The 57,671-nt window shown below is 67.5% G+C and carries 44 protein-coding genes (2 of these 44 cut by a window edge); 26 read left to right on the top strand and 18 right to left on the bottom strand.

The window, feature by feature from the left end; all coding sequences use genetic code 11:
• The 7 genes from ACT86A_RS10645 to ACT86A_RS10615 all read left to right on the top strand — a co-directional run.
• On the top strand, positions 1-23,315 hold the 3' portion of the coding sequence (locus tag ACT86A_RS10645) for a non-ribosomal peptide synthase/polyketide synthase (protein ID WP_445091866.1). It extends 21,139 nt beyond the left edge of the window; 23,315 of the gene's 44,454 nt are visible here — the last part of the coding sequence; its start codon lies off the left edge, out of view; the stop codon is at positions 23,313-23,315.
• Between the two features lie 132 nt (positions 23,316-23,447).
• A complete protein-coding gene (locus ACT86A_RS10640; protein WP_445091865.1) occupies positions 23,448-24,023 on the top strand; it encodes a Uma2 family endonuclease in 576 nt (191 codons plus the stop codon).
• Positions 24,024-24,223: 200 nt separating this feature from the next.
• Positions 24,224-24,823: a Uma2 family endonuclease gene (locus ACT86A_RS10635; protein ID WP_445091864.1), complete on the top strand. Its 600-nt coding sequence runs from the start codon at positions 24,224-24,226 to the stop codon at positions 24,821-24,823.
• A 654-nt stretch (positions 24,824-25,477) separates the two neighbouring features.
• Positions 25,478-25,858 carry a helix-turn-helix domain-containing protein gene (locus ACT86A_RS10630; RefSeq protein ID WP_445091863.1) on the top strand — a complete coding sequence of 127 codons (381 nt, stop codon included), beginning with the start codon at positions 25,478-25,480 and terminating at the stop codon, positions 25,856-25,858.
• Between the two features lie 1,310 nt (positions 25,859-27,168).
• Positions 27,169-27,267: a DUF6374 family protein gene (locus ACT86A_RS10625; protein WP_445091862.1), complete on the top strand. Its 99-nt coding sequence runs from the start codon at positions 27,169-27,171 to the stop codon at positions 27,265-27,267.
• A 577-nt stretch (positions 27,268-27,844) separates the two neighbouring features.
• Positions 27,845-28,183, top strand: a complete 339-nt coding sequence (locus tag ACT86A_RS10620) for a hypothetical protein (protein ID WP_445091861.1) — start codon at positions 27,845-27,847, stop codon at positions 28,181-28,183.
• Between the two features lie 97 nt (positions 28,184-28,280).
• Entirely contained in the window at positions 28,281-28,520 is a 240-nt protein-coding gene (locus ACT86A_RS10615; RefSeq protein ID WP_445091860.1) for a hypothetical protein, read from the top strand.
• 82 nt (positions 28,521-28,602) lie between these two features.
• On the opposite strand, the gene ACT86A_RS10610 is transcribed toward ACT86A_RS10615, so the two are convergent.
• Positions 28,603-28,806, bottom strand: a complete 204-nt coding sequence (locus ACT86A_RS10610) for a DUF397 domain-containing protein (RefSeq protein WP_445091859.1) — start codon at positions 28,804-28,806, stop codon at positions 28,603-28,605.
• Positions 28,796-29,677: a helix-turn-helix domain-containing protein gene (locus tag ACT86A_RS10605; protein WP_445091858.1), complete on the bottom strand. Its 882-nt coding sequence runs from the start codon at positions 29,675-29,677 to the stop codon at positions 28,796-28,798. Before ACT86A_RS10605 ends, ACT86A_RS10610 begins: the two co-directional genes overlap by 11 nt.
• A 275-nt stretch (positions 29,678-29,952) precedes the next feature.
• Here ACT86A_RS10605 and ACT86A_RS10600 point away from each other — a divergent pair, with 275 nt between their 5' ends.
• The 5 genes from ACT86A_RS10600 (at position 29,953) to ACT86A_RS10580 (ending at position 32,111) form a co-directional block, all read left to right on the top strand.
• The gene (locus tag ACT86A_RS10600; protein WP_445091857.1) at positions 29,953-30,432 is read left to right on the top strand and encodes a DNA-directed RNA polymerase subunit beta; all 480 of its coding nucleotides are present in this window, start codon (positions 29,953-29,955) and stop codon (positions 30,430-30,432) included.
• On the top strand, positions 30,425-30,703 hold the full coding sequence (locus ACT86A_RS10595) for a hypothetical protein (RefSeq protein ID WP_445091856.1): 279 nt from the start codon (positions 30,425-30,427) through the stop codon (positions 30,701-30,703). Before ACT86A_RS10600 ends, ACT86A_RS10595 begins: the two co-directional genes overlap by 8 nt.
• Entirely contained in the window at positions 30,700-30,921 is a 222-nt protein-coding gene (locus ACT86A_RS10590) for a hypothetical protein (RefSeq protein WP_445091855.1), read from the top strand. Before ACT86A_RS10595 ends, ACT86A_RS10590 begins: the two co-directional genes overlap by 4 nt.
• A gap of 188 nt (positions 30,922-31,109) precedes the next feature.
• Positions 31,110-31,652: a DUF3558 domain-containing protein gene (locus ACT86A_RS10585; protein WP_445091854.1), complete on the top strand. Its 543-nt coding sequence runs from the start codon at positions 31,110-31,112 to the stop codon at positions 31,650-31,652.
• A 54-nt stretch (positions 31,653-31,706) separates the two neighbouring features.
• A complete protein-coding gene (locus tag ACT86A_RS10580; protein ID WP_445091853.1) occupies positions 31,707-32,111 on the top strand; it encodes a hypothetical protein in 405 nt (134 codons plus the stop codon).
• 618 nt (positions 32,112-32,729) lie between these two features.
• Here ACT86A_RS10580 and ACT86A_RS10575 read toward each other — a convergent pair.
• From ACT86A_RS10575 to ACT86A_RS10565, 3 genes are read right to left on the bottom strand one after another with little or no spacing between them, the layout of a single operon-like run.
• On the bottom strand, positions 32,730-33,035 hold the full coding sequence (locus ACT86A_RS10575; RefSeq protein WP_445091852.1) for a hypothetical protein: 306 nt from the start codon (positions 33,033-33,035) through the stop codon (positions 32,730-32,732).
• On the bottom strand, positions 33,035-34,477 hold the full coding sequence (locus tag ACT86A_RS10570; protein WP_445091851.1) for a hypothetical protein: 1,443 nt from the start codon (positions 34,475-34,477) through the stop codon (positions 33,035-33,037). Before ACT86A_RS10570 ends, ACT86A_RS10575 begins: the two co-directional genes overlap by 1 nt.
• Before the next feature lie 5 nt (positions 34,478-34,482).
• Complete coding sequence (locus tag ACT86A_RS10565; protein WP_445091850.1) at positions 34,483-34,803, bottom strand: hypothetical protein; 321 nt, start codon at positions 34,801-34,803, stop codon at positions 34,483-34,485.
• Between the two features lie 170 nt (positions 34,804-34,973).
• Between ACT86A_RS10565 and ACT86A_RS10560 the strand changes: the two genes are divergently transcribed.
• Positions 34,974-35,285: a MazG nucleotide pyrophosphohydrolase domain-containing protein gene (locus ACT86A_RS10560; RefSeq protein ID WP_445091849.1), complete on the top strand. Its 312-nt coding sequence runs from the start codon at positions 34,974-34,976 to the stop codon at positions 35,283-35,285.
• 683 nt (positions 35,286-35,968) lie between these two features.
• Positions 35,969-37,453: a WS/DGAT/MGAT family O-acyltransferase gene (locus ACT86A_RS10555; protein WP_445091848.1), complete on the top strand. Its 1,485-nt coding sequence runs from the start codon at positions 35,969-35,971 to the stop codon at positions 37,451-37,453.
• Positions 37,454-37,490: 37 nt separating this feature from the next.
• On the opposite strand, the gene ACT86A_RS10550 is transcribed toward ACT86A_RS10555, so the two are convergent.
• The 6 genes from ACT86A_RS10550 to ACT86A_RS10525 all read right to left on the bottom strand — a co-directional run bounded on the left by ACT86A_RS10550 (position 37,491) and on the right by ACT86A_RS10525 (position 41,995).
• Entirely contained in the window at positions 37,491-38,021 is a 531-nt protein-coding gene (locus tag ACT86A_RS10550) for a hypothetical protein (protein WP_445091847.1), read from the bottom strand.
• Positions 38,022-38,123: 102 nt separating this feature from the next.
• Complete coding sequence (locus ACT86A_RS10545) at positions 38,124-38,924, bottom strand: family 1 encapsulin nanocompartment shell protein (RefSeq protein WP_445091846.1); 801 nt, start codon at positions 38,922-38,924, stop codon at positions 38,124-38,126.
• On the bottom strand, positions 38,921-39,967 hold the full coding sequence (locus ACT86A_RS10540) for a Dyp-type peroxidase (RefSeq protein WP_445091845.1): 1,047 nt from the start codon (positions 39,965-39,967) through the stop codon (positions 38,921-38,923). The genes ACT86A_RS10545 and ACT86A_RS10540 overlap by 4 nt, the downstream gene beginning before the upstream one ends.
• A gap of 59 nt (positions 39,968-40,026) precedes the next feature.
• Positions 40,027-40,353 carry a cupin domain-containing protein gene (locus ACT86A_RS10535; protein WP_195133090.1) on the bottom strand — a complete coding sequence of 109 codons (327 nt, stop codon included), beginning with the start codon at positions 40,351-40,353 and terminating at the stop codon, positions 40,027-40,029.
• A 240-nt stretch (positions 40,354-40,593) separates the two neighbouring features.
• Positions 40,594-41,094 (bottom strand): dihydrofolate reductase, encoded by a 501-nt coding sequence (locus tag ACT86A_RS10530; RefSeq protein ID WP_445091844.1) that lies wholly within the window; start codon positions 41,092-41,094, stop codon positions 40,594-40,596.
• 73 nt (positions 41,095-41,167) lie between these two features.
• Positions 41,168-41,995 carry a thymidylate synthase gene (locus tag ACT86A_RS10525; RefSeq protein WP_445091843.1) on the bottom strand — a complete coding sequence of 276 codons (828 nt, stop codon included), beginning with the start codon at positions 41,993-41,995 and terminating at the stop codon, positions 41,168-41,170.
• A 38-nt stretch (positions 41,996-42,033) separates the two neighbouring features.
• On the opposite strand from ACT86A_RS10525, the gene cobF reads away from it, so the two are divergent.
• The 3 genes from cobF (at position 42,034) to cutA (ending at position 44,200) form a co-directional block, all read left to right on the top strand.
• Positions 42,034-42,777, top strand: a complete 744-nt coding sequence (gene cobF / locus ACT86A_RS10520) for a precorrin-6A synthase (deacetylating) (RefSeq protein WP_445091842.1) — start codon at positions 42,034-42,036, stop codon at positions 42,775-42,777.
• Positions 42,778-42,819: 42 nt separating this feature from the next.
• On the top strand, positions 42,820-43,689 hold the full coding sequence (locus ACT86A_RS10515; protein WP_445091841.1) for an Fpg/Nei family DNA glycosylase: 870 nt from the start codon (positions 42,820-42,822) through the stop codon (positions 43,687-43,689).
• 178 nt (positions 43,690-43,867) lie between these two features.
• Positions 43,868-44,200, top strand: coding sequence for a divalent-cation tolerance protein CutA (cutA, locus tag ACT86A_RS10510; RefSeq protein ID WP_445091840.1), 333 nt, complete (start codon positions 43,868-43,870; stop codon positions 44,198-44,200).
• Here cutA and ACT86A_RS10505 read toward each other — a convergent pair.
• A complete protein-coding gene (locus ACT86A_RS10505) occupies positions 44,181-45,602 on the bottom strand; it encodes a helix-turn-helix domain-containing protein (RefSeq protein ID WP_508104363.1) in 1,422 nt (473 codons plus the stop codon). The two genes, cutA and ACT86A_RS10505, sit on opposite strands and share 20 nt — an antisense overlap.
• A gap of 15 nt (positions 45,603-45,617) precedes the next feature.
• On the opposite strand from ACT86A_RS10505, the gene ACT86A_RS10500 reads away from it, so the two are divergent.
• The 6 genes from ACT86A_RS10500 (at position 45,618) to ACT86A_RS10475 (ending at position 49,058) form a co-directional block, all read left to right on the top strand.
• The gene (locus ACT86A_RS10500; RefSeq protein WP_445091838.1) at positions 45,618-45,884 is read left to right on the top strand and encodes a hypothetical protein; all 267 of its coding nucleotides are present in this window, start codon (positions 45,618-45,620) and stop codon (positions 45,882-45,884) included.
• Positions 45,881-46,066, top strand: a complete 186-nt coding sequence (locus ACT86A_RS10495) for a hypothetical protein (protein ID WP_445091837.1) — start codon at positions 45,881-45,883, stop codon at positions 46,064-46,066. Before ACT86A_RS10500 ends, ACT86A_RS10495 begins: the two co-directional genes overlap by 4 nt.
• Before the next feature lie 421 nt (positions 46,067-46,487).
• Positions 46,488-47,450, top strand: coding sequence for an NAD-dependent epimerase/dehydratase family protein (locus ACT86A_RS10490; protein WP_445091836.1), 963 nt, complete (start codon positions 46,488-46,490; stop codon positions 47,448-47,450).
• Complete coding sequence (locus ACT86A_RS10485; protein WP_445091835.1) at positions 47,447-47,731, top strand: ubiquitin family protein; 285 nt, start codon at positions 47,447-47,449, stop codon at positions 47,729-47,731. The genes ACT86A_RS10490 and ACT86A_RS10485 overlap by 4 nt, the downstream gene beginning before the upstream one ends.
• Positions 47,732-47,734: 3 nt before the next feature.
• Positions 47,735-48,646 carry a formylglycine-generating enzyme family protein gene (locus ACT86A_RS10480; RefSeq protein WP_445091892.1) on the top strand — a complete coding sequence of 304 codons (912 nt, stop codon included), beginning with the start codon at positions 47,735-47,737 and terminating at the stop codon, positions 48,644-48,646.
• Positions 48,639-49,058 carry an NUDIX hydrolase gene (locus ACT86A_RS10475; protein WP_445091834.1) on the top strand — a complete coding sequence of 140 codons (420 nt, stop codon included), beginning with the start codon at positions 48,639-48,641 and terminating at the stop codon, positions 49,056-49,058. The genes ACT86A_RS10480 and ACT86A_RS10475 overlap by 8 nt, the downstream gene beginning before the upstream one ends.
• 33 nt (positions 49,059-49,091) lie before the next feature.
• Here ACT86A_RS10475 and ACT86A_RS10470 read toward each other — a convergent pair whose 3' ends face one another.
• The 4 genes from ACT86A_RS10470 to pdxR are packed head-to-tail and all read right to left on the bottom strand — an operon-like array spanning position 49,092 to position 53,690.
• Positions 49,092-50,603 carry a carboxylesterase/lipase family protein gene (locus tag ACT86A_RS10470; protein WP_445091833.1) on the bottom strand — a complete coding sequence of 504 codons (1,512 nt, stop codon included), beginning with the start codon at positions 50,601-50,603 and terminating at the stop codon, positions 49,092-49,094.
• A gap of 13 nt (positions 50,604-50,616) precedes the next feature.
• On the bottom strand, positions 50,617-52,053 hold the full coding sequence (locus ACT86A_RS10465; protein WP_445091832.1) for a dihydrolipoyl dehydrogenase family protein: 1,437 nt from the start codon (positions 52,051-52,053) through the stop codon (positions 50,617-50,619).
• A 9-nt stretch (positions 52,054-52,062) separates the two neighbouring features.
• On the bottom strand, positions 52,063-52,308 hold the full coding sequence (locus tag ACT86A_RS10460; protein WP_445091831.1) for a DUF2630 family protein: 246 nt from the start codon (positions 52,306-52,308) through the stop codon (positions 52,063-52,065).
• Positions 52,305-53,690, bottom strand: a complete 1,386-nt coding sequence (pdxR, locus tag ACT86A_RS10455) for a MocR-like pyridoxine biosynthesis transcription factor PdxR (protein WP_445091830.1) — start codon at positions 53,688-53,690, stop codon at positions 52,305-52,307. The genes ACT86A_RS10460 and pdxR overlap by 4 nt, the downstream gene beginning before the upstream one ends.
• Positions 53,691-53,770: 80 nt before the next feature.
• Here pdxR and ACT86A_RS10450 point away from each other — a divergent pair, with 80 nt between their 5' ends.
• Positions 53,771-54,457: a pyridoxamine 5'-phosphate oxidase family protein gene (locus tag ACT86A_RS10450; RefSeq protein WP_445091829.1), complete on the top strand. Its 687-nt coding sequence runs from the start codon at positions 53,771-53,773 to the stop codon at positions 54,455-54,457.
• A gap of 116 nt (positions 54,458-54,573) precedes the next feature.
• On the opposite strand, the gene ACT86A_RS10445 is transcribed toward ACT86A_RS10450, so the two are convergent.
• Together ACT86A_RS10445 and ACT86A_RS10440 are read right to left on the bottom strand one after the other, a co-directional pair.
• Positions 54,574-55,260, bottom strand: coding sequence for an MspA family porin (locus tag ACT86A_RS10445; protein ID WP_445091828.1), 687 nt, complete (start codon positions 55,258-55,260; stop codon positions 54,574-54,576).
• Between the two features lie 318 nt (positions 55,261-55,578).
• Entirely contained in the window at positions 55,579-56,352 is a 774-nt protein-coding gene (locus ACT86A_RS10440) for a crotonase/enoyl-CoA hydratase family protein (protein ID WP_445091827.1), read from the bottom strand.
• Positions 56,353-56,405: 53 nt separating this feature from the next.
• Between ACT86A_RS10440 and ACT86A_RS10435 the strand changes: the two genes are divergently transcribed.
• Positions 56,406-57,056: a TetR/AcrR family transcriptional regulator gene (locus ACT86A_RS10435; protein WP_445091826.1), complete on the top strand. Its 651-nt coding sequence runs from the start codon at positions 56,406-56,408 to the stop codon at positions 57,054-57,056.
• Positions 57,043-57,671, top strand: partial view of an acyl-CoA dehydrogenase family protein gene (locus ACT86A_RS10430; protein WP_445091825.1) — the start only. 991 nt of this gene lie beyond the right edge of the window; the window shows 629 of its 1,620 coding nt (coding positions 1-629); it begins with the start codon at positions 57,043-57,045; its stop codon lies off the right edge, out of view. The genes ACT86A_RS10435 and ACT86A_RS10430 overlap by 14 nt, the downstream gene beginning before the upstream one ends.

Here is a 57,671-nt window from a genome sequence, read left to right as displayed (position 1 = left end):
CCGGCTCGGTAGACGTCTACACCGCGCAGGCGGTGCTGACCCTCACCGGACGGGTGGACGCCGCTCGGTTGCGTTCGGCCGCACAGGCGTTGGTGGACCGCTACGAGAACCTGCGCACCGCGTTCGTCACCGACCGCGACGGCAACCCGATGCAGATCGTGCTGGACAGCGTCCGGGTGGCCTGGGCCGAACTCGACCGGACCGAAACCGGTTCGGCCGCCGCGGACATCGAGGCCGACCGGATGCGGCGGTTCGACCTGACCGCGCCGCCGCTGATCCGCTTCACGCTGATCCAGGTCGCCGACTCGGCCGCGGAAGGCGGCGCGCGCTGGCAGTTCGTGGTGTCCAACCACCACATCCTGCTCGACGGCTGGTCCATGCCGCTGCTCATGCGCGACCTGCTGGTGCTCTACGCCGCGCACGCGGATAGTTCCGCGCTGCCGCTCGCCCGGTCCTACCGGCATTTCCTGGACTGGACCCGGCAGCAGGATCAGGCGGCCTCGCTGGCCGCGTGGACGGACGCACTGCGCGGTGTCGGCGAGCCGACCCTGCTGGCCCGCCCGGACGCGGGTCGCGAGATCACCGCGCTGTCCGGCGAGTACTTCTTCGACCTGGACGAGCCGACCACCGCGCGGCTGACCGCGCTGGCCGGTTCGCTCGGCGTCACGCCAAACACCGTGCTGCAGACCGCATGGGGCATCCTGATCGGCCGGATGACCAGCCGCGACGACGTGCTGTTCGGCACCACCGTCTCCGGGCGTCCCGCGCAGCTGACCGGCGTGGAATCGATGGTCGGGCTGTTCATCAACACCGTTCCGGTGCGGGTGCGGTTCGATCCGTCGGAGTCTGTGCGCGAGTTGCTCACGCGGACGCAAGGTGAGCAGGCCGACCTGCTCGACCACCACTACATCGGGCTGGCCGATATCCAGTCCGCCGCCGGTGTCGGCGGACTGTTCGACACGCTTGTGGTGTTCGAGTCCTACCCGGTCGACGCGGCGGGTCTGCAGGCACAGGCCGCGGACATCGACGGGATGGCGGTGGTCGGCCTGGACGCGGCCGACGCCACGCACTATCCGCTGACCTTGATCGCGCAGCTGGACTCACGGCTGCGGGTGCGTGCGGGCTATCTGCGCGACCTGTTCGACGAGCAGACGGTGCGCCGCATCGCCGACCGCCTGATCCGGGTGCTCACCGCGATCACCACCGACCCCGGTGTGTCCGTCGGCGACATCGAATTGCTCGACGCCGCTGAGCGCGAACTCGTGGTGTCCGGCTGGAACGACACCGCATTCGATCTGAGCGCGGCGCTGTCGGATAGCTCCGCGGTCGCCGCGACGCTGGTCTCGATGTTCTACGACCAGGTCGAACGCACCCCGGACGCGACCGCGATCACGTTCGAGGGGACAAGTCTGTCCTACGCCGAGTTCTCCTGGCGGGTCAACCAGCTGGCGCGCTGGCTGATCGCCCGCGGGGTCGGCGCGGAATCGTTTGTGGCGCTGGGTATGCGACGCTCGATCGACCTGGTGGTCGGCATGTACGCCGTCGCCGTGGCCGGTGGCGCTTACGTGCCGCTGGACCCGGATCACCCGGCCGAGCGGACCGAATACATTCTCGCCACGGCCGATCCGGTGTGCGTGCTGACCTCCGGTAGCGATCTGGATATCGACACCGCGCAGGTGCGCATCGACATGCTCGACCTGAAGGGCCTGTCGGAGGCGCCGGTCACCGACGCCGACCGCCGTGCGCCGCTGCGTCCGGCGAATACCGCGTACGTGATCTTCACCTCCGGTTCGACCGGTCGCCCGAAGGGCGTGGCGGTCTCGCACGAGTCGATCGTCAACCGCCTGGTCTGGATGCAGACCGCCTACCAGCTCCGGGTGGACGACGTGGTGTTGCAGAAGACACCCGCGACGTTCGACGTGTCGGTGTGGGAGTTCTTCTGGCCGTTGCAGATCGGCGCGCGCCTGGTGGTCGCGAAGCCGGACGGGCATCGGGATCCGGCTTACCTCGCCGAAGTGATCAACGCCGAGCAGGTGAGTGTCACCCACTTCGTGCCGTCGATGCTCGCGGTGTTCGTGAGTGCGCAGGCTGCCTCCACCGCGCCTGCCGGGGCCGATGGTGTTGCCGCGCAGTGCGCTTCGCTTCGGTTGGTGTTCGCTTCCGGTGAGGCTTTGCCGCCGAAGCCCGCGCACCGGTTGCGGGCGCTGACCGGCGCCGCGCTGCACAACCTGTACGGCCCGACCGAAGCCGCCGTCGACGTCACCTTCCACGAAGTGGTCGACACCGACACCGAGACGGTGCCGATCGGGGCGCCGGTGTTCAACACCGAGGTCTACGTGCTGGACGCGCGGCTGCGTCCCGTTCCGGTGGGTGTCGCGGGTGAGCTGTATCTAGCGGGCGCCCAGCTCGCGCGCGGTTACGTCGCGCGGCCGGACCTGACCGGTGACCGTTTCGTCGCCAACCCGTACGGGGCGCCCGGTGCGCGGATGTACCGCACCGGAGACCTGGTGGCCTGGACCGAGCACGGCGAGCTGGAATACCTGGGCCGCACCGACTTCCAGGTGAAGCTGCGCGGCCTGCGCATCGAGCTCGGCGAGATCGAGTCGGCGCTGACCGGACTGGACGAGGTCGCGCAGGCGGTCGTGGTGGTGCGCTCCGACGCGCACGCGGGCGATCAGCTCGTCGCCTATGTCGTCCCCGCGCGGGATACCGCGTCGCACGCGCAATTGGACACCGCGTCGCACGCGCAGTTGGACACCGCGTCGCACGCGCAGCTGGATACCGATCTGATCCGCGAGGACCTGGCCGGGCAGCTGCCCGCGTACATGGTGCCGTCGCTGGTGGTCGTGCTCGCCGAGTTCCCGCTCAATGCCTCCGGCAAGCTGGACCGTAAGGCGCTGCCCGCGCCGGTCTTCGAGGCCGCGGTGTTCCGGGCGCCGACCACACCGGTCGAGGAGATCGTCGCCGCCACCTTCGCCGAGGTACTCGGCTTGGAGCGGGTCGGCCTGGACGATGACTTCTTCGCCCTCGGCGGCAACTCGCTCAGCGCCACCCAGGTCGCGGCGCGGTTGTCCGCGGCGCTGGAGACCGATCTCGGTGTCCGCGAACTGTTCGAGGCGTCCACCGTGGTCGCGCTCGCGGCGCGCGCGGAGACCAAGGCGGGCGCGGGCACCCGCGCGCCGCTCGCACCGCAGCCGCGGCCCGAGCTGGTCCCGCTGTCGCTGGCACAGCAGCGGATGTGGTTCCTGAACCGCTTCGACCCCGATTCGGCGGTGGACAATATCCCGGCCGCGGTGCGGCTGTCCGGTCTGCTCGACCGGCAGGCGTTGCAGATCGCGGTCGCCGACGTGCTGGCCAGGCACGAGTCGCTGCGCACCTACTACCCCGAGGAGCACGGCACCGCGTATCAGCAGACCGTGCCCACCGCCAAGGTCATCCCGGACCTGACGCCGGTCGAGGTCACCGAAGCCGAACTGCCCGAGGCGCTTTCGCAGCTGATCGGCACCGCGTTCGATGTGACCGCCGGGGTGCCGTTCCGCGCGCGGCTGTTCGAGATCAGCCCGACCGAGCATGTGCTCGCCCTCGTGGTGCACCACATCTCGGCCGACGGTTTCTCCATGGGGCCGCTGACCCGCGACGTGATGACCGCCTACGGCGCTCGCGTCGACGGCGGCGAGCCCGCCTGGCGTCCGCTGGAGGTGCAGTATGCGGACTTCGCGCTGTGGCAGCGTCAGGTACTCGGCGCCGAGGACGATCCGAATTCGGTGATCGCCGAGCAGATCTCGTTCTGGTCGGACTCGCTGCGCGGACTGCCCGAGCAGCTGGATCTGCCCGCTGATCGGCCGCGGCCCGCGGTCGCCTCCGGGCGCGGCGCGACCTACGCCTTCGAGATCGACGCCGAAACCCATCGCAGGCTGACCGAACTGGCCCGCTCCAAGGGCGCGACGCTGTTCATGGTCGCGCACGCCGCGTTGGCCGTGCTGTTGTCCAGGTTGTCCCGCGAGGACGACATCGCCATCGGCACCCCGGTCGCCGGGCGCGGTGAGCGCGCGCTCGACGACCTGATCGGCATGTTCGTCAACACCCTGGTGCTGCGGACCCCGATCACGAGCGACGCGACGTTCACTGAACTGCTGCGCTCGGTGCGCGCCACCGACATCGCGGCCTTCGGACACGCGGACCTGCCGTTCGAGCGGCTGGTGGAGATCCTGAACCCGGCGCGGTCGCAGGCCCGGCATCCGCTGTTCCAGGTGATGCTGTCGTTCCAGAACACCGGCCAGAACACTTTGGAGCTGCCCGGTCTGACGGTCAGCGGGGTCGATCTGCCGATCGATGTCGCCAAGTTCGACCTGCAACTGGTGCTCTCCGAGTCCGCCGCGACGGTCGACGGCGTGAACCGGGGCCCCGCCGGCATCACCGCCGAGCTGATCTACGCCACCGACCTGTTCGACCCCGCCACCATGGCGGAGTTCGGGCGACGCTTCGGCCGCGTGCTGAAGGCCGTTACCGCCGAGCCGGATCTGCCGATCGGCGATATCCCGTTGCTGGACGAGTACGAGGCCCAGCAGGCGCTGCGCGGCTGGAACGACACCGCTCGCGACCTCGGGCCGGTGCGCACGCTGGTCGAGGAGTTCGCCGCGCAGGCCGCGGCCACGCCGGATGCGCTCGCGGTTGTCGACCCGACGGCGGGGACGTCGTTGACGTACGCCGAGTTCGCCGCCCGGGTGCGGCGGCTGGCGCGGCGGCTGATCGCGTCGGGTGTCGGGCCGGAGACGCTGGTCGCGCTGGGCATGCGCCGGTCGGTCGATCTGGTCGTCGCCGCCTACGCGGTGCACGCCGCCGGTGGCGGCTACGTGCCGCTGGATCTGGACCAGCCGGCCGAGCGCGTGCACTATGTGCTGGATTCGGCCGACCCGATCTGCGTGCTGACCACCGCGCGGGACGCGTTCGACGGTGCGGGCCGCAGCACGCTGCGCGTCGATGAACTGGACCTGTCCGAGTACTCGGACGCACCGATCACCGACGCCGAGCGCAGCGCACCGCTGCGCCCGCAGCACCCGGCGTACGTGATCTTCACCTCCGGCTCCACCGGCCGCCCGAAGGGCGTCGCGGTGCCGCATGCCGCGGTCGTCAACCAGATCCGGTGGATCACCGGCGAATACGGCATCGGCGCGGATGATGTCGTGCTGTTCAAGACCCCGGCGACGTTCGATGTGTCGGTGTGGGAGCTGTTCGGCCCGCTGAGCACCGGCGGGCGCATCGTGGTGGCGAGCCCGGACGGGCACCGCGACCCGCAGTACCTGGCCGAGGTGATCGCGGCCGAGCGGGTCACCATGACCTCGTTCGTGCCGTCCATGCTGACGGTCTTCGCGGGCGCAATCGACCCGGCCGACGCGCAAGCGCTCGCCTCGCTGCGGATTCTGTTCGTCGCGGGTGAGGCGTTCACCGCCGACGCGGTTCTCGCCATCCGCCGGGTGAGCGACACCGCGCTGTACAACCTGTACGGCCCCACCGAATTCACCGTGCACGCCACACACGGGCAGGTTCCGGTCGACGTAGCCAGCGCTGTGCCGATCGGTTTGCCGGTATGGAACGCGCAGGCGTACGTGCTGGACGCGCGCCTGCACCCGGTGCCGCCGAATGTCGCGGGCGAGCTGTACCTCGCCGGCGACCAGCTGGCCCGCGGCTACTTCGGTCGCGTGGACCTGACCGCGGATCGCTTCGTAGCCAACCCGTTCGGCGCGCCGGGCACCCGGATGTACCGGACCGGTGACCTGGTCACCCGCAACGCCTCCGGCGCCATCGAGTACCTGGGCCGCACCGACTTCCAGGTGAAGCTGCGCGGTCTGCGCATCGAGCTCGGCGAGATCGAAACCGCGCTCACCGCACATGAATCGGTCGCGCAGGCGGTCGCGGTGGTGCGTTCGGATGCTCGCACCGGCGATCTGCTGGTCGGGTATGTGGTGCCCGCGAACGGCGCGACGGTGGACGTCGAGCAGCTGCGTGCGCACCTGTCCGCACAGTTGCCGTCCTACATGGTGCCCGCCGCGATCGTGGTGCTCGACGCCATGCCGTTGAACTCCAACGGCAAGCTGGACCGGCGCGCGCTGCCCGAACCGTCCTTCGAGGGACGGAAATTCCGCGCACCGTCCACACCGGTCGAGCAGATCGTGGCGGACACCTTCGCCGAGGTACTCGGCTCGGCGGAGGCCGACCGCGCCATCGGCGCGGACGACGACTTCTTCGATCTGGGCGGTAACTCGCTGATCGCCACCCAGGTGGTCGCCCGCCTCGGCGCGGCGCTGAACACCAGGATCGCGGTCCGGGTGCTGTTCGAGGCTCCCACGGTGGCCGCGCTGGCCGCGCGGGTGGAAGCGCACCAGGGCAGCGGACGCCGCCGCGAGCTGGTCGCGGGTCCGCGTCCGTCCCGGATTCCGCTGTCGCTGGCGCAGCAGCGGATGTGGTTCCTGAACCGCTTCGACAACCAGACCGCGGTGAACAACATCCCGCTCGCGGTCCGGCTCACCGGAACCCTGGACACCGACGCACTGCGCCAGGCAGTCACCGACGTGGTCGACCGGCACGAGGTGCTGCGCACCGTCTACCCGGAGACGGCGGACGGGCAAGGCGTGCAGGTCGTGCTGCCCGCCGGACAGCACACCCTGGATCTCACCCCGCTCGGCGTGTCCGAGGACGAGATCCAGGAGCGGATCAGCGAACTGGTGCTGACCGGCTTCGACGTCACCACCGAGGTCCCCGTGCGGGCGCGGTTGTTCCGCATCGCGGGTTCGATGGACGGCTCGCAGCCCGACACCCATGTGCTGGTGTTCGTGGTGCACCACATCTCCGGCGACGGGTGGTCGGTGCGTCCGCTGGCCCGCGACGTCATGGTGGCCTACTCGGCGCGTTCCCGCGGTGAGGTGCCCACCTGGGCTCCGCTGCCGGTGCAGTACGCCGACTACGCGCTGTGGCAGCGCGAAACGCTCGGTGCCGAGAGCGACCCGGGCTCGCTGATCGCCCAGCAGGTCGCGTTCTGGTCGGACACGCTGGCCGGCCTGCCGGAGCAGCTGGACCTGCCGTCGAACCGCTCCCGTCCCGCCGTTGCGTCCAACCGCGGTGGCGTGTACGAGTTCTCGCTCGACGCGCAGCTGTTGCGCGAGCTGAACACGCTGGCCCGCGCGCACGGTGCCAGCCTGTTCATGGTGGTGCACGCGGCGTTCGCCGCGCTGCTGGCCCGGCTGTCGGGCAGCGACGACATCGCCATCGGCACCGCGGTCGCGGGCCGTGGTGAGGCGGTGCTCGACGACGCCATCGGCATGTTCGTCAACACGCTGGTGCTGCGCAGCGCGGTCGACGCCGCGCAACCGTTCAGCGAACTGGTGCGACGCACCAAAGACACCGATCTCGCGGCGTTCGCGCACGCGGACCTGCCGTTCGAGCGGCTGGTGGAGATCCTGAACCCGGCGCGGTCGCAGGCGCGGCATCCGCTGTTCCAGGTGATGCTGTCGTTCCAGAACACCGGCCCGGCCGCGTTCGAACTGCCCGGTCTCGACGTGAGCGGCGCGCCACTGGACGTGGTGACCGCCAAGTTCGATCTGCATCTCAACCTCGCGGACCGTGTCGACGCGCACGGCGCCGTCGACGGCATGACCGCCGAATTCGCTTACGCGACAGACATGTTCGACGTCGACACGATCGCGGCTTTCGCGCAGCGTCTGGTGCGCCTGCTGACCGCGGTCGCCGCGGACGCTGCTGTGGTCATCGGGGATGTCGAGCTGCTCGACAGCGTCGAGCGCGTCGACGTCGTCGAGCGGTGGAACGCCACCGCCCATCCGGTCGACCCGGCCGCCACGCTGGTGTCGATGTTCACCGCGCAGGTCGAGCGGACCCCGGACGCGCCGGCGGTGACGTTCGAGGAGTCGAGTCCCTACGCGACGCTCGACCAGCACGCCGCGACGAGCGGTTCCGCGACGCTCACGTACGCCGAGTTCGCCGCGCGGGTGAACCGGCTGGCCCGCCATCTGATCGGGCTCGGCGTCGGACCGGACACGATGGTCGCGCTCGGCATGCGCCGCTCGATCGATTTGGTGGTCGGCATGTACGCGGTGAGCGTCGCCGGTGGCGCGTATGTGCCGCTGGACCCGGATCATCCAGCCGATCGCACCCGGTACGTGCTCGACACCGCCCGCCCGGTGTGCGTGCTGACCACCTCGCGCGACGGGTTCGACGCGGGGGCGACCCGGGCGATCGAGATCGACGTGGTGCCGCTGACCGACTACTCGGACGCGCCGGTCACCGACGCGGACCGTCGCGCGCCGCTGCGCCCGTCGAACACCGCGTATGTGATCTTCACTTCCGGTTCGACCGGTCGCCCGAAGGGCGTGGCGGTTTCGCATGCCGCGATCGTCAACCGCCTGGTGTGGATGCAGGACGAGTACGATTTGGACGGCACCGACGTGGTGCTGCAGAAGACCCCGGCGACGTTCGACGTGTCGGTGTGGGAGTTCTTCTGGCCGTTGCAGGTCGGTGCGCGACTGGTAGTCGCGAAGCCGGACGGTCATCGTGATCCCGCGTACCTGGCCGGCCTCATCGTCGACGAGCAGGTCACCACGGCGCACTTCGTGCCGTCGATGCTGTCGGTGTTCGTCGCCGAGGAGCGTGCGGCCGAATGTGTCGGTCTGCGTAATGTTTTCGCTTCGGGTGAGGCGTTGCCTGCGGTGACGGCGCAGAAGTTGCGTGTGTTGACGGGTGCGCGGCTGCACAATTTGTATGGTCCGACCGAGGCTGCGGTGGATGTCACCTATCACGAGGTGACCGAGGCTGATGTGGTGTCGGTGCCGATTGGTGCTCCGGTGTTCAACACGCAGGTGTATGTGCTGGATTCGCGGCTACGGCCGGTTCCGGTCGGGGTGCCCGGCGAGCTGTATCTCGCGGGCGCACAGCTGGCGCACGGCTACGTGGGCCGGCCCGATCTGACCACCGAGCGCTTCGTGGCCAACCCGTTCGGCGCCGCCGAGCGGATGTACCGCACCGGTGACCTGGTCACCTGGACCGCCAAGGGTGAGCTGGAATACCTGGGCCGCACCGACTTCCAGGTGAAGGTGCGCGGTCTGCGCATCGAGCTGGGCGAGATCGAGTCGGCGCTCACCGCGCTGGATTCGATCGCGCAAGCGGTGGTCGTGGTGCGCTCGAACGAGCTGCTCGGCGACCAGTTGGTGGCCTACGTGATCGCCACCGGGGGCCGTTCGGTGGACATCGACGCTGTGCGCGCGGAACTCGGCGGCGAGGTGCCCGCGTACATGGTGCCTTCGGCGTTCGTGGTGCTGGACGCGTTCCCGCTGAACGCCTCCGGCAAGCTGGACCGCAAGGCGCTGCCCGCGCCGGTGTTCGAAGCCAAGGTGTTCCGCGCGCCGTCCACCCCGATCGAGGAGATCGTCGCCGGGACCTTCGGCGACGTGCTCGGCGTCGCCCGGGTCGGCCTGGACGACGACTTCTTCGAGCTCGGCGGCAACTCACTGCTGGCTACCCAGGTGACGGCGCGGCTGGGCGCCGCGCTGGACACCCCGCTCGCGGTGCGCGACCTGTTCGAGGCGTCCACCGTGGTGGCCTTGGCCACCCGGGTCGAGCGCAACGCCGGGTCCGGCCGCAACCGGCCGAGTCTGGCGGCGGGGGAGCGTCCGGCGCGCATCCCGCTCTCGCCCGCGCAGCAGCGCTACTGGTTCCTCAACCAGTTCGACACGGCCACCTCGGCGGTGGACAACATCCCGTTGGCCGTCCGGCTGTCCGGCAGGCTCGACGTGCCCGCGCTGGAACAGGCCATCGGCGACGTGTTCGCCCGCCACGAGGTGCTGCGCACCGTCTATCCGCGCTCGGCGGACGGGCCACACCAGGTGATCCGTCCCGCGGATCGGTCCGCGGTGGCGCTCACCCCGGTCGAGGTCGCCGAGGAGGATCTGCTCGGCACCGTCATCGCCTTCGCGCTGACCACGTTCGATGTCACCGTCGAGGTGCCGTTGGCGGTGGCGCTGTTCCGTATCCTCCCGAGTGGGAGTACAGCCGGGAACAATGCGGAATCCGGTACCGCCGAGCATGTGCTGGCGTTCACGGTGCACCATGTCTCGGCGGACGGTTCGTCCATGGGCCCGCTGGCCCGGGATGTGATGGCCGCGTACGTGGCCCGCGTGCAGGGCGAGCTGCCGCAGTGGCAGCCGCTGCCGGTGCAGTACGCCGACTACGCGTTGTGGCAGCGCTCGGTGCTGGGGTCGGAGGACGACCCGCAATCGCTGGCCGCGCAGCAGGTGGCGTATTGGCAGACCGCGCTGGCCGACCTGCCGGATCAGCTGGAGCTGCCCGCCGACCGGCCGCGCCCGCCCGCGCAGTCGTTCCAGGGCAAGGCGATTCGCTTCGAGATCGACCCGCAGCGGCATGGCCGTCTGCACGAGCTGGCCCGCGCCCACAACGCGTCGCTGTTCATGGTGGTGCATGCCGCGCTCGCGGTTCTGCTGTCCCGGTTGTCCGGTACCGACGACATCGCGGTCGGCACCCCGATCGCGGGTCGCGGCGAACGCGAACTCGACGACTTGATCGGCATGTTCGTCAACACCCTGGTGTTCCGCACCCGGGTGCAGCCTGCCGAACGCTTCGCCGACCTGCTCGGCGACGTCAAGGAGCGCGACCTGGAGGCGTTCGCCAACGCCGATGTGCCGTTCGAGCGCCTGGTCGAGGTGCTCAACCCGGTGCGCTCGACCGCGCGCAACCCGCTGTTCCAGGTGGGCCTGTCGTTCCAGAACCTGGCCGAGACCACCTTCGAGCTGCCCGGGCTCACGGTGAGTCCGGTCAACTTCGACTCGCAGCTGGCCAAGACCGATCTGCACGTCACCCTGTACGACCGCTACGCCGAGGACGGCACCCCGGCCGAGATCATCACCGAATTCGGTTACGCCACCGATCTGTTCGACGCGGACACGGTGCAAGGCTTCGCGGACCGTTTCCTGCGGGTGCTCGACGCCGTGCTGGCCGACGCCACGGTGCGGGTGGGCGAGATCGACTTGCTCGCGCCGCAGGAGAGCGAGCGCATCCTCGCCGCGTGGAACGCGACCGAATACGACGTCGACGCTCTGCTCGCCGCGCGGTCGGCCGGCTCCACCCGCACCGCCACGCTGGTGTCCTTGCTGGACGCCACGGTGGCCGCGACACCGGACGCGGTGGCGGTGGTCGCCGACGAGCCGACCGGGCAGCGGACGCTCACCTACGCCGAGCTGGACGCGCGGGTCAACCGCCTGGCGCGGTACCTGATCGGCCGTGGCGTCGGCCCGGAGGACCGGATCGCGCTGGCGATCCGCCGCTGCACCGATCTGGTGGTCGCCATGTACGCGGTCGCGAAATCCGGTGCGGCGTATGTGCCGATCGATCCCGATCAGCCCGCCGAGCGGACCGAGCACATCCTCGCCACCGCCGCGCCGGTATGTCTGTTGACCACCGCGCACGACGGCTTCCGCACCTCGGCAGTCGACGTCGTCCAGATCGACACCCTCGACCTCACCGAGTACGCACCGACCCCGGTGACCGCGGACGAGCGGGGCGCGCTGGTCCCGGCGAACACCGCGTACGTGATCTTCACGTCCGGTTCGACCGGTCAGCCGAAGGGCGTCGCGGTCCCGCACGCCGCGATCGTCAACCAGTTGCTGTGGAAGACGAGCGTTTTCGGGCTCGGCGCGGACGACGCGGTGCTGCTGAAGACCGCGGCGACGTTCGACCTCTCGGTATGGGAGTTCTGGTCGGCCGCGGTATCCGGTGGCCGCCTGGTGATCTCGTCCGCCGCCGGGCACCGCGACCCGGCGTACCTGAACGAGCTGATGCGCGCCACCGGCGTCACCACCCTGCACGCGGTGCCGTCCATGCTGGATGCGTTGCTCACCGAATCCGGTGGCCGCCTGGCGGCCTCGCTGCGGCGGGTGCTGGCCATCGGTGAGGCCCTGCCGCCCGCGACCGCCCAGCGGTTGCGGCGCGACAACTCCCTGGAGCTGCACAACCTCTACGGTCCGACCGAGGCGGCGGTGTCGATCACCAGTCACCTGGTCACCGACGCCGACCAGGCGGCGGTCTCGATCGGCGCGCCGGAATGGAACAGCCGGGTCTACGTGCTCGACTCCCGCCTGCGGCCGGTGCCGGTCGGCGTCTCGGGTGAGCTGTACCTGGCGGGCGTGCAGCTGGCGCGCGGCTACTTCGGTCGTCCCGAGCTGACCGCGGACCGGTTCGTCGCCGATCCGTTCGGCGCGCCCGGCACGCGGATGTACCGCACCGGCGACCTGGTGGCGTGGAACGCCGGCGGCGAGCTGGATTACCGGGGCCGCACCGACTTCCAGGTGAAGATCCGCGGCTTCCGTATCGAACTCGGCGACATCGAGGCCGCCCTGCGGCGGCAGGCCGCGGTGAGCGCGGCCGCCGTTGTCGCGCACCGTGATCCGAGCATCGGCGACCGCCTCGTCGCCTACGTGGTGCCCCGGACGACGGACGCGCTGGACAAGCGGGCACTGCAATCCGCGCTGTCGGCGGCGCTGCCGTCGTACATGGTGCCGTCGGTGCTGATCGAGCTGGACGCGTTGCCGCTCAACGCGAACGGCAAGCTGGACCGTAAGGCGCTGCCGCTGCCCACCTTCGAAAAGGCGGTGTTCCGCGCGCCGGTCACGCCGATCGAGCAGATCGTGGCGGACACCTTCGCCGAGGTGCTGCGCATCGCCGATCGTGCGGGGGCACCCGGCGGGCAGGAGCGCAGCGACCGGGGGATCGGCGCACCCGGCGGGCAGGAGCGCAGCGACCGGGGGATCGGCACAGGCAAGCGGCTCGGCTTGGACGACGACTTCTTCGCCTGGGGCGGCAACTCGCTGCTGGCCACGCAGGTCGCCGCCCGGCTGGGCGAGGCGCTGAACACCCGGGTGCCGGTCCGCCTGCTGTTCGAGGCGTCCACCGTCGCCGCGCTGGCGGTGCGGGTCGAGCAGCACGCCGACGCGGGCGGTCGCCGCGCGCTCATCGCCCGACCGCGGCCGGAACACATTCCGCTGTCGCTCGCGCAGCAGCGCATGTGGTTCCTCAACCGGTTCGACACCCAGTCGGCGGCCTACAACGTGCCGATCGCCGTGCGGTTGTCCGGCGCCTTGGACGTGGCCGCGCTGCGGTCCGCGATCGCCGACCTGGTGAGCAGGCACGAGATCCTGCGCACCGTCTACCCGCAGACCGACTCGGGCCCGGTGCAGGTCATCCTGCCGCCCGCGCAGGCCGTGCCGCGGCTGGAGGTGCGGGTGGTCGCGCCCGCGCAGATCGAGTCCGCCGTGGTGGCGCTCACCTCGACGATCTTCGACGTCACCACCGAGGTGCCGATGCGGATCGCGCTGTTCCAGGTCGCCGCCGACGCCGCGGCGCCCGCGCCGGACGGCGCCGTGGACTATGTCCTGGCGATGGTCGTACACCACATCTCTGGTGACGGCTCCTCGGTCGGCCCGCTGACCAGGGACCTGATGATCGCCTACGCCGCGCGGTCGGCGGGCGAGGCGCCGAACTGGGCGCCGCTCGAGGTCCAGTACGCCGACTACAGCATCTGGCAGCGCGAACTGCTCGGCAGCGAGGACGACGCCCAGGCGCTGGCCGCCAAGCAGGTCGCCTACTGGAAGCAGGCGCTGGCCGAGCTGCCCGACCAGCTGGATCTGCCCGCGGATCGGCCCCGGCCTCCGGTGCAGTCGTTCACGGGCGGCAAGGTCGAGCTGCGGGTGGACGCGCGGACGCATCAGGCGCTGATCGAGCTGGCGCGCGCCGAGGGCGCGACCCTGTTCATGGTCGTGCACACCGCGCTCGCTGTTCTCTTGTCCCGCTTGTCCGGCACCGACGACATCGCGATCGGCACGCCGGTGGCGGGCCGTGGTGAAGCCGCGCTGGACGACCTGATCGGCATGTTCGTCAACACGTTGGTCTTCCGCACCCGGGTCGACGCGGGCGAGGCGTTCGCCGAGTTGCTCAGCCGCCAGCGCGACATCGACATCCAGGCGTTCGCCAACGCCGACGTGCCGTTCGAGCGTCTGGTCGAGGTGCTCAACCCGGTGCGTTCGACCGCGCGGCATCCGCTGTTCCAGGTGGGTCTGTCGTTCCAGAACCTGGCGCAGACCGCGCTGGAGCTGCCCGGGCTGCGGGTGTCCGGGTTGGACATCGACACCGAGTTGTCGCAATTCGACCTGCACCTGATCGCGACCGACCGTTACGGCGACGCGGGCGAGCCCGAAGGCATCACCGGGTTCTTCACCTACGCGACCGACCTGTTCGATCGCGCCACGGTGCAGGGCTTCGTCGACCGGTTCACCCGCCTGCTCGGCGAGATCATCGCCGCGCCGCGCACTCCGGTGGGTGATATCGAACTGCTCGACGCCGCTGAGCGGACCCGGTTGATCGCCGGGCGCAACGCGACCGAGCAGCAGGTGGACACCGCCGCGACGCTGGTGTCGCTACTGGACGCCACGGTCGCGGCCGGGCCGAAGGAAGTCGCGCTCGTCACCGAGCACGGCGCGTCGATCACCTACGGCGCTCTCGATGAGCGGGTGAATCGTCTTGCGCGGCACCTGATTTCGCTCGGCGTTGGGCCGGAGTCGCGGGTGGCGCTGGCATTGCGCCGGTCGGTCGATCTGGTCGTGGCCATGTATGCGGTGGCGAAGTCCGGTGGTGCGTACGTGCCGGTGGATCCGGATCAGGCGGCCGAGCGCACCGGGTACATCCTGGAGACCGCCGCGCCGGTGTGTGTGCTGACCAGCGCCGACGCCGAATTCGAGACCGATGTCGCACCGGTGGTGCGCATCGATGATCTCGACCTCGAGGGCGTCGCGTCGACGCCGGTCACCGATGCCGATCGGGTCGGGCCGTTGCGTCCGGAGAACACCGCGTACGTGATCTTCACCTCCGGTTCGACGGGTCGCCCGAAGGGCGTGGCGGTGGCGCACGGCGCGATCGCCAACCAGTTGCAGTGGAAGAGCATCGAATTCGGTCTCGACGCCGCGGACGCGATTCTGTTGAAGACGGCGGCGACCTTCGATTTGTCGGTCTGGGAATTCTGGTCGGCCGCGGTGTGCGGTGGCCGCTTGGTGATCGCCGCGCCCGACGGTCATCGCGATCCGGCGTACCTCAATGAACTCATGGCGCGTGAGTGGGTTACTACCCTCCATGTGGTGCCGTCGATGCTGGACGTGCTGCTGACCGCTGGTATGCCGAACTCGCTGTGGCGGGTGCTGGCGATCGGTGAGGCGCTGCCGGGTTCGGTCGCGCAGCGGTTGCTGCGCGATTACCCGCGCACCGAACTGTTCAACCTCTACGGTCCGACCGAGGCGGCGGTGTCGATCACCAGCCACCGGGTTACCCGCGCCGATGAGGTGTCGGTGTCGATCGGTGTGCCGGAGTGGAACAGCCAGGTTTATGTGCTGGACTCGCGGTTGCGGCCGGTGCCGGACGGTGTGTCCGGTGAGTTGTATCTGGCCGGTGCGCAGTTGGCGCGGGGCTACTTCGGTCGTGCCGATTTGACGGCGGATCGTTTCGTGGCCAATCCGTTCCAGCCGGGTACCCGGATGTACCGCACCGGTGACCTGGTCGCGTGGACGAGCGCGGGTGAGCTGGAATACCGCGGCCGCACCGACTTCCAGGTGAAGATTCGTGGTTTCCGGATCGAGTTGGGTGAGATCGAGGCGGCGTTGTTGGCGTTGCCTGCGGTCGCGCAGACCGCGGTGATCGCGAAGTCCGATGCCAAGGCCGGGGACCGGCTGGTCGCCTACCTGGTGCCGAGCGACGCCGCCGCCGGTGTCGATGTGGCGTGGGTGAAGTCCGAGCTGACCGCGGGTTTGCCGTCGTACATGGTGCCGTCGGCTTTCGTGGTGCTGGACGCGCTGCCTTTGAACGTCAACGGCAAGCTCGACCGCAGGGCGCTGCCGGAACCGGAGTTCGAGGTGCAGGCGTTCCGTGCGCCGTCGACGCCGATCGAGCAGATCGTTGCCGCGGTATATGCCGAGGTACTCGGTGCCGAACGCGTGGGCGCGGATGACGATTTCTTCGCCCTCGGCGGTAACTCACTGCTGGCGACCCAGGTGGTGGCGCGGATCGGCGCGGCACTGGACGCCCGCGTCCCGGTGCGTGTGCTGTTCGAGGCGTCCTCGGTGGCCGGGCTGGCCGCGAAGGTCGAGCAGCACGCGGGTGCCGGTGGCCGTCGCGCGCTGGTAGCCGGTCCGCGCCCGGACCGGGTTCCGTTGTCGCTGGCCCAGCAGCGCATGTGGTTCCTCAATCAGTTCGACACCGCCTCGGCGGTGAACAACATCCCGGTGGCCGTGCGCCTGTCCGGCGAACTGGATGTCGCCGCCCTGCAATTGGCCGTCGGCGACGTGGTCAGCAGGCACGAGACGCTGCGCACCGTCTACCCCGAGCAGGACGGCGCCGCGCATCAGGTGATCGTGCCCGCGGAACGGGCCGTGCCGGATCTGACGCCGGAAGCGGTGGCCGCCGAAGACATCCGCCACCGCATCATCGAGGTGATTTCCGGCGGATTCGACGTGATCACGCAGATTCCGTTGCGAGCCAAGCTGTTCCGCGTGGTTGACGCGGGCAGCGGGGCGGACGCCGACACCGAGCACGTGCTCGTGTTCGTCGCCCACCACATCAGCGCGGACGGCTGGTCGATGGGCCCGCTGACCCGGGACGTGATGCTTGCCTACGCCGCCCGCTCGGCCGGGGTGGAACCGGGCTGGGCGCCGCTGCCGGTGCAGTACGCCGACTTCAGCCTCTGGCAGCGCGACGTGCTCGGCTCCGAAACCGACGCCGACAGCCTGATCTCGCAGCAGGCCGAATACTGGCGCGCCGCGCTGGCCGGGCTGCCCGACGAGCTGAACCTGCCGTCGGACCGGGCACGTCCGACCACGCAGTCGTTCGCCGGTGGGCGCGTGGTCTTCCCGATCGAGGGTGAGCTGCATCGCAAGCTCACCGAGATCGCCAGGGAGCAGAACGCGACGCTGTTCATGGTCGTGCACGCCGCGCTCGCGCTGTTCCTGGCGCGGATGTCGGGCACCGACGACATCGCCATCGGCACCCCGATCGCGGGCCGCGGCGAAGCCGAACTCGACGACGTGATCGGCATGTTCGTCAACACCCTGGTGCTGCGCTCCCATGTGGAGGGCGACCTGACCTTCGAGCAGTTCCTGGCCCGGACCAAGGACGCCGACCTGCAAGCGTTCGCGCACGCGGACCTGCCGTTCGAGCGACTGGTGGAATTGCTCAACCCGGAGCGTTCCACCGCGCGGCACCCGCTGTTCCAGGTGGCGCTGTCGTTCGAGAACCTGCCCGAGAGCAGCTTCGAGCTACCCGGACTGCACGTCGGCGCGGTCGATTTCGACGTCGACACCGCCAAGTTCGATCTCTCGCTGACCATCCGGGAGGCGGGGGACAATCCCGACGACGCCGGTATGTACGCGGAGTTCTCCTTCGCGCGCGACCTGTTCGACGACGACACGGTGCGGGTGTTCGCCGAACGTTTCACCAGGCTGCTCACCGCGATCGCCACCGACCGGGAAACCCCGATCGGTGATCTGCCCCTGCTCGATTCCGCCGAGTACGAGCTGCTCACCCACGTGCACGGCGAGGACGTCATGGCCACCGGCCTGCTGCCGGACCTCCTGCAGCGCGGTGTGCGGATGAACCCGGAGCAGATCGCGGTGCGCTACCAGGGCCGGTCGATCACCTACCGCGAACTCGACGAGTACTCCTCGCGGCTGGCGCGCGTGCTCATCGACCGCGGTGTGGGACCGGAGCGCATCGTAGCGCTGTCGTTCCCGCGTTCCTATGAGATGGTCGCCGCGTTCTGGGCGGTCGCGAAGGCCGGCGGCGCGCATGTGCCGATCGACCCGAGCTACCCCGAAGACCGCATGCGGCACATGGTCAACGATTCCGGCGCGGTCATCGGTATCACCGGGAGCGAATACGTCGACCAGCTGCCCCGCGACGTCGAGTGGCTGCGCATGGACGACCCGGAGTTCGGTGCGCTGGTCGAGCGCCAGTCCGCCGCGCCGGTGACCGACGCCGACCGGATCTGCGCGCTGGCCATGCGGCACCCCGTGTACGTCATCTACACCTCGGGTTCGACCGGTATGCCCAAGGGTGTCACCGTGTCGCACGCGGGCATGGGTGGCTTGGTCGGTGTCGCGACCGACCTGTACCAGCTCGAGTCGCACCACCGATTCCTGCACATCTGCTCGCCCAGCTTCGACCCGTCGGTGCTGGAATGGCTGTGCGCGGCGTACACCGGCGCGACACTGGTGGTCGTCCCGTCGACCATCGTCGGCGGCCCGGAGCTGGCCGAGCTGCTGCGCACCGAGCGGGTGACGCACACGATCATCACCCCCGCGGTGCTGGGCACGGTCGACCCCGAGGGCCTGGCGGCACTCGAGGTGGCCTCCGTCGGCGGTGACGTCACCACGCCGGAGCTGCTGGCCAAGTGGTGGCCGGGCCGCAGGTACTTCAACGCTTACGGCCCGACCGAGACGACGATCATCTCGTCGTACGCCTCGCTGACCCCGGGCAGGCACATCACCATCGGCCGCCCGGTGCGGGGTATGTCGGCCTTGGTGCTGGACAACCGCCTCAACCCGGTGCCGCCCGGTGTCGCGGGTGAGCTGTACCTGGCCGGTGGCGCGCTGGCGCGCGGCTACCACAACCGTCCCGACCTCACCGCGGAACGGTTCATCGCCAACCCCTGGAGCGACGAGGGCGCGCGGATGTACCGCACCGGTGACGTGGTGCGCTGGTACGCGGAGCCCGGTGAGCGGGCGGGCAACGTCGCGCGGCCGTCGGTGCACTGGGAGCTGGACTATGTCGGCCGCTCGGACTTCCAGGTGAAGATCCGTGGCTTCCGCATCGAACTCGGCGAGATCGACGCCGTGCTCGGCCGCCACGAGGACGTCGAGTACGCGATCACGCTCGGCCGCCAGACCGCGGCGGGCGCGACGATTCTCGTCTCCTACGTGCTGGCCGCGCCGAGCCGCGAGATCGACACCGCGCGGCTCACCGAGTACGCCTCGCGCAGTCTGCCGCCGCACATGGTGCCGACGGCGATCGTGGTGCTCGACGAGATCCCGCTGACCCCGGTCGGCAAACTGGATCGCAAGGCGCTGCCCGAACCGGAGCTGGCCCCGCGCGAGTTCCGCGCACCGGCCAACGAGGTCGAGTCCATCATCGCCGAGGTGTTCGCCGAAGTGCTCGGCGTCGAGCAGATCGGTTTGGACGACTCGTTCTTCGCGCTCGGCGGCGACAGCATCCTGTCCATCCAGCTGGTCTCGCGGGCCAAGGCGCGCGGTGTGCTGTTCACCCCGCGTGACGTGTTCGAGCGGCGCAGCGTGGCGTCGCTGGCCGAGGTCGCCGCGCTCGGCGTGGGTGGGGAGCAAGCGCGGCTGGAGGAACTGCCCGGCGGCGGTGTCGGTGAGATCCCGATGTCCCCGATCATGCGGCAGATCCTCGCGAGCGGCTCGTCCTACCAACGGTTCTCGCAGACCATGGCGCTGCGCCTGCCCGAGGGCATCGACCGGGAAACCCTGGTCGCCACCATCGCGGCGGTTTTCGACCACCATGACGTGCTCCGGTCGCGGCTGCGTCGCACCGGCACGGACTGGACGTTCGAGGCGCTGCCGCGCGGCGCGGTCGACGTCGACGCGCTCGTGCGTCGCGTCGAGCTGCCCGCCGACACCGACGATGCCGAGCTGGCGCGGGTCGCCACCACGGCGCTCGACACCGCGCTGGGCGGGCTCGATCCGGCGAATGCCGCTATGGCGCAATTCGTTTGGTTCGCGTTCTCGGCGGATGGGTCCGAATCGGCGGGAGACGACACAGCGGCGGCGGAAGGGTCCGCCGATGGTGGCGACCGTGCACGGCGCGATGTGTTGCTGATCGTCGCGCACCACTTCGTGGTCGACGGCGTGTCCTGGCGCATCCTGATCCCGGACTTCGCGGTCGCCTGGTCGCAGCTGATCGCGGGTCAGCCGGTGGCGCTGCCCGCGAACGGCACCTCGATGCGGCGCTGGGCGCACAGCTTGGTCGAGGCGGCGCGCGCACCCGAACGGGTCGCGGAACTGCCGTTCTGGCAGCAGGTTTCGGCCACCCCGGACCCGTTGCTCGGCTCCCGCGCGTTCGACCCGGCCATCGACACGTTCGCGACCGTCGAGCGGGTCGAGGTCACGGTGCCCGCCGAGGTCACCGACGCGGTGCTCACCGCGATCCCAAGCCTCTACCGCGGCGGCGTCAACGACGGCTTGCTGTCGGCATTGGCTATGGCGGTGGCCCGCTGGCGCGCGGCGGGAGCGACGGGCCCGCAGGAGGCAGCCGGCGTAACCACGCAGGGCCCCGCGGACGCCGCCATCGAGCACGCGGCGGGAGTGACGGGCCCGGAGGAGGTAGCCGGCGTAACCACGCAGGGCCCCGCGGACGCCGCCATCGAACACCGCGAGGTGCTGATCAAGCTGGAAGGCCATGGCCGCGAAGAGGACGTGGTGCCCGGTGCGGATCTGTCGCGTACGGTCGGCTGGTTCACCTCCGCCTACCCGGTGCGGCTCGACCTTGCCGGTGCCGACCTCGCCGACGCCTTCGCCGGCGGTGCCGCGCTGGGCGAGGTCGTGAAGTCGATCAAGGAACAGTTGCTCGCGGTGCCCGACAAGGGCCTCGGCTACGGCCTGCTGCGGCAGCTGAATCCGGAAACTGCCGCCAGCCTCGGTGACGCAGGCGGCAGCGAGGCGGGAGCGGGATCTGACGCAGCGCAGATCAGCTTCAACTACCTGGGCCGGATGTCGGCCGGGGAGATCCCCGAGCAGCTCGCCGAGATCGGCTGGGTGCCGGTGGCCGACCTCGGCCAGCTGGATGTCGACCTGGACCTCGACATGCCCGCCAACGCGACGATCGACATCAACGCGATCGTCTCCGACGGAGCCGATGGCCCGCAGTTGGGCGCGTCGTTCGCCTTCCCGACGGGTCTGTTGACCACCGACCGGGTCCAGCAGCTCGCCGACCTCTGGGTCGAGGCGCTCGCCGCGCTGGCCACGCACGCGCGTCGGCCGGACGCGGGCGGCCTCACGCCGTCCGACATGCCGCTGGTGCGGGTGGGGCAGCACGACATCGAGCTGTGGGAACGGACCTACCCGCCGCTGGCCGAAGTGTGGCCGCTCTCGCCGCTGCAGTCGGGTCTGCTGTTCCACGCGCTGATGACCCAGGCCACCGTGGACGTGTACACCATGCAGGCGGTGGTGGACCTCGGCGGCACGCTGGATGTGGCACGGCTGCGGGCGGCGGCCCAAGGAATTGTCGACCGGTACCCGAACCTGCGCACCGCGTTCGTCACCGACTCCGACGGGCAATCCGTGCAAGTGGTGTTGGATCGGGTCGAGGCGCCGTGGCGCGAGGTGGATCTCACCGAGTTGCCCGCCGAGCAGCGCAACGCGGAACTGAAGCGTCAGATCGCGACCGAGCGCGCCACGCACTTCGACATGGCCACGCCGCCGCTGCTGCGGTTCACCCTGTTCCGCAGCGATGACCAGCAGTGGCACCTGGCCATCACCACCCACCACATCCTGCTGGACGGCTGGTCGATGCCGCTGCTCATGCGGGACCTGCTGGTGCTCTACGCGGTGCACGGCGACCAGACCGCGCTGCCGCGGGTGGCCTCCTACCGCAACTTCCTCGGCTGGCTGGCCGGGCGCGACCGGGATGCTTCGCTGCGGGCCTGGGCGACGGCACTGGACGGCGTCACCGAGCCGACCCAGCTCGCGCCGCAGCCACGGGCCGCGGAGAACTACGAGATCGGCTCGCTGGCCACCGAGATCGACGCCGACCGCACCCGCCGGATCAGCAAGCACGCCGCGGAACTCGGTGTCACGGTGAACACACTGGTGCAGGCGGCGTGGGGCATCCTGCTCGGACGTCTCACCGGTCGCGGTGACGTGGTGTTCGGCGCGACGGTGTCCGGCCGTCCCGCCGAGTTGCCCGGCGTGGAGTCGATGGTGGGTCTGTTCATCAACACGCTGCCGGTGCGGCTGCGGATCGATGACCGCCAGACCATCGGCGAGCTGCTGCAGCGGCTGCAACGCGAACAAGCCGACCTGCTCGAGCACCACTATGTCGGGCTCACCGACATCCAGCGGGTAGCGGGCACGGGATCGCTTTTCGACACGCTCATGGTGTTCGAGTCGTATCCGATGGACAAGGAAGCGATCGCGGCCGCCAGCTCGATCGACGGCATGTCGGTGACCGGTGTCGGCGTCAATGACGCCACGCATTACCCGATGACGCTGCTGGTGATGGCGGAGTCCACCATCGAGCTGACGCTGCGCTACCTGGACAGCCGATTCACCGCCGACGAGGTCCAGATCCTCGCGCAGCGCCTGGTCCGGGTACTGGAGTCGCTGCTCGGCGACTCGAACGCCCTGGTCGGCGACATCGACATCCTGGATGCCGACGAGCGGGCCCGGTTGCTGGTCGAATCCGGTATCGCGGCAACGTCTTCCGCGCCGGAGCCGACCGGCCGAGTGGGTACCCGCACGGTGGCGAAGGTGTTCGCGGAGGTCGTCGAGGAGGACCCGGAGGCGCCCGCCTTGCTGGCCGGGGATGACGAGGTCGCCTACCACGTGCTGGATCGGCGTTCCTCGCAGCTGGCCAGGTTGCTCATCGATCGCGGTGCCGGACCGGGCGATGTCGTCGCGGTGCCGCTGCCACGCTCGGTGGACGCGGTGGTCGCGGTGTGGGCGGTGCACAAGGCCGGTGCGGCCTGCTTGTTCGCGGGCGACCTCACGCCCGAGGAACTGGCCGCCGCGGGCACCGGCTTCGGGATCACGCGGGAAGCCATGTCCGACAGCGATATTCGCTGGCTGGTGCTGGACGACCCGCAGGTGCGCGAAGCCCTCGCCGCCGCCCCGTCGCACCCGGTGTCCTACGCCGATCGGGTACGCCCGCTCGACGAGGAACACGCCGCGTTCGTCGTCGTCACGGCGGGCGGGGTCGTCACACTCTCCCAGTCCGAGGCGCTGGCCCAGGCCGAACAGGCGCGCGAGGAGTACGAGATCACCTACGAGTCGACCACGTACACCACCGCCGCTTCCGGTCGCCCAGCTGTGCTGGAGTTCCTGGCCTCGGCCACCGCGGGAGCCCTGTCGGTCCTCCCGACCGGCGACCTCGAAGCCGACCTCACCGAAGCCGAGGTCACCCACTGGTTCGTCGCACCGGACGAGGCGACCGACTCGGCCGACGCCGCGATCACGATCGTCGTGGCGTAGGGAAACAACGAGTTCCGTCGATGGCGGGCGCAGATCCGCGCCCGCCATCGGCGGCTTCGTTTCGGTCGGTTACCCTCCAACGGAATCGGTGGCGGTGTTCCGCCGTCGTTCGACGAGGCCGGAGGTGGTTTCATGGCGATGCCGGTCCCGCACGCCGATGGTTGGACGGCTGCCGACCTCGATCGCATGCCCGAAAACGGATTGCGTTACGAGGTATTGAATGGTCAGCTCGTCATAACTACCGCGCCGAAGCCTCGGCATCAGTTGCTGATTCAATGCCTGGCACGTGCACTCGCCGAGGCCGCGCTGTCCGGTTCGGTCGTGCTCGCAGGTGTTGGGGTGCTTACCGGCGACGATGAGCCGATCCCCGATCTGATTGTGGTGAATGGCCCGATCGACTGGGATGCGCGAGGGATTCCAGCCGAACAGACTCAGCTCGTAGTCGAAGTGGTGTCCAGATCAACCACGTTGCAGGACCGTATGGTCAAACCGGTGATTTATGCCGAGGCCGGTATTCCGAACTACTGGAGGTTCGAGCCCAACGCTTTCAAAGGGCAGTTGCCCGGCGAGAGCTTGCCGGTGCTGTTTGCATACGAACTCGGGGCCAACCACCCCTACGAGCTGATCCATAGGGTAGCCGCTGGCAACGTGGTCACCCTGCGTAGCCCGTTCGATTTCACGATCGACTCGAAAACGCTGCTGCCCTGACCTCGTCGCAGCGGAATCTTCTGCGGTGATGACGGCGCCGCGTCCTGTCACCGGACGAAGCGACGACGCGGACCGAGCAGCGAAGTGACGGTAGCCGACGGCCATCGCGCCGACCGAGCGGCGGGGTTGCGACCGGCTGTGTCGGGTGATCATCGCTAAGTCCGGCTTCCGGCCCGGTTCGGACTGCGATGATGTCTGGCATGAGCCCTCCCGACGAGCGACAGGCACTGCGTGTGACGGCCGAGGAGTTCGCCGAAGGGGCAACTGCCGGGCTCGGCGACATCGAGATCGTAGACGGGCGTGTGGTCCCGCCGATGGTGCAGAGCCCCGTGCACAGTCGTGTGGTCCGCCGGCTGGCCGGGATACTGGAGGCGGCACGACGCGCCGGCGGGCCGTGCATGGTGGTCGATTCCGACGTTGCCGCACGATTCGCGGACGCGGAATCCGCAGCGGCAGACCGGCGGTTGAACATCCGCTACCCCGACATCTGGATTCGGGACTGCGAACCCTACGACGTCAATACCGTGCGCGAGCACATTCTGCTGGTGGTCGAGGTAACCTCCGAATCGACCATCGACGCCGATATCAACGACAAGCGAATTCAATACGCAGCCGCGGGTATTCCTCGGTATCTGATCGTCCGGCTGGACCAAAAGGAAGAACGCATCGAGGAAATCGAGGAATACCGTCTCGACTGGTCCGGCCGCCGCTACCTCGCCCACACCGTCCACCGACGTGTTCTGCTACTCGACGACCCGGTCGAGGCGACCATCCCATTCGACGTGCTCGAGCAGCCCTAGCGACCAGTAGCTGCTACGAGCGATGTGTTGTATGAAGGACGCATCAATTACTCTGTAGGACAAGCAGTTTGGTCATATTTCGGTGGGGAATCAGCGGCGGGCGCATACGGTTCGTAGCCAACATCCATCGGGACCCCTCAGGAGTGGAAGGCGTGAACATCTTCCAGTTCATCGAGGCGCGGCTCGATGAGATGAGCCGGTCGCGCGAGCGACAGACGCAGAGCAAGCCGCGCCGGGCAACCCCACGGTCTACGACAAGATAGGCGACAGCCTCGTGCGACCACCTGAAGCGTTACGGTCCGGCGCGCGTGCTGCGGCAGGTGGCGGCGCTGCGTGGTGTCGTCGAGGATCTGCGTGCCATTCCTGGTCTTCGCGCTGACCTCAAGGCCGAGTTCGGCAGCGAAGATGCCGCGGAGGAGATCCGGGCAGCTGGTCCTGATCTGCGCGGCATTCCGCGATCTGGTCTGGCCATCCCGATCTCAACCCCGAATGGAGTGCGGAGCGTAACTCGTAGTCGCTCGGGGACCCTCCTCGACATCGCAAGTCCCGCAGCCAAAGGGAAATCAGCAGTATGAAATTGGGGGCCATTCGATCGGCGGACTATGACACGATGGAACCCGTCAGTGCGACTGTTTGGGGCGCAGAGGGGACTACATGTCAGACGATCGTGAGTACGAGTACGGCCGGGGCGCGGAGATGCTGATCGCGCGACACTACCTCGGTCTGGAGCGCGGCGAGATGGCGACCGTGCTGCGCATACGCGAATCCTCATATCAGCGGTGGGAGAACGGCCGCGACGCCATCCCCACCGGCATATGGGACGAGATCCAGAAGCTGTACGACCGATTCGACGCACAGGTGTCCGCGCTCATCGCGGAAGTGTCTCCCGCTGGCGGGGACCCCCACCCCGTCCGCGTCTGGCGGGGCAGCTCACCCAAGCAGCAGTTCCCTGGCCTCTGGGCTCGCATTGTCGGCGAAGCCCGTCGGCGGCAACCTCGCATCGTCCCGGTCTATCCAGATGGCGGCGACGAGTAGTCAACGCCGAGATCGAGAGCATCGTCGTTGACCGACTGACAGAGTCGGGGCAGTCGCGAGGTAGCCGAGACGGCGACGATAACCGTCTCGGCGACGTGCTTAGTCACGCAGCGGAACGCGAGGTGAAGCGCGCAGGACCAGCTCCATGAACTATGCACTGACGTGATTGTGTCCACGCACTGTCATCAGTACTGCGCGGTACGAAAAATCACAGTTTGCCTAGATTTGCGGCGTTTCATGAAACTACGTGGCAGTATAGGGCTCCTGGAGGGCCCGGATTCGGACCCCATGACCCTCCAGGAGCGTGCGAGTCGCTAAGAGGCTTCTCGCGCGGACCTGATCAACCGCCTATAGGCGGCACCGCCTCCCTTGCCGACGCAAGGCGGGAAGGTGTCGTGTTCCTCGTGACGGGAAAGGACGCCGTGCTGATCGACGTACCATCCCGTTTCGGGGACACGTTGACCGTTCTTCCAGGTACCGCCCGGGCCGAGCGGATAGTGGCGTTTAGCCATGGCTAACTCCGTGATTTCTCTGGACAGCCGACGACAAGTGTCGGCTGTGAAAAATGATTCATTGATCTGCCGGCAATGCGGAAGTGAATGGTTCCGCCTCGACGGGCGGAGCGCGGGCCTGGATCAAGATGCTGGCGCAGTAACCCTCCGTAGTGACGGAAGGGTGAAGGCCTACTGCGGCATTCCGAAATGTATGGAGTGCGGCTCGGCCGCGAGCATCTAGACCAGGATCAGTGAACGCCGCGTCCGTGCGCATGCGTAGCAAATTTCTGGCACAACAGGTTCGTTTTCTCCCAAACGTCGTAGCGGACTTAAGTAATCGAGCGTCGCGGGGACGACACTACACCTAGTGGCTGACAGATTCATACAACACGACATGTAGCGAGTCGCATTGATGTAATTCCATGCATAGAAGTCCCAGGCCGACCGATTCCGCGTCGCGCTAACGTGTGCCGCAAATCACAGTAATTTAGCTAGTCGTTAGCTATTTATTCCGGTGGGATGCGCATAGAAAAGGCCGGTCGCAACGAATGCGACCGGCCTTTCGGGTTGGATCCAAAGTTGCGACACTCGATCTTCAACCCCTACGCCTGCTGGCGACTGTCAGTCTCACCTAAGTCGCGGGATAAGTCAATTTTGCCGGGGAAGTGTGTCGGTGGGTTTTGGTAGAATGTCAGGCTCGTTCAGTGGGTGGGCTTAGGGCGGGCCTAGGCATATCGAATGTCTGTCCGATTCGGAGTGTCGTCTGGAGAGTGCCGGAACTGCAGCGCCGAGACTTCGCACTTTGTGGTCGACCAGGTGAAACGGCAACTTCAGGATGCCGTCGCGTTCGGCAAGTCCCTTGCGCCCGAACAACTGGAGATCGCTGCCGGGAAGATCGGCGAACTTATGGTCTGACCAGGCGCAAATGGCGGCACTAGGGCATCAGACCGCGAACATCCACCTCAGGTCGCCGGCCTTGCGGCCATTCCGGGTCTTCTCGCACACGATCGGTCGCCCATCGGGATCGGTCCATCGTGCGCCTTCGTCGAGGCACGGCGCTCCAGGCCTCACGCGGGAGTGCGGGTCAACGGGCAGCGGGTCCGGTGTCAGGGACCAGACAAAGGCGTCGGTGTGTGATACCTGAACGCAGTAGGCGATGCGGTCGTCGTCTGTTCGCGCGACTCTCACCGATGGGGAATTGGTGGATCCGCAGTAATTGCCGATTGTGACCGTTGGCCCGGCTGGCGCGGAGGGCCCGGACGGAGTTGCGGAGCCACTGTCAAATGGGAACGCCGACGCGGCCGGGCTGGCTGCGATCACGGCCGCAACGGCCGTCGTGAGAATGGACGGAACACGTGTACGCATGAAAATCCTTGGTGGAGTGGATGATATGACTGCATCCCCGACAAAGCGCTTAACATCCTGCTTGCCCAGGTGTTTGTCGGCAAGTCCTGCCCGGCATCCCAGAACTTCGCCAGCTTGGAAGCGGGCCGTGACAGTAGTCGCGCTTGTGGTGGTTGTTCTCGCAATACTCGGGGTGAACTGGTTTTACGCCCAGACCACCTACAATTCCATGACCTGGATGCTGACGCCGCCCCCGAACATCGATGATCTCGTCTACAGTCGCATGGATTCCGCGCCTGAGGGCAGTGAGCTGTATCAGCGCTTGGTCGAGCGATACGGCGGTCCCCAGCCGTCGGATCGCCGATGGCCACTGCCGTTCGCCGTCGACCGATCGGCGCGCGGCTGCGGGGATACCCCCTGGCTGTTGTTCGTTCACGACTACACCGGCAAGATCTACCTGTACAAGGTCAACTCCGGTTGCGCGTGACTCTGGTTGGGAGTCAGCTACTGCGGCGTCGCTGTTCGGTCGATGCGAGTGCGGCTGAAACTAGGGCGAGCCCTTCAGCGGTGTGGAATTTGATAGCGTGAGTCATCATCGCATCACCCTGGAGGATTTCATGGGCCATGTCATGCCGAAGATCATTGCTGCCGTTGCTATCTCGCTGACGCTCGGTTGGCGTCCGGTGATCGCGGTGGCGGCCCCGGACGCGACGTCGCCGGAGCCCGCACCGGCCACCCGAACCGAGACGACAGCTCCTTTCGACCCCGTGTGCCCCTTCTGCTTCCTGCGAGAACTGATCGAGAGCGGCTCCAGCCGTCGGTAATTTCTCGTGGTGCGGCATACCGCTACCCGGAAAGGGATGAAACGTGCCCGCTACGATTCGCTGACCTGGATGCCAGCGCGCGTCAGCGGTTGAAGCCGCCGGCGATAACGGCCGCGGTGAAGGTGTCCCACGCACCGGGAGCGAACACGAGTGCCGGGCCGGTGGGGTTCTTGGAGTCGCGGACTCCGACATGATCGTCGTTCAGGAACGCAACCTCCACGCACTCCTTGGTGGCATCGCTGCGGCTGCTTTTGAACCACTGCGCCCCGGATAGGTCAACGTTCACCTTCAAACTCCCTTGCTACCTGGCGAAGCAGGTTTCTGCTGCTCACAGCGTCCAGCGCAGCTTGCTGGATGGCGTCATAGGCTTGATCGTACCGACGCACGTCATTCTCTTTTTCCAGGTACATGTCCCCGATGAAGCTCGGCGCGTACACCACCCGCGGCTCGGCGGTCTTCGAGTCACTGCCGAAGTCGAGAACAATGAACTGCCCTGTGAGCTTGCCGCTCGGAACCCCCGCCGAGAACGGAAGTATCCGAATGGTGATGTTCGGTTTCGTGCTGAGATCGGCCAAGTGGCGTAGTTGCACCGCCATCACCCTCGAGTTGCCGATGACGCGACGCAGGACCGACTCGTGCAGGACAACGTCAACGATTGCGGGACGTGTCCGGCGTGTGATCAGCACTTGCCGTTGCACCCTCATCTGAACGCGCCGCTCGTGGTCGGCAGCGGATTCATCAGGAACACCGACTTGGACCAGGGCGCGTGTGTAGTTGCTGGTCTGGAGCAACCCCGGGACCAACTCCACGTGATACGAAGTGAACTTCCGCGCCGCCGCCTCGAGTCCCATGTAGACGTCGAAGTTCTCCGGGATCAGATCACCGAACTCGTGCCACCACGACTTGACCTTGGCCTGTTTCGCCAGGCCGATCAGAGCGGCGGATGTGGTCTCGTCAGATCCGTAGATGCGGCACAGCGCTTCGACGTCGAGGACCCGGATACGGTCGGCCGTCCCCTTCTCCAGCCGTTGCAGCGTGCTCGAGCCTCGCTCGATCAGCTCTGCCGACTCGGCGATCGTCATGCCGGACTGCAGCCGTAGTTCGCGCAGGTAGCGACCGAGCTGTCGTCTGGGAACGGTGGACTCGATTTCGGGCATTGCCGGCGCTCCAAATGGGTTCGGACGGAATAGTTCCTGGATACCGCGTTGGCCGTGCTCGGGTAAGTGTGCGACACATCATGGGCTGCCCGCTGGAGTTTTGGCCATGTTTCTTTGGATTTCCCAGAATCGCTCGCCCCACAAGAATGCCGCTTGTCTGCTGAGCGCTGCGTTCAGTCAGGACCCGCCTCCCGGTTCGACTTTCGGCTGGAGGTACGGCCGATTCCGGACGGCTGGACGCGAATTCAACCATCAGACGCGATCAGGGGCAGCCCATGGACCACATACCTTTCGGTGACACACCGACTACCCGTTGCCACTTCTACCGTCGGGTCTGCGACCTCCCTGCCGTGGTCGACCCACCACACCTGGGACGTATCGTCATCCCCGCGACCTGCGTGTGGGCGCTGATCATGCCCGCGCACCTCGGCCAAGCCGTGAAGACCGAAATGGAACGCACGGAAACCGCACTCGGAGCGATTCTCTCCCACCCCAGATCCGGTCGATGGACCTACCTCATCCGCCCCGACCTGCCCGACGAGGTAACCCTCTTCGCGGAGTTGTTCCGCCTCAACGTATCCGTCGTACGCGAGGGCGGCACCATCGCTCTACCCTCACCTGCCGATCGATGCGCGCAGTTCCGACGCTGGGTGGAACTCCCGCGATGCATCTACCGCCCCTCCGGATGGGCCGTCGTCGCCGCCATCAGAGCCTGCGCCGGACCAGAACCGCGCCGGACGACGACATATGCCTGACGCCGAACACGGACCCTGGATTCGATGGTCGCACTGCGGATTCGGCAAATTCGACCCACACACCAACGAACTGACCGAAGTCGCCTGCCCATCCCGCAACTGCGCGACCTGGGTGCCGCTCGCAGACGGTGCACTCTCCGAACACGAGCGGATCGACGGCGGCCCCTGCCCATGGACCGGCGTCCGGGTCGTCGACGACCGCCCGGACCTCGCCGATCGGGCGCTCCAGATCATCGACACCGTACCGGCACGCTGGAGCGGCAAACAATGACCAACCCCACCACATCCCCCCGCCCCGAAGAACCCGACGTGCACCTGAGCGTCTTCCTCCACGGCGCACGATTCGACTACGCCGCCTGCCGCACCGCCGCACTCGCGTTCATCCACGACCACCAGGTTCGCCACCACGCCGACGCGGTCAGCATCCTCTCCGGCGACCCAACGGGTATGCCGCGCCTCCCGTGCGAGCGCCTGTTCCTCCAAGCATGAGCATGCGCCCACGCCGCCAGGAGCCATGCTGCCTCCGCCCGGCGCCACACGGCCCGCGAACTCTCCCTCGAGCCCTTCCGTTCGTGGGCACAGCCTGACCGATCCACCCGAATCGGAGGGAACCGAGCCGCCAAAGACGGCGTCCTATAGTGGTGACGGGGAAAATCCGCGCCGAAGCCAGGAGAACCATGCGCACAGCCAACCTCCTACACGCTGCGCTCGGTGCCGCCGCGCTGACACTCGTCACCGGTTGCGGAACAACCACGGATGGAACCGCCGCCAAGACCTCCACATCCGCTGACGATCGCCAGATCTTCAACCCCTGCACCCAGCTCAGCGCTGATGTGTTGCACGCAACCGAAGTAGACCCTGCCACAAAGGACGTCATCACCGACCCTCCGTCAGGCCCATCTTCATGGCGTATCTGCTCATGGGATTCGGTTCGGCTTCCGTACTCGGTGATCGTCGCTTCCTCGAGCCACACCGTCGCTGAAATCCGAACCAATAACAAGGAAACCGGCTTCCGCGATGTTGTGGTCGGCAAGCGCACGGGTTTGATTCATCAGGACAAAAACGACACCCGGGGCGAGGTGTGTCGAGTGGCGATCCCAGCTGAACAGGGCATGTTCGTGATCAGCGCGTCATGGAGCGCCATCAAACCAATAACCGAGGACCGATGTGATTTGGCTGTAAAACACGCCAAGGATCTCGAACCCCATCTACCGAGGTGACCGACACGGCACTCGGGTACCACGTCCTCAGACCCATGTGAGGGGGAGAGCGCAATGGCAAACGATATGCAGGGCGAGATGCGGCGCTGGCAGCAACTCAAACAGCAAGCTGTGGACGGCGAGTTCCGCATGGAAGATGGCATTGGGGAGGCTTTGCGTAGGCGCTGTGAAACGCTTCTCTCTGAACTGGCCGACATGCAGAAAAGGGCACGAGAACTGGCCTATCTATCAGGATATGGCGATCTTCCTTCGGCAAGGACGATCCAAGCCAAGTTCGAACGGAAAGCCGACGGCGGCGACACACACGACCCCAACGACTCCGCCGTCGCCCGCATCCAACAGCACATCGAGGTCGTGCAACTGATGCACGACACCTACGCCGCCGCGATCGGCAAACTCCAGTCCACCGACGAGGCGGTGGGCAGTCGGATGAACACCTTGACTGGGGAGGTGCGCTGAAGGTCAACCCGACGAATATCGCAATCCGCCCATTCAAGTGATGGCAGTAGCGCCGATTTTGTGATCCCAGCCGTTCCAGACGATCGCCACGACCGGCGCGGCGGCGCTGTTCTCTCGCGGCAAGTTCGGCAGAATGGACGCTCTTGCTTGGATCAAGACAACGGCAGTCCCGAATGGAAACTTCCCGACGGGGAGTGGATGAATCGCAAACTGAATCGGATCAGGCGACTGCTGCGCACACATCCCGGCGTGCTGGCGGAACCCGCCGCTCAATAGAATTCAGCGCAGGACCCGCCGGAAACGCTGCGCGATCAGCGATCAACCTCTCAATAACCCCGCGCCCACCGCGCTGACCACTAGGTATGCCAGCACAACTCCGACCAACGAAAGAACCAACCCCACCCCGGCGTGACGCGATCGGCCGCGGATGAGCAGCAAGACGATCAACACCAGAACATATACCGGTAGGACAAATAGATAGAAGGCCCAAAATCCAGTAAATAAGAGAAATAGAACTACCTCGAAGTTGAGAAAAGTTCCGACGCACGCTGCCCAGAACGAGGCCGGTCCGAACCAGGCCGATTTTTGCGGTTCAGGGCGATTGCCGGTCAAATCGAATCACCCTACCCTGTTGATTAAACGCAGAATCCAGAAGGCGAGCGGAACCGCGAGCAGCAGAATCGACGCCGAGAGAATTCCTCGAGCCGCTCCAAGGGTAACCGGCGTGCGTCGTCGAGAGATCACTGTCGCTACCATGAGCCCGACTGTCGCCGCAACCAGCGATGGCACTGTCGGCACCTTGCCGTAGTCCGGATCGGTAGCCTGCTGAATCGGGGCGAAGATCATCATCTGCACGATCGGCCATAGCGACAGGGCCAAGGTCGCGGCCCGCCAGTCGCATCTCCGCTCGCCGCTGACAGACATCAGATCGTCCCTTTGGGAACCGGATTGTGCGCAACGGTTGGCGGGCTGCTGACCGGACCGAAAGGTGTGGATGGCTTCGGCCCGCCCGGAACCCGCACGTCGTGTTCTAAATTCCAGCTATCCGTCTCATTGAACTGTTGAAATATATCTCCGCCTCGGGAACCCACATCATGGTGGAACGGCAGGTTCATCCCCGGCCCGAAGGAATTTCCGACCGCCGCGGGGTCGATGACAACTGTTCGGGTGGGCGATCCGGGCCGGTCCTGATATGCCTCCAATGACGGATAGTCCGTCCGAGTGCCATTTACCTCGATACCGTTAGCGCCGGGTGTAAATACCAAGTCCCCATTTACGGTGACGGTATGGCTGCCCAAAGTCGAATGGTCTTTTGCGATATCGGGAGCGAACGGATTAGCGGCGTCGTACTGGACACGTACCGATCCGTCCGGATTTTGCCACACTCTGCCGTCGGGTGCTGCGACCTCAACGCGCCCCGGAGTGCCGTCACTATTCTGAACTACGGACGGATTCTGACGCATCACCACAATGCCATTTTCGTAATCGACATAAGTGGTGACACGGTTGTGCTCAGGATCAAAATTCGCATCCGCGGTACGATTATCGCCGCGCTCTCGTTCCGCCAGGCGGTCGGGTCGGAGTGGGTCGACTTTCGGATTGGTGACGTCGCGCTGTTCGATGTACTGACCCACCCGCACTACACCCTGGTCGGATACTGGATTGATGCGCACCACACGGATTTCGGGCGCGACGCCCTGATATTTAGGGTCGTAGCTCTTCGGGTTGAGCACCTCGGCAGTTGCCCAGTCGGCGGCGCTCGTCGGTGGTCGGCCGAAGGTCTGCTGAAAGGCTGCCGCTGAGGTGCGGATGCGGTCCGGATCGGCGCGGATGTCCTTGGCTTTGTCCTGCTGGATCTCAGTGCTGGCTGCTGTCAGCGCTTCGGCCGGCGCCATCTTGTCGAGTTCCTGGTTTGCGGCCGCGATCTCGGCTCCCCACTTGGCATCGGCCGCTGCCAGCGCGCTGATCAATCCCGTCAGTCGCGAAAGCTGAACGCCCGCTTCAGAGTTCCAGTCGTCGACTCCGGAAATGCTCCAGTCATCTGCGACTGCCACTGGGGTTGCGACATAATATTGGAAGATCGTTTTGATCTCCGCAATGGGGTATTCCAGATCACGCGCCGCGCCGGCGCAAGCCGCACTGAGATCATCGTAAGCGACTGCGATAGCCCGCATCTGGGCCTGTTCGCGGTCGGATTTGTCTCCGGCGGTCCGACGTGCTTCACCCTGCCAAGTCAGATCGCCGTTGATTGTGGTGTGCATCGAGTTTGATGCTTTGATGATTGCTTCGGCGATGTGCGTGGCATGTTCGGCGACACCGTTCATTCCGGACACGTCGAGGGCGAGCACTTCCCGGGGAGTGGGCATCGCCGTTACCTCCCTCCGTGTGGGTCGCCGGAGTTCAGGTCGGCGACTGCGGCGATGCGCTGCGCGGCATCGAGATCGGTGCCCTGGAAGGTTTCCGCCGACAATGCCAGTAACGCCGAAAACTCGTTGAACCGAGCCTTCAGCACGTCTTTCGCCAACTTGCTCGCGGGGTCGGACTTTGCCAGTTCGGCGCCGACCAACAGCCCCTTCAACTTGTCTGCGACCGGGCCGGCGCCCAAATGCGGCGCATTGTCGATCTGTGTGGGCAGCAGTGCCAACGCTCCGGCGGCTGCTCGCAGCCCGTCCGGGTCCACTTCGAACGTCAAATCTCCCCCTCAGGCTGCAACCGGTGCGGCACCGCCCGTACCAGAAGGCCGGGACCCCGGCACAGCGTACCAGTAGCCTTGTAACCCGGGTGGCCAAAATGCTGATGTCTGCCCCTTTCTGGACTGCGCCCAGCGGACTCGGCGGGGTAGCCGAGTTCTAGTCTTGCTCAATGTATCTGAGGGAGTTGACCGGCCGGGTTGAGGCCGTGTCGGCGGCGTACGCGGACAAGTTCGACATCACGCGTGATGCGACCTGGTTTCTGTTGAAACTGCAGGAAGAAATCGGCGAGCTGACACAGGCGTTCCTGATGAGAACTGGCCAGGCGCGCGACAAAGGCCGAACGCGGGAACAGGTCGAGGGCGACTTTCGCGACGAACTGGCCGATGTGTTGTGTCAGACGCTCTTGCTGGCTCATCACCACGGAATTGACCTGGAGCGGGCGGTGGCCGACAAGTGGCTGGTAGGGAGCCCGCCGGAATAATCGGCCGCTAGCTTCGGTCCACCAGCGGCCCGGGGACAGCCGCAGCCGAACTCGCCGCACACCAAGGGCGAGCGGTGGGTCGGCATTGAGCTCCCATATGGGGCATCCGGCCCGGAGGGCCAGATGGACAGGGCGTACTCAGCGGGCGCCAACCCGGCAGGTACCCACCGGCTTGTTTTCTCAGGGAACGCCGGGCCGGATATCTCCCGCGCGTGTCACACGCTCGCGCCAGACGCTCGTTTGTGGTGATCAGCGGCATATTCAACTGTTCGGCAAGCTCGACGTAGCTGCCGTCGGTGAGTCTGATCGCGGCCTGTCCGGACCAGGCGCCGATCGTCAGGTTATGGAGTGGGACGCGGTGTAGCGCGATCGCTGTGGCAAATATGTTGGCGCGGTGGACACGCCGAATCGTTGTCTTCGAGACTCGGCTGGAACCTGTTGTAGCAAATGGCAATTGTCCTGCGGCACAACAGTATTCAGGCGCTCGTCGGCGCGGCCGTAACAATTGTTTGCGCAGATTTAACCTAGAAATTTGCGCGTTGGCCGAGCGCGTCGGTTGTGCTGAACCTAAGCTAGTTGTCAAGTCTTCGGTTCCGACACCGTTGTCATCGGCCGATCCCTCCTGAGCGCGCGACTCATCGCGCTGTCCTGCGGCATGGAAATTCACCAGACACGGAGCGCCCATGACCATCGAAATTGCTGCGTCGCACCATCTGCGCATCGAAACTGCGACGCCGGGTGATCGTCTCACCGCTGAACCCAACCAGCATGCCGCACCCCGGATGCTCCCGATATCAGGTGAATCCGGACCGCCCCGGCAGCTCAGCTCGCTGGACGCACAGCTGCTGAACCTCGAATCGTCGATGACGCCGCTGCACGTCGGCGCCCTGACGACACTGGATCCGCAGTTGGGCTCCGGCAACCCGGTGACCGTCGCCGCTCTGCGCCAGCTGATCGCCGGCCGGCTGCACACCGTCGCGCCGCTGCGCTGGCGACTGCGGACCGTCCCGCTCGGGCTGGATCTGCCTTACTGGGACGATTGCGCGCAGGTCGACCTGGGCTACCACGTCCGGGACGTGCGTCTGCCCGAGGGCTCCTCCGACGAGCAACTCACCGACTTGGTAGCGCGTCTGCACGCCCAGCCGCTCAATCGCCGCAGGCCCCTGTGGGAATGCCATCTGATCTCGGGACTCTCGGACGGTCGCCAGGCCATCTACACCAAGGTGCATCACGCGGTGGTCGACGGTGTCTCGGCGGCGGAGATCATGGCGGTGATCATGGACGTGGTCGCCGAGTCGCCGGAAGTGCCCGTACCCGCCGCGGGTGTGCGCCTGGACCGGTCGCCGGCGAAGGTCGAAATGCTGGGCCGCGGTCTCGCGCACACGATCACCCGTCAGGCGGACCGCCTGACCGCGCCGCTACGGCTGGGCGGCGCGCTGCGGGAGGCATGGGCCGGCATCCGCAAGGCGAACCCGGACGTACCGTTCAACGCTCCGAACACTGCGCGCCGATCCTTCGCTTTCGTGTCGCTCCCGCTCGACGAGGTCAAGGCGGTGAAGAACGCCTTCGGCAGCACCGTCAACGACGTCGTCGTCGCGCTGTGCACCTCGGCGCTGCGACGGTGGCTCATCGAACACGATGTGAATCCCGAAAAGCCTTTGCTGGCAGCGGTTCCCGTGTCGGTACGCACCCCGGAGCAGATCGGCACGGCAGGCAACCAGTTCTCCATCATGCTCTGTGAGCTGCCCATCAACGAACCGGAGGCGCAGCATCGGATGAAGCTCGTGCACGAGGAGCTCACGGAAGTGAAGGAGCGTTTCCGGGCCGGCCCGTCGACCGCGCTGCATCAAGCCACCGCCGTCATACCTCAGCTCCTGCACGGCGCCGCCACCCGTGCTGCAGTGCGGGTAGCGGCGCCGGCGCTGCCCCTGGCCAACCTCATCATCTCCAACGTGCCGGGCCCGCAGATCCCGTTGTATGCGGCGGGCGCTCGGGTCACCGGCAGCTTCCCGATCTCCTTGCTCACCGAGCTCACCGGCGGTCTCAACATCACCGTCATGTCCTATGACGGCCACATCGATTTCGGGATTCTCGCCTGCGCCGACAGCGTTCCCGATGTCGGGGATATCGCCGAATACCTCACCGACGCGCTGCGCGAACTGGAGTAGGGGCGGCGGCGTCCGGCGTGACCGGTCGCCGACGTTCTCAGTGACTCGGCGACGCGATCTGCCAGTGCTCCTGCAGCGCGTCCGCGATCTGCGGGAGCACGGTCACCGGAATCCCCTGGCGCCGCAAGATGGTTCGGATTTCGGTGACCTGCTCGCGTTTGCGCAGGTCGTAGGCTCCCGCGACCGGGCGATCCACCGGTGGCATGGAGAGCAGGACCAGCTCGCCATGCGGTTCGTCGCCGCCGGAAAGGTCCAGCGCCAGCGACCAGCGGGCGCGTTCGTCCAGGAGGAAGCGACCGGCCACCACGCGATTCCAGGGGATGCTGGCGACCGTCCACGGCGTGCGCCGGTAGATGGCATCGTCGGTGAGTACCACCACGTCCCTGGTGAACAACGCGGCCGGCACGACGACGCCGACTGCGGCACCCACGAGCAGTCCGGTGAACACCCGGTTCACGCCGAACACCACAACGAAGCAGCCGCAGATCGCCACGGTCGCCAGGATGCCGAGCACGCTGTAGAGCGCCGCGCGCCGCGCCGGGACCACACCTGCCCGCACCGCTGTCATCTCGTCTACCCGCCTCTAGCGCATTTTCGGCACACGCTACCGGCCGGAACTGCGGCACACACCTGGAGAATTCCCAAATGTGACCGACTTGGCGGCGTCGCCCTACACCGTCAGCGCGACCGCGGCTTCTGCGGTGTATACCAGGAACGTCAGGCTCTGCTGGAAGTACAGCTGAACCGTCGTGGCGTCGTGGGACAGATACCCGATGGACAGGTCCTGCCCGATCCGCAGATCGAAATCGCCACCTCGGGTGGTGAGCACGAACGCGCCGGTGATGGCGGGCGCCCAGATGATCTCGCCGTCCGGGATCAGGCGTTCGATGTGGGTGCGGATCGGATGGCCGTGATCGGAGGTTTCACTCACCGCGGTATACAGGTCGGCGCTGAGCAACACCGAGTACGGCCCGTCGACACCCGCCAGCCGCAGCGCGCTCAAGGCCTGCGCGATCGTCTCCGGCACCTGCCGTGGGTCGCTGGGGATCGTGATCGCCTGGTTGGCGGAACCGGCGCGGATACCGATGATATCCGCGGCCGGATATCCCTCGAAGATCGCGCGATCCTCGGCGAAGGCGATCTTCTTGGCGGCGTCCTTCACCGGGTCGAGGTCGGTGTCCTTGGCGCCCCGCTCGACATTGTCGAGTTCCACGCGGGAGAGGGTGAACGGGACGCGCAGTTCGACCAGCGGCGCCACCACCCGTTGGCGGGCGAGCACGCCTTCGTCGGGCGCATCGATCGCGGTGGTGTGCCCGGTGCCCACCGCGGAGTAGTCGGTGCCATGCGGGCCGGACAGGTCCACCACGCGGCGGCCGGCGATGTGCCGTTTGAACGTGCGCGTCGCTTCCTCCTCGATGGCCGCCCAAGCCTCGGAGGTGATCGGCGCGAGTTCGCGATGGAGGTTGTTCATGACCGGGTGCTCCTTTTCAACGTGCCGATGCCGAGTGCTCCGTCGCTCGCGGTACCAGGGCATGCCGGGCTCGCGCCGTCGGTGCCGAGGGATATCGCGGATTCCGCCGCCTCCGGCGGGGCCGGTGGCAGATCCTCGAGAAAGTCGACCGACGGGGCGAAGAACGAGGTACCCGTGACAGCGACGGAGAAATCCAGGATGCGGTCGTAAGCGGCCTCGTCGGTGCCGAGGAACATGCGGGTGAGCATGCGTTCGACCACACTCGGGGTGGCCGCGTAGGCGATGTAGTAGGTGCCGAACTCGCCGTCGCGCACGCTGCCGAACGGCATGTTGGCGCGCAGAATCCGCCGCTCGGTGCCGTCCGGATCGATCAGCGTGTTGACCGCGACATGCGAATCGGCGGGCTTGTCCTCGTCGGAGAGTTCGAAGTCGTCCAGCTTGGTGCGGCCGATCACGCGCTCCTGCTGCTCGACCGACAGCGCCCGCCAATCGGCCAGCGGGTGCGTGTACTTCTGCACCGTCACGTAGCTGCCGTCCGCGAACAGCGGGTCCTCGTCGCCTACCAGCGCCGCGGCGGCCGCGGCGCGCCCTTCGGGGTTCTCGGTGCCGTCCACGAAGCCGAGCAGGTCGCGCTGCTCGAAGTAACGGAAACCGACGGTCTCGTCCACGATGGTCGCCGCGCCCGCGAGCCGGTCGGCGATGGCCATGGCCAGCTCGAAGCACGCGTCCTGCACCTGGGCCCGAAGGTGGAACAGCAAGTCGCCCGGGGTCGCGGGCGCGGTATGACGCGCTCCGGCAAAACCGGGGAACTCGTGCAGCTCGGCCGGTTTCGGCCCCGCGAACAGCCGGTCCCACGCGGCCGAGCCGATCGAGGTGACGCAGCTCAGGCCCGCGCCGGGCAAGCGGAAACCCACTGAGCGGCGCAGGCCGTTGATGTCGGCGAGCAGCTCGCGCACCGCTGCCTCGCCGCCCTCGTCGATCGTGGCGACCAGGAAGATGGCGGCCGGTGTGAGCGGTTCGAGGATCGGCTGCGGCTCACCCATGATCGAACACACTAGTGCGGGATCCGCGCCGCCGCCGGGTTGCCGCACCCGCGCGACTACTACTTGGCTACCGTCAACAGGAACGCGACGTCGTCCACCGCCTTGACGCTGTGGCGTGCCCTTGGCACCACGATCAGGTCGCCCGCCGATCCCTTCCACTCGTTGGCGCCGCTGATCAGCGTCAGCGTGCCGCTGAGCACCAGGAGGGTGGCCTCGCCGTAGTTGTCGTGCTCGGCCAGGCTCTGGCCAGCCGTCAAGCCGACCACCGTTTGTCGCAGCGCATGGGTATGGCCGCCGTAGATGGTTTGTGAACTGCGCCCGCTCGTGGCGGTGGCAGCCAACTTCAATTGTTGGCGCGCGACCGCAGTCAGCGATTTCTTGTCCATGGACCGCCTTTCGCAGATCACCACAGCCGATGCCGGGCTGCTGGCAACGGCTCGAGGCGCTCGGACGGACGAACGTCCGGCCGCCGCATATCGAGGAGTATGCCCGAGACCGCCGCGGCGCGGGTCCGGTTTGACCGGTGCGGGTGTGTTGCGATGTCGACGGCTCGTCAGCACCGTCTCATGTCCGATCAGCGGTTCGGCTGGGCGTCGGCCTCGGATCGGCTTCGTAAGGCGATGCCGTTAGGTGGAATCGGCTCGCGTGTAGTGGCGGATGCGGAAGCTCAGTCCGGTGCTCGATGCGCGCCAGGGCGGCGGCTCGTCGGGTTTCCATTCGGGACCGATCGCCGGTGCGTAGGCGTCGCCCTTGATCGCCGTATCGATCTCCGTGACGGACAGTTCGGTCGCGAACTCCAACGCAGCACGGTAGATCTCGCCGCCACCGGCGACCCACACCGTGTCCGGCGCGCACTGGGCCAGCGCTTCGGGCACCGAAGCGGCGCGCTCGGCGCCTTCCGCCGACCAGTCGGGCTGCCTGGTCACCACGATGTTGCGGCGGCCGTCGAGCGGACGGAATCGGGGTGGCAGCGAATCCCAGGTTCGCCGGCCCATCACCACCGGATGGCCCCAGGTGACCTGCTTGAAGTGCGCCAGGTCCTCCGGTATACGCCAGGGGATGGTGTTGCGGACGCCGATCACCCCGTCCAGGGTCTGCGCCCAGATCAGCCCGACGGTGCGAGTCATGCCCGCACCTCGCCGACCGTCGGTTTCGTCGTGTGCCGTCGTGCGGTGTCGCCATTCATTCGCCGACGCCAGCTCACACCGCCACCGGTGCCTTGATGACCGGATGGTGTCGGTAATCGACTACTTCCACATCCTCGTAGCGGTAGTCGAACAGCGTCGGCGCGGGACGCAGCCGCAGCGTGGGAAACGGGTAGGGGTCGCGGGTCAGCTGCTCGGTGACCTGGTCGACGTGGTTGTCGTAGATATGGCAGTCGCCGCCGGTCCAGATGAAATCACCGGGCGCAAGCTCGGTCTGCTGCGCGATCATGTGGGTGAGCAGGGCGTAGCTGGCGAGGTTGAACGGGACGCCGAGGAACAGGTCGGCGCTGCGCTGGTACAGCTGGCAGGACAGCCTGCCGTCCGCCACGTAGAACTGGAAGAACGCGTGGCACGGGGCCAGCGCCATCTTGTCCAGATCGGCCACGTTCCACGCGGACACGATCATCCGCCGGGAATCCGGGTCGGTGCGCAAGGTCCGCAGCACCTGGGAGATCTGGTCGACGTGGGTGCCGTCGGGCGTCGGCCACGACCGCCACTGCACGCCGTAGACGGGGCCGAGCTCGCCGTCGGCGTCGGCCCATTCGTCCCAGATGGACACATCGTGCTCGCGCAGCCAACCGACATTCGACTCGCCGCGCAGGAACCACAGCAGCTCGTAGACGATCGACTTCAGATGCACCTTCTTGGTGGTGATCAGCGGGAACCCGGCCGACAGGTCGTAGCGCAACTGATGGCCGAAGACGCTGCGGGTTCCGATCCCGGTCCGGTCCGTCTTCGCCGTGCCGGACGAGAGCACCAGTCGCAACAGGTCCTCGTACTGGGTGTCGAGGGTGGGAGCCGGATCGAGCGGGTGAGGGGCCACGCCTGGCAACTCTAGTCGTTGCTGGCAAGCTCACCCGCATGCGCAAGCTCTACGTGATCGGCATCGGCGCCGGCGATCCCGACCAGGTCACGCTGCAGGCGGTCAAGGCGATGCGGCAGGTGGACGTGTTCTTCGTGATCGGCAAGGGCGAGGCCAAGCGGGAGCTGCTCGACGTGCGCACCGCGATCCTGGACGAGCACATGGACCGGCCGTACCGGATCGTGCCGATCGCCGACCCGCGCCGCGAGCGCACGCCCGCCGACTACGTGGATGTCGTGGAGGACTGGCACGACCGGAGGTCGGCCCTGCTGGAATCGGCCTTCGCCGAGGTCGACGGCGTCGGCGGCATCCTGGTGTGGGGCGACCCCGCGTTGTACGACAGCACGCTGCGGATGATCGAGCGGGTGCTGGCCCGCGATGTGGTGCGCTTCGACTACGCGGTGATTCCCGGCATCACCAGTGCGCAGGCGCTGGCCGCCCGCCATCGCATCGTGCTGCACGGAATCGGGGAACCCCTGCGCGTCACCACCGGCCGCCGCCTGCGCGAGGAGGGACTCGGCGCGGAGAACGCGCTGGTCATGTTGGACGGCGACTGCTCGTTCACCGCGATAGCGGAGCAGGGCGTGCACATCTGGTGGGGTGCCTACCTCGGCATGCCCGACGAAACGTTGATCGAGGGCCCGCTGCCCGAGGTGCGCGCGGAGATCGTCCGCCGCCGCGCCGAACTGCGCGACCGCAAGGGGTGGATCATGGACATCTATCTGCTGCGCCCTGGTGCGTGAGCAGAACCGTCTTTTCGCGGTGCCGCTGGGTACCCTGGACCCGTGCCCGAGCTACCTGAAGTGGAAGCGTTGGCGCAGTTCCTCACCGAACATGCGGTCGGCGCGGTCGTCGGGCGTGTCGACGTGGCCGCGTTGAGCGCGGTGAAGACCTTCGAGCCACCGGTGACGGCACTGTCCGGCCGGGACGTGACCGGGGCCGGGCGCTGGGGAAAGTTCCTCGGCATGGAGTGCGCCGGGCTGTGGCTGATCACGCATCTGTCGCGCGGCGGGTGGCTGCGCTGGATCGACGAACCGAGCGCGACGCCGCCGAAGCCGGGCGGTAAGAGCCCGCTCGCGCTGCGGGTGCATTTCTTCACCCCGGAAGGGGCGACGCCCGCGTTCGACCTCACCGAAGCGGGCACCAAAAAGCGGCTCGCGGTATATGTCGTGGCAGATCCCAAGGCGGTGCCCGGCATAGCGCGCCTCGGCCCGGACGCGCTGGAGGTGACCGAGGCGCAGTTCGCCGAGATCCTGCACGCCACCTCGCAGCGGATCAAGACCGCGCTCGTCGACCAAGCGTTACTGGCGGGAATCGGCAACGCCTATTCCGACGAGATCCTGCACGTCGCGCGGATCTCACCCTTCGCGAACACGAAAACCCTGCCCGCTGACAAGCTGGCCGAGTTGTACACCGCGATGCGCGAGGTGCTCACCGACGCGGTGCGGCGGTCGGTCGGCCAGGACGCCGCCCGCCTCAAGGGCGAGAAACGTTCCGGCCTGCGGGTGCACGCCCGCACCGGGCTGCCCTGCCCCGTCTGCGGCGACGCAGTCCGCGAGGTCTCCTACGTGGAGCGTTCCTTTCAGTACTGTCCGACCTGTCAGACCGGCGGCAAAGTGCTCGCGGACCGGCGGATGTCCCGGTTGTTGAAGTAGTGACTCACATCAGCGTCGGTACCCGAACGCCTTGCCAGGCAAGACGTTCCGCCTGGTCCGGATGGGCTGGCGAGCCCGATGGCTGGCCGATCCGGGTGGTGGAGGACTGGCGAACCGCGGACGATGGATATCTACGGCTTCCACCATGGCCTGTACCGCCGTCGCTTAGGCTGGCGGAATGGCAAGCGCGAGTGTGTGGTCCGTGACAACAACCACTCCTACCGAGGAATCGGCCCAAGCGATCGCACGCGCCGCAGTGTCGGAGCGGCTGGCTGCAGGCGCTTTAATCGCCGGACCCGTCGTGTCCGTTTTTTGGCACCTCGGCGAACTCGGTGACGGTCAGGAGTGGCGGGTCGAGCTGCGAACTTCGAGCGCCACGCGGGACAAACTAGCGGATCGGATCAAGGAACTGCATCCTTGGGACAACCCGGAGCTGATCGGCCAGCCCATCGAATGGTGCCCGGAGGAATACGCGAACTGGGTGGACCGGTCTACAACCGCGTCGGAGTAGGGGCGCGCGCCGCGATAGCCCGCGCACGCAGTTGGTCTGCGCCCGGTACACCGGTTGCACGCTGCGCTACCTCCTGCACGCGGGCAAGCGGCCGTACCGACGCTACCTTCTGGGCCAATGTCAGGGCGGCCTCCGAGACCAACAGGGCCTCTTCGACATTGTCAGCGTCGAAGTATGCGTCGGCCAGCCAGGTCATGTACAGGGCTTTGTCCCTGGACCAGTGATCAGGGTACGAATCGAGCGCGCGCTTCAGCGGAGCCGTTGCCCTGTCCGGATCACGGAGAACCGACCACACGCGCCCTGTCATGATGTCCAACTCGTTGCAGTTCATCCACGCAAACCACTTCGCGGCCGGACGGGAGTTCTTCTGAGCGAGCGCATCGGCGGCGGCGTCCAGGGCACGAGCTGCCCGGTCGGAATCACCGATCGTGGCCAGCGACCAAGCCCGGCGGGATTCGAGCAGCGCCCGAGCCTGTGCGGGAGCGTCCCGTCCGATGGCGGAACATGCAGCGTCCGCTGCAACTACCGCTTCCCGGTCGCCGGTGGCGTAAGCGACTTGTATGAGGGCATTGGCTGCGAGTTCCCGATTGTCGGATTCGTTCGCGGCCCGGTGGCTGTAGCTGTACAAACTCAGTGCCTGCCCGGAGAACCCGCCGTCGAATGCGGCCCAGCCTGCCTGTTGTGCTTGCTCTCCCGCGAGCTCGGTCAGAGCGATTTGCGTCGCGGTGCTGTAGCTGGAGTGTCGCAAAACCTGCTCGGTCCTGGCCAATTCGGAAAAGTAGAGGTGGAAGGTGTCGCCCCCACCGGCTAGGTTGTCCAGGTCCTGCAGGCGGGTGAATCGGTGACGCATCTCGTCCAAGTCCGATGCGCCTACTCGCCCCGGCGATCCAGCTCCGATCAGCGGGACAGATAGTCCCGCCAGCGCTAGAAAATTCCTGCGTTTCGTGGCTTCATCCTGTTCGGCGTCGCGGCGGGTCCGTTTCGGGAATAGCCCGATCTCGGATTCCGAACCCACGCCCAACAGTGCCATGAGTGCCCGCCTGGTCGCAGCCCGAGGCCATCGGATCTCGCCACGCTCGAGTCTGCCGATCGCCTGAGCGTCGACCGCAGGACGACGGTATGTCGCGCGCTCTACCTCGGCGCACACCAGCTCGGCCAGTTCGGCATGTGTCCATCCGCGCGCCAGCCTGTGAGATTTGAACAGCTCGTTCGTCTTCGCCCCCCTGGTGGTCGAATCAGCTTGTTTGCCTACAGTTTTGCGCTGTTTTCCGGATCTTGCAGCGAGAACCCTGAAAACGCACCCAGTGTCGGGTTGACCAGTTCCCCGACTGAGCGTCGCCGCCGCTCCGCGGGCCGAGTCCCCGACACCGGGTGCACACCAACAGTCCAGCAGAACACACACGCCAAGGGGTATGAGATGCCCGCAGAACTCTCAGCCGTATTGATCGTCGTAGCCGCCGTCGGCGGATTAGGCATCGTGCTGTTTTCGGTGCTGCCCTGGATTCTCGACCACGCTGGAAGCAGGTGCCATACGCCGCCATTGACGCGGTACACCATCCCCGAAGCCCGACTGGTGATGCAGAGGCTGATCGACTGCGACACCGCCACCTGCGCCGCAAAGGATGCAGCGTTCCGCACGCTGATCGACGCCAAGTTGGTTACACCGGCGAGGGCAGACCGATGATAGTCCAGGCCACCCGGGAGCAGATCGGCCGTTGGGAGCTGCGCAGCCGTGACTGCAAACAAGCCGTGTGCGTCGAAGGCCAAGAGCATGCGCGGTACCTACTGTCCGCTCATGCTGGGCACGGCGGCGAATGCCAGCCCTACCAGGACGCGCTCAGTGCGGTATCGGCGGCACTCGGATGATCTGGATAAACGACTACTGCGGCGACGGCAACCTGCCCGCTGACGTCGAGCATGCCCGCAGACTGCTCGAGCTTCACGCTCGGTGTACACCCCAGGAAATCGGCGGCGATGGTGTGGCTCAACCGACTCGGCATCCGCGATGGCGCTCGCTGAATCGCACGCGAAGGTGCTTGGCGTGCTGTCCGCGCTGAGCCTACGGAGGCGCTGACCATTCGGGAGCTGCGCACCCGCGCGGGACTCTCGGATCGCCGCGCGAGCGGCCGTGCGGTCGCTCACCTGCCAGGGTCTCGCACGTGGCATCCCCGGCACCCGATCCGCTGGCGGATTACCGAGTCTGGTCGGGGAGCCCGTCTTCCGCGATTACCAGACCACATTTCGAAAGTCCATGTCTCCCTATTAGGAAGGAACAGAAGTGAGAACTATGCACACGGTAATTGCAGGCGGCGCCGGGTTGATTGGTAGCCATCTCGCGCTCACGCTGCTCGAGCAGGGGCACAAGGTGACCGTGATCGATAACTTCTCCACTGGTCACCAGGCGAATCTTGCTGCTGCGAGCGAGGACCCGGCTCTATGGGTGCGCCATGGAGACGTGACGCACCGGAGCGCGTTCTCGGGATTGTCGGACGTGACTGCGATTGTGCATTTGGCGTGCCCGGCCGCGCCTGCGATGTATCAGCAGATGCCGGTCCAGACATTGCGGGCCGGGTCGGTGGGCACCATGAACGCTCTCGAGGCTGCCGCGACCTACGATGCGCGAATCGTGTTGGCGTCGAGCAGCGACGTGTACGGCGATACGAGGGAGCATCCGCAGGCCGAGACGTGTCGCGGTGCGATCGATCCGCTCGGGCCGCGGTCGGCCTACGAGGTGACCAAGATGTTCACCGAGGCCGCCGCGGTCGCCTACCACCGCCACCACGGTGTGCGGGCCGGAGTGATCCGCCCGTTCAATGTGTACGGGCCGCACATGTGGCCGGGCGACAGCCGGGTTGTTCCCGCGTTCTGCGCGGCTGCGCTGTCGGGGCAGACTCTGCGTCTGCACGGCGGGAAGCAGACACGCAGTCTGCTCTACGTCGATGACGCCGTCGCCGCTGTGCGCGCGATGCTGGAATGCGATGCATTCGGGCCCGTCAACGTCGGTGCGACGGAGGAGGTGAGCATCCGGGATCTGGCCGAGATGGTCGTTCGGATCGTTGGTGCCGGTGAGGTCGAGGTCGTCGACGGCCGTGAGCAGGACGCGCCGTCGAGGTGCCCGGATATGTGCCGGACCCATGAGCTCCTGGGATGGAAGGCCAAGGTCTCGCTGGCCGAAGGCCTCGGGCGCACGGTGGAGTGGATGCGCGCCCACGGTGCCGGGCCCGCACTCGCCGAAGCGGTATGCGCATGAGCGCCGTGCGGTTCGTGGTGCCGGCCAACTGGTCCAACCTCACCGAGCAGAATCTGTCGGAATTACGTTGCACCGCCGACACGCTCGGCGAGGCGTTGCGGTGGCTGGCGGGGCAGTACCCTGCTGTGGCGAACCGGATCCTGACCCCCGAAGGGCAGATTCCTCGATATGCCACAGTTGCCCTCGACGGTGAGCGCGTGAGCGATGTATATGGACTCGACTGGCCGCTATCGGGAGCTGATCACGAGGTCTGTGTCCTGTCGGCGTTCATGGGTGGCTGAGTGATGGCCACCGACATGGTGTGGATCCCAGGCGGGGTGGTCGAGATCGGCTCGCCGGAGGTACACCTTGCCTCCCTCGCTGACCAGCAGCACTATTCGAGGGACTGGTTCGATGACGAGGCACCCCAACACAACGTGACCGTGGCCGGGTGCTGGCTGGACAGGCACCCGGTCACCAACGCCCAGTTCGCCGAGTTCGTCTACGACACCGGATGGGTCACCGCGGCAGAGCGTCGCGGTACCGGCCTAGTCTATGGCCCGGACTACTGGCAGGCGATGCCGGAGATTTCGTGGCGCTACCCGCGCCCGGACATCGACGCCGTCACCGATCGTGCCACCCATCCGGTGGTGCACGTCGACCACACCGATGCCGCCACGTATGCACGGTGGGCGGGCAAACGCTTGCCCACCGAGGCCGAATGGGAGTATGCCGCACACGGACCGGCATGGCTCGCCTGGCCCTGGGGGTCCACGTGGTCGGCGAAAGCGGCGAATACGGCCGAATATTGGGCGGGATGCGAGTTGCGTGAACTCGCCGACTGGAAACGCTGGTACGCGCAGTATTGGCGAGAGCACGGGCCAGCACCGGCCACCACCCCGGTCGGCCAGTTCCCGCAGTCCGCCTCCCCGTTCGGCGCACTGGACATGGCGGGCCAGGTCACCGAGTGGACTGCGAGCCTCTACCGCCCGTACGGGCAGGGTATTGGCGCGGGGTACGCGACCGCGGCGCGCTTGGGTTACATCGTTGCCCGTGGCGGATCGTGGAAGATGATGCGCTGGCAGACTCGAACCAGCGAACGCATCTGCGGGGTGCCCGACTACTCCGCTTACGATCTCGGATTCCGCTGCGCCGCCGACGCCCCAGAATCCACAGTTGTCGCCACCGACCATCACAAGGAGCAGCCACATGGCTGAGGGTTCGAACATCATCATCCGCAACTCCGATAACCAGGTGCTTCTGTTCTTACGGGACGAGAAGCCCGAAATCCCCTGCCCCGGAATGTGGGCGCTGCTCGGCGGATATCGCGAGCCTGGCGAGACGCCCGAGGAGTGCGTGATCCGCGAGATCAAGGAGGAGATCGGGGTGGTGCTGGACCCAGCCGAGGTCTCGCACCACTGCACGCGGCAGCGGCCCTGGGGCCTGCTCGAGCACACGTTCATCACTCAGCTGGATCTCGATCTCAGCCGCACCGTCCTGACCGAGGGGCAAATGCTGAAATGGTTCACTGAGGACGAAATCGCAGCGATTGTACTGGGATTCGAGGAGAACGAGATGCTGGCCGAATACTTCGCCGAGGGCAGAAGCCAGCAGCGCCCGATCGGCTGAACCAGTTTCTTCACACGTCTCCACCCAGCAGCGTCAGGTCAGAGTCGGTACCCGAACACCTTGCCAGGCAAGATGTTTCGCCTGGTCCGGATCATGTTCGATGCGTGCGGGGTAATCGATTATCAGGGTGGCGCGGCGGGCCTCGGTGTAGCCGGGCCAGGTGGGCAGCGGAGCGCCGGTGCGCGCGAAGGCGAGCCAGTTGTCCTGGAACTGCTCGGTGACCGCCCGTAGCCCGCGCCGCCCGCCCGCGGCGGTGAGCGCCCGGCCGAAAGGGGAGTCGCCGGCGCCGAAGACGGGGATGAGCTCGCTCGCGTGGGTGGCGCCGAGCCCGGCCAGACGCAATGCCCGCGGAGCGAAGTCGTAGCGATAGGCGTAGGTGGGCGCGTGTCGGCTGTGGCCTTCCATGACGGTCAGCGAGGGGCGCCAGAAGGTGAAGTCGCCGCCGGCGCGGATCGCGGCTTTCGGCTGGGGATACCCGGGATACGCTGCGGCGATACGGGATTCGGCGGCGGCGTCGGAACGGGCGAGCGCAGCGCGCAGCCGCCCCGGTGTGGTGGGTAGCTCGTCGGCGTACTTGGCGAACAGCGTTCCCTCGTCCCGGTTCGTGCCGATGATCAGCGGCACGCGCTGGGCGACGCCGTCGACGATCGCGTCGATGGGCGCGCGTGGCAGGAAGTCGCCGTCCACGACCGGACAGGCGGGGAAAACGCCTGGTTGTTCGCGCAGCACCTGGGTGAGGGTGCGGTCGACCGCGCGGCGAATGTCGTTGGCGGCCGCGGTGCGCAATGCGGTGCCCGCGGTGTCGGGTGTGGCGCCGAGCGTCGCGACACAGCGGCGGGCGAAGGCGCGGGCTTCGGCACCGGTCACGGTCCAGTCGGCCGGTGCGCTCTGCGAAATAGCTTGGTGGAACAAGCCTTTTGCCGCCGGAGTGGCCATGAGGCCGAGTACGGCGTGGGCGCCGGCCGACTCGCCGAAGATGGTTACGTTGCCGGGGGCGCCACCGAAGGCCGCGATGTTGGTGTGCACCCATTGCAGTGCGGCGACTTGGTCACGCAGCCCTAGGTTTGTCTCGAACGGTTGCTGGGGCGTGCCGAACTCGCTGAAGTCGACATAGCCGAACGCGCCGAGCCGGTAGTTCAGCGACACCACGACCACGTCGCCGCGCACCGCGAGCCGGGCCCCGGAGTACAGCGTCAACGCGGAGGTACCGATCAGGTAGCCACCGCCGTGGATGAAGACCAGCACCGGGCGCGGGCGCGCGGCCGGTGTCGCGGGCGCGGTGACATTCAGTGTCAGCGCGTCCTCGCTGGTCGGCTGGTAGGCGCGCGGCCCGATCCGCGCCCCGGAGCGATGCTGCATCGCGGCGGGCCCGAACTCCATCGCCGGCCGGACGCCGACCCACGGCTGGACCGGTTGCGGAGCGCGAAACCGCAAGTCTCCCAGCGGAGCAGCCGCGTAAGGAATGGATCGCCACTGACATACGCGTCGACCACGGCGACCGCGGACGACGCCATCGGCCGTCGCGACATCCGCGATTGCCACCATTCACCGATGGTAACTACGCGCGCCGCTGCTCCAACAGGCGCAGCCAGAACTCGCTGACCGCCGGAAAGGCCGGTACCGCATGCCAGAGACGGGACAGTGGCACCTTGCCGACCACCGCGATGGTGGCCGCGTGCAATTGCTCGCCGATCTCGGGGCCCACGAAGGTGGCGCCGAGCAAGGTGTCGGTATCGCGGTCGATCACCAGCTTCGCGTGACCGGCGTAGTCGTCGCGGGAGAGCGCGGAACCGGCCACCGCGATGTCGAGTTCGACGGTCTCGACCGAGTGGCCCGCGTCCTGTGCCGCGGCTTCGGTCAGCCCGACGGAGGCGACCTCGGGCGCGGTGAACACCACCTGCGGCACTGCGCCGTGGTCGGAGTTCGCGACGAACCGCGCGTCGTCCAGCGGCTTACCCTCGGCGCGGGCCGCGATCACGTCACCGCAGACCCTGCCCTGGTACTTGCCCATATGCGTGAGCGCCGCGCGATGGTTCACGTCGCCGATCGCGTACAGCCAGCGGCCCTCGACGCCGCGGACGGTGAGCTGGTCGTCGACCGCCACATAGCCGTCGGGCAATCCCACCGCGGCCAAGCCGAGCGGCTCGGTGGCGGGCGTGCGTCCGGCCGCGACCACGAGCTCGTCCACTTCGAGCGCCGACTCGCCCTCTGGTCCGCGCAACCGCAGCGTGACCGGATCGCCGTGGATCCATCCTTCGCCGGTGTCCTGCACCGCCGGGCGCTCGACAGCGGTCGGCGCGGTGCCGAACCGGACCCGTACGCCCGCTTCGGTCAGCGCCGCGGCCACCCGCTCGCCCGCGAACGGTTCCGCCGCCGCCAGCAGCGCCGAGCCGCGCACCAGCACGGTGACTTCGGCGCCGAGCGTGGCCAGCCAGGTCGCCGCCTCGCAGGCCACCACGCCACCACCGACGACGGCGACCCGGCGCGGCACCACATGCAGGTTGGTGACGTCCCGAGAGGTCCAGGGCAGCGCGGCGCGCAGGCCGGGCACGTCGGGGACGGCGGCGGTGGTGCCGGTGGCCAGCACCACGGCGTGCCGGGCGCGCAGCTGCTGTCCGTCGACGTCGACCAGGCGCTCTCCGGCCAGCCTGCCGGTGCCGCGCACGACGTCGACGCCGTTGCGCTTCGCCCAGTCGACCTGCGCGGAGTCGTCATGGTCGTGCACGAACGCGTCTCGTCGGCGCAGGACCGCGTCGACGTCGAGGCCATGCGACGAAATGCCCGGTATCGCCCGCGCGGCCGCCAGCACATGGCCCGGCCGCAGCAGGGCCTTGCTCGGAATGCAGGCCCAGTAGGAACATTCGCCGCCGACGAGTTCACGTTCCACGATGGCGGCGGTACGGTTACTGCCCGCGACGGCGTAGGCGGCGGCGTTCTCGCCCGCCGGTCCGCCACCGATCACGATGACGTCGTATTCAGTCGGTGTGCTCGTCATGGCTCGCGGCTACTGGAGGTAGCCCTCGACCTGCGCGACGGAATTGGCCTGAACCCCGTCCGCGGACTCACCGAGGCCGATCCTCGCCCTGCGCTGCCGCAGCAGGTCCCATGCCTGATCCAGCAGCACTTCGAGTTCGGCCAAGCGCTGGCGTTCGGTTTTCGGGTCCAACTCGCCGCGGGTGGCCTGCGAGCGCAGCTCATGTTCCTGGTCGACCAGCTTCTTGATGCGCGTCAAGACGTCCTGTTCGCTCATGCGGACCATGCTACGGGCCGGGTCAGGCACTCGGCGGCGATCGCAACGGCGGCGACCAGATCCGGCCAGGCCAGCGCGGCGTAGCCGAGCGCGACACCGAAATGGTCGCGGCACGGGCGCAGATGATGCCTGGCCAACCCGTCGAGCGCGATGCCACGCAGGTGCCCGGTGGCGATCACGCGCTGCTCGGTCTCGGCCGAGTCCACCGGGACGACGACGTGCGAACCGGCGTCGTCGCCGATCACATCCAGCCCGCGGCGGCGCAGTTCGGTCACCACCAGCGCGCGCCGCGGCGGCAGCGCGCGCCGCAACCTGCGCAGGTGCCGGGACAGATCACCGTGCGCGGCGAAGGCCACGAGCACCCGCTGGCCCGCCGGGCTCGGGCCGGTGCCCGTGCGTTCCCGGTGGGCGAGCACAGCGTCAGCGATCTCCGGTGCGGCCAGCAGCCACCCGACGCCGAGGCTCGGGGACAGGATCTTGCTCGTCGTGCCCAAGTGGACGACGACATCGGGAGCCATGGTGGCGAGCAACGGCAGCGGCGCGGTGTCGTAGCGCAGTTCGCCGTCGTAGTCGTCCTCGATGACGACTATCCCGGACCGCCGCGCGTGTTCGATCAGTTCCACCCGGCGGGCCGCGGGCATCCGCGCGCCGAGCGGAAACTGATGGGCCGGAGTGCAATACACCGCCTTGATCCCTGCCGGCAGCAGGTCGACGCGCAGGCCGTGCGCGTCCACCGGGACCGGCACCACATCGATCCCAGCGGCCGAAAACGCACCCGCGGCTCTCTGATACCCAGGGTCTTCCATGGCGACGGCGTCACCGCGGCGCAGCAGAGCCGCCGCCAATTCGCCGACGGCGGAACTGGTTCCAGCGGTAGCCAGCAACGTCGTGGCCGTGCTCGCGCCGAGCCCACGGTGACGTAGCAGGTGCTCGGTGACCGCTGTGCGGAATTCCGGTTCGCCCGCGCGGTCCTTGCGTACCAGCGGCGCGTGGTCGGCAGCGGCGCGCCAGGCGCGCCGCCATGCGGCCGGATCGATGGCCTCGACGCACGGGGCGCCGGGGGCGAGGTCGAGCAGATGCGGTGCGGTGTCCGCGCCGCGGGGCGCGGTGGCGGGTGCGGGCACTGCGGCGGGTGCGGTGGTCAGGTAGGTGCCGGAACCGCGTTTGCCGCTGATCCAGCCTTCCGCGTGCAGCTGGTCGTAGGCGGCGGCCACCACCGTGCGGCTGACGCCGAGCCGGTGGGCCAGCACGCGGGTGGACGGGAGCCGGTCGCCGCCGCGCAGCGGTCCCGTAGTGGCGGCGTGTCGCAGCTGGTCGGCGAGCTGCGCCGCCAGCGGTTGCGGTAGATCGCGATCCAGCTGGAGTGGCAGGTCGTCGAGCATGACACCTCCGCGGAGTGGACTGCTGAAATTCGTCTGAATTGGCACTTTGATAATGCCATTTGTGCGCCGATGCTGGGTGCATGACCGCATCGGCCAGCTCACGAACCCCACTTTCGCCGACACCTCGCAGCACGCCGACTCGGCTGAAGGACCGCGCGCGCACCGATCGCGCCGACCTGGACGCGGTACTCGACGCCGGGCTGGTCTGCCACCTGGGGGTCCTGCTCGGCGGTACGCCGGTCGTCCTTCCGACCGCCTACGGACGCGACGGCGACACGCTCTACGTGCACGGTTCGACCGGCGCCAGGAGCCTGCGCGCGGCGATCGCCCACGACATCTCGGTGACGGTCACCCTGGTCGACGGCGTGGTCTACGCGCGGTCGGCCATGCACTTCTCGATGAACTACCGCTGCGCGGTCGTGCTCGGTCGCGCTGTCGAGGTCACCGACCGCGACGAACGCCTGCACGGCCTGCGCGTGGTCGTCGAGCACGCGGCGCCGGGCGCTTGGTCGCGGGTCCGCTCGCCGAACAAGAAGGAACTCGCCGCGACGACGGTGCTCGCCCTCGATCTCACCGAGGCGTCGGTGAAGGTCCGCACCGGCGGCCCCAACGACGACGCGGGCGATATCGAGACGGGCGGCGTGTGGGCGGGCGTGCTTCCGCTACGCCAGGTGTGGGGTGCGCCGATCGGCTCCGAAGATCTCGCGACCGGCATCGCCGTCCCGGATGATGTCCTCCGGCGACTCGAAACGATCCTGATCCGCTGACCGCTGCCACGTAGCGCAATTCGGACGCCGCTCGATTGTTCGCACGCGCCCATGACCAGGGCTGGGTGGGTGGACGACATCCGCCGAGACCGGTGCGTGGCCTGTTACGCGTCGGCTCAGAACACGAATTGGTCGCCGTAGCCTGTCGTCTGGGCGATGCCGCTTCTGGCCTCGGCGCGGACGGTGATGAAAGGCATTGCCGAAGCGGGGGAGAGGCATCCATTGACATTGAGCGCGGTATTGCTATGGGCGTAGGTGAAGGGATACGTCGACTCCCTGTCGAGGTTTCCCTCGGCGATCACGACCGCGGTCACGCTGCCCGGATTCAGATAAACTGTTAACTCACCGCCGACCTCCCCCGTGACGCCGGCGGTGACATTCGAATCGACGGTCAGTGCGACAACTCCCTGGTTGTCGACTGTGATGGCGGCGCCGGGACTGATGGCGAGTGCGCCACCGCCGGTCGCTCCGATGCTGACCTGGATGCCATTGGAGATGTCCACCGCACAGCCGACCAGATAGCCGGCGACGATCTTCCCCTGGCGCAACAACGAGGCTCCGTCGACGACGACCGAAAAGTTTCCGGACACCCTGGCCGCGTGCGCGAACGGCACCCCCATAGCCAAACCAGGGTTGGCGGACAGGACTTGGCTGGAATCCACCGACGCGGTCAGGTGCAGCCCCCCGGAGTTGACTTCCCCTGGCTCCGCGCCGGCTGTGGTGTCGACGCCCGTAACAGCACCGATGGTGGCCAGCGTCACCGCCGTGATCGCGGCCGAAGTACGCGAAAGCTTGCGGTTCATCATGCTCCAGTCGAATAGCTGTCGAAACCGAACTCGGGCGTGAACGCCGATCGCGCAGCACTGACCGCCGCGGATCCCGCTCGGCGCGTGCGGCTGGAACTCTACCGGTGGGTGCAGTGCAGGGGCCGGTAATCGGGACCGGCGTGGCGAGTCGACCGATCCAACGGGGGCTCGGTCTTCGCGGGTATCGGATCGATATTCGCCATCGTCTGGCAACTCGGTTGAATACCTACCAGATCAGCGACGCCGCGGGCCGGATTGCTGCACGATCAGCCGGAGCTGATGTCGAGTCGGCGACGCTCAGGCAGGTCGTCGAAATCAAGCGCGGCCGCCGTGCCTGCCCGCGCCCGCCGCGAAGCGCTGCGCGCCCGCCAGGGCGCCGTCCGCCAGCGCACCCAGGCCGTGCCGGAACTCGTTGCGCAGCGCGGACTCCTCGGTCATCCCGTCCTGCTCGAGCAGCGACATCCGGTCCGAGCGCAGACACGCCTGGGGTAGTGCGGCCAGTTCGGCGGCGAGTTCCTCCGCGGCCCGGCGCGCGTCGCCGGTCGGCACCACGCGGTTCACCAGACCCATCTGCAGCGCCTCCTCGGCACCCACCGGACGTCCGGTGAGCACCAGATCCATGGCGCGGCCGGTCCCCACGAGGCGCGGCAGCCGGATGGTGCCACCATCGATGAGCGGGACGCCCCAGCGGCGGCAGAACACGCCGAACGTACTGTCGCGCTCCGCGATTCGCAGGTCGCACCACAGCGCGAGTTCGAGCCCGCCCGCCACCGCGTACCCGCAGACCGCGGCGATCACCGGTTTGGCCAGGCGCATGCGCGTGGGGCCCATCGGGCCGTCGCCGTCCTCGGTCACCTGGTTGGAGCGTTCGGTGCCGAGCGCCTTCAAGTCGGCGCCCGCGCAGAACGTGCCGCCGTCGCCCCACAGCACGGCGACCGCGGCGCCCGCGTCGGCGTCGAACTCACGGAAGGCGTCGGCCAGCGCGGCGGCGGTGGGTCCGTCGACCGCGTTGCGCGCCTCGGGGCGATGCAGGATCACGGTGGTCACCGGGCCGTCGCGTTCGATCAGTACCGTCACGAACTCGACCATACGAGGTCGAAGCGCCCTTGTGCGAAGAAATGAACAAGTGATTCACTTCTTGTATGGCCTACCGCAGAACCCCCACCGTGCAGGCGCGCCTGGACGCGCAGGCGGGACTGATCGTGCAGGCCGCCACCAAGGTGCTGTCCCACGGCGGATACGCCGCAATGTCCATGGCCGCGGTAGCGGCGCAGGCGGGCGTGGCCACCGGCACGGTCTACAAGAACTTCGCCGGCAAGGCCGATCTGATGCGCGCGGTCTTCCGTGACGTGGTGGCCCGCGAGGTCGCCGCGGTGGCCGCGGCCGGTGCGCACGGAACGGCACTCGAACGGGTGACCGCGGCGGTGGAGACCTTCGCCGGTCGTGCGCTGAAAAACCCGAACCTCGCCTACGTGCTGCTCGCCGAGCCGGTCGACGCGATAGTCGACAGCGAACGACTGCACTTCCGGCGCGCGTTCGCCGAGACATTCGAATCCGCGGTGGCCGACGGTGTTTCGCGGCGCGAACTCCCGCCGCAGGACCCGAGGATCAGCGCCGCGGCGTTGGTCGGGGCGATCGGCGAGGTACTGGTCGGCCCGCTGGCCGACGCGCCGCACGGGCAACTCGTGGTCCCCGAACTCGTCGCGTTCGCGATGCGCGCGCTGGGCGTGCGCGACAACTCGGGTGCCGAGGGCACGCGGCTCAGATCAGGAGGGTCAGATGCAGACGCATGAAGTGCTCAACCAGGTGCCCGACATCGTGCCCTTCGACGCCGCGCACAACCCGGCACTCATCGAGGGGCTGCACCGGGAAGGCGCGGGCTGGGCCGAACCAGAGGTGCGCGAACTCGGCGTGCTCGCCGGCGGCGCCGAGGCGCAGCAGTGGGGCAGGCTGGCCAACGAGTACCCGCCGGTACTGCGCACGCACGACCGGTACGGTCACCGCATCGACGAGGTCGAGTTCCACCCGCACTGGCACGACCTGATGCGCGTCGCCGTCGAGCACGGCCTGCACGGCGCGCCGTGGCTGGACGATCGGCCGGGCGCGCACGTGGCGCGGGCCGCCAAGTTCTACACCTGGGGCGTCGCCGACGCGGGCCATATGTGCCCGATCTCGATGACCTACGCGGTGGTGCCCGCGCTGCGGCACAACCGGGAGCTGGCCGCGAAATACGAGCCGCTGCTCGGCTCCCGCGTCTACGACTTCGGTCTGCGTGAGCCGTCCGCCAAGTCCGGACTCATCGCGGGCATGTCGATGACCGAAAAGCAGGGCGGCTCCGATGTCCGCGCCAACACCACCACCGCGACCCCGCGGCCGGACGGCTCGTACCGGATCCTCGGGCACAAGTG

The organism is Nocardia glycosmidis (assembly GCF_052545115.1).
Note: the sequence above shows the minus strand (reverse complement) of the source record. Positions and strands in the feature narration are given on the sequence as shown.

What these genes read in the sequence shown, in the direction of transcription:
- ACT86A_RS10640 (WP_445091865.1), top strand. Translation starts at nt 23,448, where the DNA reads ATGGCGATGCCGGTCCCGCACGCCGATGGTTGGACGGCTGCCGACCTC.
- ACT86A_RS10635 (WP_445091864.1), top strand. Translation starts at nt 24,224, where the DNA reads ATGAGCCCTCCCGACGAGCGACAGGCACTGCGTGTGACGGCCGAGGAG.
- ACT86A_RS10630 (WP_445091863.1), top strand. Translation starts at nt 25,478, where the DNA reads ATGTCAGACGATCGTGAGTACGAGTACGGCCGGGGCGCGGAGATGCTG.
- ACT86A_RS10605 (WP_445091858.1), bottom strand. Translation starts at nt 29,677, where the DNA reads ATGCCCGAAATCGAGTCCACCGTTCCCAGACGACAGCTCGGTCGCTAC.
- ACT86A_RS10600 (WP_445091857.1), top strand. Translation starts at nt 29,953, where the DNA reads ATGGACCACATACCTTTCGGTGACACACCGACTACCCGTTGCCACTTC.
- ACT86A_RS10595 (WP_445091856.1), top strand. Translation starts at nt 30,425, where the DNA reads ATGCCTGACGCCGAACACGGACCCTGGATTCGATGGTCGCACTGCGGA.
- ACT86A_RS10590 (WP_445091855.1), top strand. Translation starts at nt 30,700, where the DNA reads ATGACCAACCCCACCACATCCCCCCGCCCCGAAGAACCCGACGTGCAC.
- ACT86A_RS10585 (WP_445091854.1), top strand. Translation starts at nt 31,110, where the DNA reads ATGCGCACAGCCAACCTCCTACACGCTGCGCTCGGTGCCGCCGCGCTG.
- ACT86A_RS10580 (WP_445091853.1), top strand. Translation starts at nt 31,707, where the DNA reads ATGGCAAACGATATGCAGGGCGAGATGCGGCGCTGGCAGCAACTCAAA.
- ACT86A_RS10575 (WP_445091852.1), bottom strand. Translation starts at nt 33,035, where the DNA reads ATGTCTGTCAGCGGCGAGCGGAGATGCGACTGGCGGGCCGCGACCTTG.
- ACT86A_RS10570 (WP_445091851.1), bottom strand. Translation starts at nt 34,477, where the DNA reads ATGCCCACTCCCCGGGAAGTGCTCGCCCTCGACGTGTCCGGAATGAAC.
- ACT86A_RS10560 (WP_445091849.1), top strand. Translation starts at nt 34,974, where the DNA reads ATGTATCTGAGGGAGTTGACCGGCCGGGTTGAGGCCGTGTCGGCGGCG.
- ACT86A_RS10555 (WP_445091848.1), top strand. Translation starts at nt 35,969, where the DNA reads ATGACCATCGAAATTGCTGCGTCGCACCATCTGCGCATCGAAACTGCG.
- ACT86A_RS10550 (WP_445091847.1), bottom strand. Translation starts at nt 38,021, where the DNA reads ATGACAGCGGTGCGGGCAGGTGTGGTCCCGGCGCGGCGCGCGGCGCTC.
- ACT86A_RS10545 (WP_445091846.1), bottom strand. Translation starts at nt 38,924, where the DNA reads ATGAACAACCTCCATCGCGAACTCGCGCCGATCACCTCCGAGGCTTGG.
- ACT86A_RS10540 (WP_445091845.1), bottom strand. Translation starts at nt 39,967, where the DNA reads ATGGGTGAGCCGCAGCCGATCCTCGAACCGCTCACACCGGCCGCCATC.
- ACT86A_RS10535 (WP_195133090.1), bottom strand. Translation starts at nt 40,353, where the DNA reads ATGGACAAGAAATCGCTGACTGCGGTCGCGCGCCAACAATTGAAGTTG.
- ACT86A_RS10530 (WP_445091844.1), bottom strand. Translation starts at nt 41,094, where the DNA reads ATGACTCGCACCGTCGGGCTGATCTGGGCGCAGACCCTGGACGGGGTG.
- cobF (WP_445091842.1), top strand. Translation starts at nt 42,034, where the DNA reads ATGCGCAAGCTCTACGTGATCGGCATCGGCGCCGGCGATCCCGACCAG.
- cutA (WP_445091840.1), top strand. Translation starts at nt 43,868, where the DNA reads ATGGCAAGCGCGAGTGTGTGGTCCGTGACAACAACCACTCCTACCGAG.
- ACT86A_RS10500 (WP_445091838.1), top strand. Translation starts at nt 45,618, where the DNA reads ATGCCCGCAGAACTCTCAGCCGTATTGATCGTCGTAGCCGCCGTCGGC.
- ACT86A_RS10495 (WP_445091837.1), top strand. Translation starts at nt 45,881, where the DNA reads ATGATAGTCCAGGCCACCCGGGAGCAGATCGGCCGTTGGGAGCTGCGC.
- ACT86A_RS10490 (WP_445091836.1), top strand. Translation starts at nt 46,488, where the DNA reads ATGCACACGGTAATTGCAGGCGGCGCCGGGTTGATTGGTAGCCATCTC.
- ACT86A_RS10485 (WP_445091835.1), top strand. Translation starts at nt 47,447, where the DNA reads ATGAGCGCCGTGCGGTTCGTGGTGCCGGCCAACTGGTCCAACCTCACC.
- ACT86A_RS10480 (WP_445091892.1), top strand. Translation starts at nt 47,735, where the DNA reads ATGGCCACCGACATGGTGTGGATCCCAGGCGGGGTGGTCGAGATCGGC.
- ACT86A_RS10475 (WP_445091834.1), top strand. Translation starts at nt 48,639, where the DNA reads ATGGCTGAGGGTTCGAACATCATCATCCGCAACTCCGATAACCAGGTG.
- ACT86A_RS10470 (WP_445091833.1), bottom strand. Translation starts at nt 50,603, where the DNA reads ATGGTGGCAATCGCGGATGTCGCGACGGCCGATGGCGTCGTCCGCGGT.
- ACT86A_RS10465 (WP_445091832.1), bottom strand. Translation starts at nt 52,053, where the DNA reads ATGACGAGCACACCGACTGAATACGACGTCATCGTGATCGGTGGCGGA.
- ACT86A_RS10460 (WP_445091831.1), bottom strand. Translation starts at nt 52,308, where the DNA reads ATGAGCGAACAGGACGTCTTGACGCGCATCAAGAAGCTGGTCGACCAG.
- pdxR (WP_445091830.1), bottom strand. Translation starts at nt 53,690, where the DNA reads ATGCTCGACGACCTGCCACTCCAGCTGGATCGCGATCTACCGCAACCG.
- ACT86A_RS10450 (WP_445091829.1), top strand. Translation starts at nt 53,771, where the DNA reads ATGACCGCATCGGCCAGCTCACGAACCCCACTTTCGCCGACACCTCGC.
- ACT86A_RS10445 (WP_445091828.1), bottom strand. Translation starts at nt 55,260, where the DNA reads ATGAACCGCAAGCTTTCGCGTACTTCGGCCGCGATCACGGCGGTGACG.
- ACT86A_RS10440 (WP_445091827.1), bottom strand. Translation starts at nt 56,352, where the DNA reads ATGGTCGAGTTCGTGACGGTACTGATCGAACGCGACGGCCCGGTGACC.
- ACT86A_RS10435 (WP_445091826.1), top strand. Translation starts at nt 56,406, where the DNA reads ATGGCCTACCGCAGAACCCCCACCGTGCAGGCGCGCCTGGACGCGCAG.